We start from the raw sequence: 57,671 nt of genomic DNA, 5'->3' as shown, positions 1-57,671 counted from the left end.
CATTGGCCCGCAGGGTGGCGGCACGGTTAGCGATTTGCCCGTCTACCACTACGAAGCGATGGGCGAAATGCAGGCCAAGATTCCGACCGAGGCGCTGATCTCGGAGCGGCGCGAGTACGAACTCGCCGAGCAAGGCTTCATCGCCCTGACGATGCGGAAGAACACCGACAACGCCGCGTTTTTCTCAGCCAACGCCTGCCAGAAACCGAAGTTCTTTGGCAACACGGTTGAAGGGAAGCAAGCCGAATTGAATTTCAAGCTCGGCACGCAGCTACCGTACATCTACCTGGTTAGCCGTCTGGCGCACTACATCAAGGTGATTCAGCGCGAGAACATTGGCACCTGGAAAGAGCGCGCAGACCTGGAAGCGGAGCTCAATCATTGGATCCGCCAGTATGTGGCCGATATGGACACTCCAGCACTAGGCGTGCGCAGCCGTCGGCCGCTACGGCAGGCGGAAATCGTTGTATCGGACGTCGCCGGCGACTCGGGCCGGTATCGTGTGGAGCTGAAGGTGCGCCCGCATTTCAAGTACATGGGTGCGTCGTTCACGCTGTCTTTAGTGGGCAAGCTGGACAAAAGCTAAGGGGGACTGATCGTCGGAAACGCTAAATACCGCTGTTTTTCAGCCACTTTTATTGTGAGGATTAGACCATGCCAATGCCATGCTATCTATCGCTGACTGGCGACAAACAAGGGAAGATCGAAGGTTCGTGCAGCGTCCGGGGCCACGAGGGGAAGATTCTTGTGCAAGCCATGAAGCTGCGCGTCGAATTGCCCAAGAACGAGCAGACGGGAGCCCCCTCCAGCGTGCGTCGGCACGTGGGAATGAGCATTGTCAAGGAAATTGACAAATCGTCGCCCAAGCTCTTTCAGGCGCTGTGCTCCGGCGAACAGATGAGCGAGGTGCTTCTAGAGTTCTGGCGCTTCACCTCCGGCGGTACGGAGGAGAAGTACTACACGATCAAGCTGCAGAACGCCGCTGTGTTCGAGGCCGAGGACTGGGTGCCGAATGTCCTGCTGCCCGAGAACGAGAAATTGGGCCATATGGAGAGTATCGGTTTTTCCTACCAGAAGATCGTCTGGACATGGATCAAGGACGGCATCGAGAGCGAGGACTCGTGGACCGCACCGCGCTGAGGCGACGCCCCCTGACGCCTGCCCGGGGGAAACGCCGCGGGGCAGGGCAGGGGGCGGAGGTGGTGGCGCGCTCGTGTGTGGAGAGCGCATGAAGGAACGCCGATTGTTGGAGCGAATAGCCGCATATGAAGTAGATGACGAGCGTTCGCACGTGACGCGCGTTGATGTTTTGATCGAATCGATACTTGCGCACCTGACGCGTATTTTGAATACGCGCCAGGGCAGCGTGCCGATCGATCCAGAATTCGGCGTTCCTGACTTCACCAATCTCGCAGGCACCGCCACGGCGGGCACCACGCAACAGATCGCCGTCGAAATTGCCCGTGTGCTGCAGCGTTATGAGCCGCGACTGAAGGCCCCGCGTGTCGAGCAGATCGAATCGCAGGATGTGTTGTCGTTGTCATACACCATCGAGGGAAATCTCGGCGTCGATGGCCGGGACGTCCCTATCCGGCTAACCACGCGCTTGTCGTCGGATGGTCATGCCTCGGTACTTCGCACGTGAATGGGGCAAAAGGAACCGAGCGAGCATTGTAAGGACTTGCCATGTTTAGCACTTACTACGAGCGGGAGCTGACTCATTTGCGCAGCCTGGCTGCCGAGTTTGCCGCTCGCAACCCGGCGCTGGCGCCGCTTTTGGGCGGCGGCGTGGCGCCCGACCCTGATGTCGAACGTCTGCTCGAAGGGACGGCGTTTCTGACGGGGCTAGTGCACCAACGGCTCGACGACGAATTTCCGGAGTTCATACAGGAACTGGCCCATCTGCTGTTTCCGCAGTATCTTCGGCCGATGCCCTGCATGTCGGTGCTGAAGTTCACGCCTAAAGCCCCCGTCGCCCAGACGGTCCAGATCCCGGCCTGCGTGGAGGTGGCGTCAGTGCCGATCGACAACGTGCGCGCCATTTTCCGCACGGTTTTCCCGGTGTCGGTCGAACCGGTGACGCTGCACTCGGTCCACTGGGACCGCCACGGCGTCGGGGGGCATTCTCTGCTGCTGGAGCTGTCCTTTGATGGCGAGGACGTGAACGCCTGGCGAACAAACCGACTGCGCTTTTACCTCGCGGACGGATTTTCCGAAGCCACGCGCCTGCTGCTGCTGCTCGCACGGCACGTGCGTGAGATCAGGGTCTGCGCCCCCGATGGGCCGCTCACCGTGTTGCCACCTTCGGCCGTCGAACTGGCGGGGCTACGTCCCGACCTGCCGCTGCTGCCCGACGAGGATAATGTGCAGCCGGCGTACAACCTGCTGCGCGAGTATTTCGTCTTTCACGAGAAGTTCCTTTTCGTCGACGTGTGCGGTCTGGATCGCTGGAGCGAGCGAGGCAACTCCGGGCGCTTCACCCTACGTTTCATGTTCGACTCGCTACCGGCCTGGGCACCGGAGGTGCACGTTGCCAGCCTGGCCCTCAATGCCACCCCGGTCGTCAATATGTTCGAAGACGATGCGCACCCGATTTCGCTGGACCACCGCCAAGCTGAGTACCACATCCGGCCGTCAAGGCAGCCCGGGCGCCAGAGCGAGCAGATCTATCGCGTCAAATCGGTCACGGCGCATGCCGCACAAACCGGTGAGGTGCCATATCGGCCATTCGGTGCGTTCGAGGCGGACCGGCGCATCTACCACGTGCGCATCGCGCCGTCGGTGGTGGGCGAAGGCTATGACCATTACATCGGAATTCCGTATGCACGCGGCGAGGTACCGGACATCACGCCGCAGACCTTGTCGTTGCGACTGACCTGCACCCAGGGGAAATTGCCCGAAGGTTTGCGTCTGGGCGATATCTCGCAAAACGCCGATACGACGCCGGCGCGCATGTCGTTCGGCAACATCCGAGGTATCACGCCGTATCGGCAGCCGCTGATGGGCGAGCGCCTGCTGTGGCGGATGTTATCTCTCCTGAGCGCGAACCACGCGCGCCTGGCGAACCGTGACCAATTGTGCAACCTGCTCACACTGCATCTGCCGGAGGGGTGTCCCACCCAGGGCGACCAAGCACTGGTCCAGCGCATCAACGCAATTGAGAAGTTCGAGTCGCATCACGAGCGGCGCTTTATACGCGGCTCGGCCGTGGAGGGCAATCGTCTCGAACTCACCTGCCGCGGTGATCAATTCGTCAATCTCGGCGACCTATTTCTGTTCGGCACGGTGCTCGACGAGTTCTTCGCGGGCATCACCAACCTGAATACGTTCTCGGCGCTGACGCTACGCGATTCCGTTTCTGGAGAGATTCTGCAATGGCCACCGAAGATCGGCCGGCAGCGCCTGCTTTAAGCGGCGTACCGGCATCGGCACAAGAAGCACTGCGCTCATTCATCATGAGCGAGGGCGCGCACCGAACGCCCTTGGCCTTCTTCCAGGCCTTGCGTCTGATGCGCGCGGCATTTGCTGACGACGACGCCTTCCGCGCGAGCGTGCGTGTGCAGCCCAACCTGAGCCTCGCTTTCCCGAGCGAGGACGTCGCGCATATCGCACACGACGATTCCAATGGCATTTGGCGCGTGGTCGCGAACTTTTTCGGACTGTACGGCGTGTCCTCGCCGTTGCCCACGTTCTACACGGAAGACCTCATCAATGAAAGACGCAACGGGCGGACGACTACGCGCGACTTTCTCGACGTGTTGCACGCGGCCATCTATCCGATGTTGTTTTCAGCATGGGAGAAATACCGGATCTGGATTGCCTGCGCCGAGTGGGACGGAACGCGCGGCAGCGACTATCTATTCGCACTCATCGGCCAGATGCGCGGCGATACGGCGACGCCGGTCAATCCGCGCCTGCTGCACTTTGCAGGCCTGTTCAGCCAGTTTCCACGCTCCGCGTTGGGCCTGGAAACCCTGGTCCGTGGGCTGTTAGGTGAAGCGCCCGTGAGCGTCACCCCGTGCGTGACCCGGCGTGTGCCCGTGCCGCAGGAAAACCGCTGTGCACTCGGGCAGTCAAGCGCTTGCATAGGTGAGACGCTGATAGGGCAGGACGCCACCCATTGCAACGGCACGGCCGAGATTCGTATCGGTCCGGTCCACGCGCGTTGTTTCGAGACGCTGCTGCCTGGCGGCGAGGCATACGCCATGCTGAGCCGCGACATTGCGCTGTACCTGCACGACCCGATCCATTGCGAGTTGGCCGTACTGCTTGACCCTTTAGAGTGTGAACCGGCCACGCTGGGCGGGCGGCGTTGGGGACGCCTGGGGCTTGACACGTGGCTTGCTGGGCAGAGGCAAGACACGGACGTATTCGTCGCCCGGTTCGCTCTGCCGCTGGGCGAATGCGAGCCATGCCCCGCACTTGGGGACATCCATGTTGCAAGTTGAGCTCAAGCTACTCTTCGCGCGGCTCAATCCTCATACCCGCCGGGCACTTGAGGACGCCGCAGGTATGTGCCTGACACGCGGTCATTACGAGATTGCCATCGAGCATTTCCTGCTCAAGCTACTCGACGACCCGCACAGCGACGTCCCGTTGATGCTCGCGCATTTTGGGATCGACGTCGCACGTCTTGCCGCTGCGCTCGAGGCGCAGCTCGCCAAATTGAAGCGCGGTAGTGCGGCCCGGCCTGTGTTTTCGCCGCTGCTCACCGAGTGGCTGCAAGACGCTTGGCTCGCGGCCTCCATCACGCTGGGCCAAACCCACATCCGCGGCGGTGCGCTGCTGATCGCGCTGCGCTCTCATGCACGCTATTACATCGCCGGCTCGGCCTACGACGGCTTGTTATGTGCGATGCACGCCGACGCAGCAAGCGCTGATTTTGCCGCGCTTACCGAGCGATCCAACGAAGAGCCACTTGGCGCGGAGCTAAATGAACACGCCGTGCCGTTCGTCGGCGGGACCACATGTGGTGCCCCGGAAGGCTCATCCATTGCGCGTTTCTGCGAGGACTTCACCGCTAGCGCCCGCGCGGGAAAGATCGATCCGGTCTTCGGCCGCGACGCTGAAATCCGGCAGATTGTCGACATTCTTGCGCGCCGACGAAAAAACAATCCGATCTGCGTGGGCGATCCGGGTGTCGGCAAAACCGCCGTAGTCGAGGCGCTGGCTTTACGTATAGCGCAAGGCGACGTACCTGCGTTTCTTGCCGACGTACGCGTGCTTGCGCTCGATCTAGGTCTGCTGGAAGCAGGGGCGAGCACCAAGGGTGAATTCGAGAACCGGCTGCGCGGCGTGATCGACGAGATCAAGACGTCGACCACGCCGAGCATTCTATTCATCGATGAGGCCCACATGCTGATCGGCGCGGGTGGCCCGGCAGGCGGCAGCGACGCGGCCAACCTGCTCAAGCCAGCCCTCGCGCGCGGTGAATTGCGAACTATCGCCGCGACCACCTGGGCCGAATACAAGAAGTACTTCGAGAAGGACGCGGCCCTTGCCCGGCGCTTCCAACCCGTCAGGCTCGATGAGCCGGATGTCTCAGTGACCGTGCACATCCTGAGAGGCCTGAAAGACGGCTACGAAGCCGAGCACGGCGTAGCGATACGCGACGACGCTCTGGTGGCCGCCGCCGAACTGTCGAGCCGTTACATCACGGGCAGGCACCTGCCAGACAAGGCGGTTGATCTGGTCGATATGGCTGCCGCCCGCGTCAAGATCGGACTGGACGTCAAGCCCTATGCCATCGAATCGATTGAGCGGGCGCTGGCGGGCATGAGACGCGAACGCATCGCGCTGCAGCGCGACGCAAAGTACGGTAGAGAAGCACAGACCGCACGCCTCGCCGAGATCCATGCGTGCGAAGTGCAGAAGACCGAGGAATTGAACCGGCTGCATGCGCGCTGGGCGCTTGAGAGGGCCGTGGCGCAGCCTGTGTTTGATCTGCGGGCGCGCGTCACCCAAGCGGCCGCCCCGGCTTGTGAGCCGGATTTGCTAACCGAGCTCGCGGCGGCGCAATCCGCGCTCGAACGATGTCAGGGCGATGCCCCTCTGCTCTTTACCGAGGTGACGCCGGAGGTCGTGGCACGCGTAGTATCGGACTGGACCGGCATCCCCCTGGGCAGACTGAAACGCGACGGCGCTGCTGCCATGCTAGGGCTCGCAGACACACTTAAGGATCGTATTCGAGGGCAAGACGCGGGTCTGGATGCCATCGCCGACATGCTCAAATCGGCGGCCTCGGGGCTGAAGGACCCGGCGCATCCCCTAGGGGTTTTTCTGCTGGTTGGCCCCAGCGGCGTGGGTAAGACCGAGACGGCTATTGCCCTGGCCGAGCAATTGTTCGGGGGCGAACAAGCCCTCATCACCATCAACATGAGCGAATTCCAGGAACGCCACACGGTGAGCCGCCTGGTCGGCTCTCCGCCGGGCTACGTCGGCTATGGCGAAGGTGGCGTGCTGACCGAAGCAGTGCGGCGCCGGCCCTACTCGGTAGTGCTGTTGGACGAGGTGGAGAAGGCGCATCTGGATGTCGTGAACCTGTTCTATCAAGTGTTCGACAAAGGCACGCTCGCCGACGGCGAGGGGCGCGAGGTCAAGTTCAGCGACACCGTGGTGATTCTGACGAGTAATCTCGGCAGTGAAGAAATCGTCGCCGCGCTGGCGCAGACCAACGCCGGGCAGCCAACGGTTGGGACCATCGCTGAGCGAATCCGGCCGGTACTTGAGCGGCATTTCAAGCCGCCTTTGCTGGCGCGCATGACGATCGTCCCGTATGGCGCACTGACGCGCGACGCGATGGTCGGCGTGGTGCGCCTCAAGCTCGCCAAGCTGACCGCGCAGTTGCTGGCGTCGCACGGCGTGACCCTACAGATTGACAACGACGTAATCGAAGCTATCGCCGAACGTTGCACTAGGGCGGAGACGGGCGCGCGTAACGTCGATTTTCTCCTGCGCAAGCATATATTGCCGCGGATGTCAGACCTCCTGCTCGGGGCCGCATCCGCCGGCCGCGATGTATCGAACATGCGGCTCGGCATTGACGGCCAGGGCAAATGGTCCGTCATCGTGGACGAGAGCGTGCAAGCCGTTTTGACGCGGCCTATGGCGTCGCCCGCGCGCGGCGCCATTCAAGGAGGGGAAGCATAAACATGGCTGAGGCAAATCCGAGCGCAAGCTTGTTCACGTTCGAATGCACGAACTTCGCACCGGACACCTTCTTCGTTTTGCGCTGGAGCGGCGAGGAGAAAATCTCGCAACCCTATCGTATCGAGCTGACTTTGTTGGCGCGCGACAACGCACATGATCTGATGGCGCTGCTGGGCGCGCATGGGCGCTTCCGTATCAAACTGGAAAACGGCATGTCGCGCCATTTCCACGGTACCGTGCGTGAAGCTTTTCAGCTCGACAACGACGCCGAATGGGCCTGTTACCGTGTCGTGTTGATGCCGCGGCTGGCGGGGCTGGCTGACTACCGGTTTTCGGACGTGTACCTTGACCAGACGTTACCGGAGATTGTGCGCAGGATCATGCTCCTGGGGGAACTGGGCATCGAAGGTGAGCGAGGGGATAAGCGCTACGACTTTCGCATTTGCATGTCGGGACCGGACATCGCGGCCACGAAGACCAACTTCGTCTGCCAGTTCGACGAGAATTGCCTTGATTTTTTGACGCGCCGGCTAGCACGACAAGGCGTTTATTACTACTTCGAGCAACTCGATGATTGCGAAGCGGTGGTGTTTTGCGGTGATCGGTCATATCAGACAGGTGACGCAACTCCGCTGGCCTACCGGCTCGCGTCCACGCGCCGGGGGAGGCACTTGGATGCAGCCGTAGAGCGCTTTTCAGTGGAAGTTCGACCGGTGCTCAGCAAGGTCGTGCTGCGTGATTTCGCCGGCTCCCACGCGGCCCTCGACCTGCACATCGATGCACCAGTGGATGGCGGGCACTATGGCGAGCGCGCTTTATACGGCGAACATTTCGACACTGAAGAAGAAGGTCGGCGCTTGGCACGGTTGCGCGCGCAGGCGGCCGGATGCCGTGCGCGGGAGTATCGCGGCCTGAGTCACGTGCCGATGCTCTCGGCAGGGGCGAAAGTGCGTCTTGCCGACCATCCTCGCGAGGATTTCAATTCAGGCTATCAATTGATCGGGCTGCGCCACGAGGGCGGACAACTGGTCCCCGGACGCCAACGCGAGCAAGCAGTGGGAGTCCCGAACGAGACCGACGCCGTGCTGGAGGACTACCGCAACGAGTTCATCGCCTTGCCGGAAGAAGTGCAATTCCGCCCCGACTTGGAAATCCGCAGTCCCATCATTACCCAAACCGTCAGTGCGATCATCGACGCCGAAGGCGATGAACCTTACGCGCACTTGAACGAGTACGGATGCTACAAGGTGCGGTTCCCCTTTCAGCACACCGATAAAGCAACCCTGCGCTCGTCGGCTTGGCTGCGGCTGATGTCGCCCTACGCCGGTGCGCAGCATGGCATGCACTTGCCGCTGCTCAAGGGCACCGAGGTCATTGTGGCATTTTTGAATGGCGATCCCGACCGGCCATACATCGCTGGCGCCGTCGCCAACTCGGAGAATCCAAATGTCGTGCTGGAGCAAAACGCCAAGCAAAACGTGCTGCGTACGGCAGGCGGAAATCAGTTCGTGCTGGACGACAAGCGCGGCAATCAACGCATCCATTTGGCAACGCCGGTGGCAAATACCAGCATCAAGCTGGGACAAGCGAAGCAGCCCGGACTGGAAATGACGTCGGACGCGCATATCGAGATGGGCTCGGCATCGTCGATGCGCGTCGTGCACGGCGCCTATTCAGAGAAAATAGTCGGCAGTCCGATCTTGCCAACATCCTCATCCTCGTCGCCGCCTGCTCAGGGAAATTTCGGCGATTCGAAAAGCGAGGCTGGCAAGTGGTTCAAGGCGAGCGCAGAGGCCGGCCTCATAGTGAGGAACCACGCAGTTGCCACGCTGGACGTCTACGAGGGATTGACCACGTCGATCACCTTGGGAATGGCAACGTCGATGACGTATGGTCAGCAGAACCTTGTGACCGTCGGAACCAAGATCGACATTGCGTTGCAAGGCGTTATTGAGATGAAACAGGCCGTCACAAAGAAGGTCTTCGAGAACAAGCAGGAGACCGCCGCGAAGACAAAACAGGTCTCGGCCGACAAGGAGGAAGTGGGCGTAAAAGACAAGAAAAAGTATGTCGATTCGTCCCTGCAGGCCGTGACTTACAAAGTCGACGCGCAAACGCTGAAACTCTCGGGCGAGAAGGTCGACGTCAGCGCGCCATCCGTGTCGATTGACGGCGAGACGATCCATCTGGGATGACACCATGAGGATCGCGAAACCGACCGACTCCTTGATATTGCTGAACGCTATGGCGGCCAATGGACGCCCGCACGTGTGCGTCACGCTGGGGTACCTGATCGGTGCCGACGGGAAGACGATGAACGAGCGGAGCGCGTGGCAATTCCTTCGGACGCAGTTCGGCCAGCACGTCTTCGATGAGGGCCTGAAGAAAACGCGCGGTACCTTCGCGGTGGCCGGCAATGCCTACTCCCCCGCTGGCACTCGAGCCTCGACGCTAAGCGTCACAGCACGCCTTGGCGACATCAGCAAGACGCTGAAGGTCTACGGCGAGCGCCGTTGGACGCGGACGAGGCAGGGCTGGCGGCACACCGAGCCGCTACCGTTCGATAGGATGCCAGTCGATCTGCAGCATGCCTACGGCGGCCAGGATTGGCCGGCCAACCCGACGGGGCAGGGGCATTGTGTCGATTCCCAGGAGATCGAGGGGGTATTGCTTCCCAATGTGGAATGGCCTGCCGCGCCAGTGCTTACACCGCAGGATGCGCCGGCGCCGGCAACTTTCCTGCCAATCCCGGCAGGCACGCCGGAACGTCAGCGGCTCGTTGGCACCACGGACGAGCACTGGCTGCGCACGCGGTTTCCCGGGTTTCCGGACGATACCGATTCCGCGTGGTTCGATGCGCTCGCTGCTGACCAGTGTATCTCCACATACTGGCGTGGCGACGAAACCTTCGAACTGATCGGTATGCATGCAGAGAAATGCACCGTCGCGGGGCGGCTGCCGGGCCTGCGACCGCGCCTTCTGTGGTGCCTGAAACCGGACATCGGCCGAGTTCGCGAAGCGCTCCTGCAACTCGATACCGTATGGCTGTTCCCCAACGACGAGCGCGTGCTGGTGCTTTACAGGGCATTCGTTGAGACGGGTGAGAGCGGCGGCGCAGACGCGGTCGAGATGTTTGTGCATACGGAGTCTCTGACAGGCCCCGCTGAGACGACGGCCATGCTGATGAAGCAATGGCGACCAGACGGGACCGAGGCGGAACGAGCCGCGGGGAGGGCGGTGCAGGGCCCAAATGCCTTAGCACAGGCCGACGCGGTATGGGCCGAGATCAGCGCGACGCATGATGAGATTGTCAAAGAGATTAAGGCAAAGGGTGGGCCGGCAATACAGCGACTAGTGGTCCCGCCGCTCGCGCGTCCGGCGCCGGGGCCGGACGATACCACGCAGTTGAACGAAGAGGCCATCAAAGGTGCTGTGAAACGTACCACCAGTGGCGTTGAGGATGAAATCCGGCAAACGCTCAAAGCCGCCGGCGTGGACGTGGACGGACTATTTACGAGCGCCGAGCGGCACTCTGCCACGGCCAGGCTTCCCGTGCACGCATTTGATGCCGCCGCCCTGCCCCCGAATTTTACGCAGAAGAATGCTGCTGAGCTGGCCGATGCCGAGAGCTTGGAGCGGCGGATTACGGCCGAAGTGGCGAGTGCGCATGCGGCCACCTCGCCTGGCCTCAATCCACTCGCCGCGCCACACCGCGTCTTGGGTGCTGAGACCCTGCGTGCGGCACACGCCCGAGGCGAGACGGTTACCCGCGTGCGCTTGGAAGACGCAGATCTATCGAACATGGACCTGTCTGATGCTGACTTATCGGGCAGCGAATTCGTGCGTTGCAAACTCTCGGGTGCAAAGCTCGTCGGCGCCAAGCTTGACGATGCACGCTTGGTTGAATGCGAACTGGACGGTGTCGACGCCCGGCATGCCAGCGCGCGCCGTTTGCTCGTCAGTCGTTGCGCTGGCGATCGTGTAGGTTTGGCGAGCGCCGATCTGTCCGACGCACGCTTCGTGCAGTGCGGGTTTGCCGGGGCGGATCTGAGCGGCGCACGGCTCCAGGCTGCCGCGTTCGTCAAATCGTCGCTGGCCGGCGCCAATCTGATGGATGTGCAGGGTCGCCGCGCCAGATTCACTGCGAGCGATCTCGCCGGAGTGGATGCGACCCGGGCGAATCTGGAGGCCGCAATACTGGAGGACAGCCCCATATCCGGTGCTCGCTTCGTCGAGGCGTACCTGCGGGGCGCTTCGTTATGGGGCGTGCAAGGTGAGGCACTGGATTTCCGCCGCGCGTCGATGGCCGGTGTGCGCGTTGGTCGCGCCAGCCGGTTGGAGAGGAGTTGCTTCGACGAAGCCGATCTCGTCTGCGCCGGAATCGAAGGCGCCGTGCTGTGCGGCAGCACGCTGCGCGGCGCGCGCTTGGATGCGGCCTTGCTGGCGGACTGTGATCTTTCTGGTACCGACGCGCGCCACTGTGTGGCGAGGGGCGCTGATTTCAGCGGCTCGAAGATGGTTGGTGCGGAATGGAGCGGTGCCAACTTGATGCAGGCGTCACTGCGCCGTTGCGTTGTGCTCGACGCCAATTTCAGTCACGCAAATCTCTACGAGGTCGATGTGCGCACCGCCCGTGCCGAGCGCATCGCAGTGCCAGGTGCGCTTCTGACCCGCTGCGCATGGCAGGAGTTGCAAGTATGAGCGCTAGCGTAAAAGCAATGCCCCACATCAGCCGCGCTGACCTACTGGCGTTGCGGGCGACGTCGATCAGCATTTCAGGGGTGTCGCTGGCGGGTGGCGACTACCGGGGCATCGACCTGCAGGAGGTGCGGCTGGATTGCGTCGATGCGCGCGGCGCGAATTTTGCCTGCGCGGGGCTTGCCGACACGCGTTGGAGGAACTGCCAGCTCGGCGGCGCGCAATTCGAGGGCGCGAACATGACTCGAGCCCGCCTGGACGCTTGCTCTCTGCAGGACGCCAATTTTTCCGATGCGATGCTCCATGGCCTGCGGGCATACCAATGCAAGTGGCTCGGCACGAGCTTTGCGGGTGCAGAACTGACGCGCAGCGTGTTCGACGGATGCGACCTGCGTGGCACGCGTCTGGCCGACGCACGAATGAAGAACGTGTGGCTGGCTGACTGCGACTTTTCCAACATCGACGCGCGTGGGGCGACGTGGGACACCGTTCAGACGCGGGCATGCAAGTTCAGCGACGCTCGCTTCGCCGGCGCCAGGCTGTTGCACTGCAGCTTTGCCGATGCGCATGCACCAGGGGCCGATTTCAGCCGAGCCCACGCGCCGTTCGTGTCCTTTGCCGGTGCGGACTTGAGCGCCGCGAAGTTAGTCGACGCCCATCTGCATGGTGCGAAATTCAACGCCGCCATGCTCTCGCAAGCCGACTTCAGCGGTGCGAACCTGAGTATGTCGATGCTGGTTAACGCACGGGCCGACAAAACGAGCTTTGCCGCGGCGATATTGAACTACGCGGATGCCTCGCACCTGTGTGGGCCTGGGGCGGATTTTACTCGCGCGAATGTGGCGGGCGCGAAGCTGCACGGCGCGCTGCTGGACAACGCGATCTGGGAAGGCGCCGACCGGGCGGCAGCCATCGGCGACGACCCGGAACGTCTACGGGCCGAACGCTGGGTACCGACGATCTGAGCATCGAGGGGAATGCCCCGACGCCTTCGACGCATTTCAATACTTTGCAAATAGGAGCCGACCATGAAACACGCAAGTGCGATGCGCCAAACCGCTGCTGCGGCCTTCTTCCATGCACGGGTAATCGCCAGCGAGGGCGAGCACTTCGGTGTGGTATGCGAGGCCGGACACCTGTCGGTCAAAGTCGCTGCCGGCTGCTTGCTCCAGCCACGCGTGGATGACACCGTACTGATCTCGCTCGCCGGCCATAGCATGCGCGGTAGCGAAGCAGGCTACATCCTGTCCGTCCTTGAGAAAGGTGACACCGGCGCGCGCGAGGTACGCCTGGACGGCGACACCACGCTGCTCGCCGAGGGAGGTCAATTGAATGTGCGTTGCGACATGCTCGACATGAGCGGGCGGCGATTGACCATGCGGTGGCACGAAACCGAGCAACTGACGCAGCGGCAATTCCTTGCCGCGGCCTATTCGGAAAACCACTTTGGCGAAAGCATATGCCGCGTGAGCGGGCACAGCGAGCAGGAGGCCGGCTCGATGCGCCAGCGCGTCGCGGACGATTGGAACGTGAGCGCGCGCGACGCGACGGTGATTGCCGAGCGCCGCGTGAGCATTGATGCGAAAGAGCAGATCCAGTTGGGATAACCAGAGCAAGGAGAAAAGCCATGTTCATGTTGAATAACGGGGGGGCCTTGATGCTGGCGGCGCCTGATGTCTGCAATACGCCGGTGGGCCCGGTCGTGGTGCCCCTGCCTTATTCGAATACCGGCACCACCGAGATGGCTGACCCGGGGGGGCTCGTGCAAAAGGTGCTCGTTGTGGGCATGCCGGCGCTGAACCTGGGTTCGAAGATCACCATGACCGAAGGAGACCAGGCGGGTTGCATCGGCGGTGTGGTGTCGGGAAAGACCATGGGCGAAGCCTGTTTCCTGGTCGGTAGCGCGCGCGTGCGTGTTGGCGGCAAACCGGCGGTGCGGTTGACGGCACAGACGGGCCAGAACGGCGCGCCTCCCAATGTCGAAGGAGCGGTCGTCGCGCCGTCCCAAACCACCGTGAGTATCCTGTCATGAGCATTTCGGCACGTCGCCCCGCGCGCACAGCCATCCCACTATTGCTGTGCATCTCCATCGCCCTCACCGGGTGCAGTTCGCTCAACAGCATGTTCGGCGGAAATTCCAGCGAGAACGCGCTCGCCAAGCTGAAATGGGACTACAGCGACAAGGGGGTACACGTAAGTTGGGCGGCGTCGGCCGATCTCAACGTTTCGGGAGGTGAGCCGCACAGCCTCCTGCTGACAGTGCTGCAAATGCCCGAGCCCAACGTGTTCAAGCAGGCCGCAGCAAGCTCGCAGGGGCTTTCGGCGTTGCTATCGGCGCCCACGCTGCCGACGGGATTCACCAGTATGCAACGCATCTTCATACAGCCAGGCCAGCGGGGCGACACATGGCTGCCGCGTGCGGAGGGGACCCAATACGTGGCTGTGGTCGCCGGCTACTACAGTCTGGACGCAGCGCGCGTGACGCGCCTGTACCGGGTCGGCGCTGACGTCGACAGCAAGGGCTGGTTCGTTAAGACCCGCACTGCCGAACCCCTTCCGCTCGACATCACGCTTGAACTCGGCAGCGACGGCCTGCTGGGCGGCGCCTCGGCACCTGCCGAAGCGCCTGCGGTTGGCAAGCCCACGGCGGGCGAGGTCGCGCTCGGCGGCAACTCGTCAACGTCTCAATAACCATCGACCCAGCGAGCCCTCTATACCATGAACATCAGTCAACCGCTCTACTGGCATCAGGGCTTGTTCCTGCAACCCCACCACCTGCAGCACAATGACCGCCGGCATGCCGACGCGCTTGGACGCCTTGCCGACGTCGCGGGCCCTCACAGTTGGGGCGTAGTTTCGCATCAACTCGCTGAGCCGGCTTTGGCGGCGGGGCAGATGAATCTCTCCCAGCTATGTCTGTGGATGCGCGACGGCACCTTCGTCGAGTTTCCAGGTAATGCGCTGCTCGAACCGCGCAGCTTCTTGCCCGGCGAACTGGCCGATGGTCCGCGCACGGTTTACGTCGGCTTGCGCCGCATGGTGCCAGGGCAGCCCAACGTCAGCGTGCATGAAACGTTTGTTACCGCTGCGCGCGCATACACGCGCTTTGCCACGCTAGCCGAGGCGGAGGACGTGCCCGACTTGCTGGAAGGCACGCAGACGGCCCAGGTTAGAGCGATGTACTACGTTCTGCGCCTGTTCTTCGATAACGAGATAGAGAGCCTGACGCAATACGACCTGATCCCCGTCGCCCGCCTTGAGCGCGATGGCGACACGATTCGCGCGATGCCGGGCTTCGTTGCACCAAGTCTGTCAATCGGCGCCTCACCGCCGCTTAGGCTACTGTTGCGCGATCTGCGCGACGAGATCGTCGCCCGGGCGCGGCAACTGGAGGCGTACAAGCAAGGCGGCGACCGGGCGCACAGCCAGTCCGAACAGAGCCAAACGCGGTCAACGGTAGCGCTCGCCGTGCTTAATCGCTACGGCCCACTGCTCACGCATTGGATGGAGATGCCGCAGGTGCACCCGTGGGTTTTCTACGGCGCGCTGCGCCAGTTCATCGGGGAACTGAGTTGGTTTACCCAACGTTGCGACATGTTGGGGCGGACGCCGGACGGGCAGGCCCTCGTGGCGCCATACCTGCACGAGAATGCTGGCCCGCAGTTTGCTGGGCTCGCCGAGCTCGCAAACCAGATCATGAACGAAATCACCTTCGGTCCCGAGCAGTTCGTGCGCTTCGCCGCATCGGAAGGGATGTGGCTGGCCGAACTGCCCGAGGCATTCCTGGCCGCGGACCATCGCTACTACCTGGTGTTGGAAGGCGGTCCCGACGCGGACTCATTGGCCGAGGCCCTCGCGCGCGAAGGTAAGCTCGGCACGCCCAATGAGATCGAGACCATCGTGTCGCATGCGTTGCCGGGCATCGAACTGATGCACCTGTCGGCGCCGCCGCCAGGCATGCCGCGCCGAGCCGGGGTGACCTATTTCCACATTGATCGGACGTCACAGGCGTGGAGCGCGGTAAGCCGCGAGCGGGCGCTGAGGCTGTTCTTCCCCAACGCGCCCGCGCAATTCACGGCCGAAGTCGTGGCCATCAGGAGATAGCATGTCGTTCGTCAGTTATTGGATGCCGATCGTCGAGCACGCGAGCAACTGCCTCGTGAAGGGGGAATTCACCGCAAGCGGTGGAGGCAAGGGGCTAGCGGCTGAACTGATCGCGGCGCTGGATGCGGCGCAGGGCAGGGCAGGCCGGGACGGTTACACGGCGGAGCAGGTACACGGCGCACTGTTCGCGGTGGTCGCGTGGATCGATGAACAGGCTATGAGCCGCCCGTGGCCGGGAGCTCAGACGTGGCGCGAGACACCCTTGCAACACCATTACTTTTCTTCGAACCGCGCGGGTGTCGACTTCTTCGTACGACTCGAAGCGCTGCCGCCGAAAGCCGTCGAGGTGCGCGAAGTGTACGCGTTGATGCTCGCGGCGGGCTTCGAAGGCGAGTACAGCAAACGGCCGCGCAGCGAACTGCTGGCCTATCGGAACGCGCTGCTCGAGAGCTTGCTGATAACGCGCGCCGGTGAGCCCGGATGCGACATCCTGTTTCCCGCGGCGGCGCCACTCGACACGCAGACTTGGCGTTTCAGGCGCCGGCGCTCGCTGCTCATGCCAGCGCTGGTCACATGTGTTCCGCTGGTGTTGCTGGGCGTGTTGTTCCTGATCTACAACGGGCTGCTCACGTCCATGGTCGACACTTTGCTGATGGGCCGCTGATATGTTGAAAATCTTTGCCAAAGGCGCACTGTGGGTGGTCCTGCTGCTGATTTTGCTGCTGGCCTGTTGGCTCACTGCGTTGTTTCTGGGCTGGTCAGCGTGGAGCGGCCTTCTACTGCTGTGCGGCGTGCTGGTGGGCGCGTGGTGTGTGGGACGCGCGTGGCGGATGTGGAAAACCTGGCGCCCGCGCCGCAAGCTCACGCAGGAGGGGGCCGCAGCAGCGCCGGCGCGAGATACCGCTCGCGTGGACATTGCCTGGAAGCATGGCGTTCGCTTGCTCAGAAACCTCAGAAACTCGCGGTTCCCGCGCTGGGACAGCACCTTGTATGCACTGCCTTGGATAATGGTGATGGGCACGGCGGGCAGTGGCAAGAGCACGCTGCTCACGCGTTCGCGGCTTTCCTCGACCCTGCGGCCGGTCAACCAGCGCGACCCCGTGCCACCCACCAACTCGCTCGACTGGTGGTACCTCGACCATAGCGTGATTGTTGAGCCCGCCGGCGACATCGTTGATGCCGCAGATCCAGCACATGAGCAGGCCGACTGGCGGCATTTGCTCCACCGTCTGAGTCGCACGCGCCGGCGAGAGCCACTCAACGGTATCGTTCTGACCCTGCCCGCTGGCTTGCTGCTGCAGGCCGACGCGCAGCAGCTAACCGACGCGGGACGCGCTATGCGTTCTCGCATCGACGCTATGAGCCGGATCTACGAAGCACATATTCCGATCTGGATTGTCCTCACGCAATGCGACAAGATCCCTGGCTTCGTGGCATGGGGGAGGGAACTGCCGGCTGCCATGCTGGACACGCCGTTGGGTGTGGAAGCTCAGGCCGCGAACGCCACGGATTTCGTGGCGCAGGCGTTCGCCGCAATTGATCGGCGTTTGGGCGAAGTGCGCATCGAACAGAGCCGCAGTTTCGGGAGCGACAGCAGCGCACTGTTCTTCCCTGAACACGCCGCCGCGATGGCGGTGCCGCTCAGAGCCTACTTGGCTCCGGCCTTCGACGAGAATCCCTACGGTGAAACGCCCTGGCTCAAGGGCATCTACTTTACCGCACAGGTCATGCCCGACGCGCCGGACCCGATCCAGAGATCCGAGGAGTCCGGGGCATCTGGCATCCGAGAAACACGGATGCCCCCTGAAACGCCGCCGGTCGGTGCCGCGCAGGGGCCGGAGCGAACGGAAGGAGTACGGAAGGACACCTCCGTGCCGCAGGGGTGGTTTAGCAAGGACCTGTTCAGCGTCGTACTCCCTGCGCAACGAGACGCCTATCGACCATACACCCGCAATGGGTTGTGGAGACGCTTTGCCCGACACGGAATGGTGGTCGGTTGGCTGACGCTGTGCGGCCTGAGTGCCGTGCTGCTGACGTGGGGCTATCTCGACGCCCGCCAGGTGATTACGACGCTCTCGGCGCGCCCGCAGACGCCCAACTTCAACGGCGACCTGGCGTCGCGGCTGAGGGAGTTGAGCGAACTCGACATGACCAACCGCATGCTCGAGGCCCATGAATCACTCGGACTTTATCGTTGGCTGCCGTATCACTGGCAATTGAATCGATTGGCGAACCACTTCCAGCGCGGCTTCAGCGATGACTTCCGGCGCTACGCGCTGGCACAGGGCGTTGACCAAATGATGGCTCCGCAGTTGGCCGCGTTGAGCACGAGCACCGACGATATGATGGTCGCAGCCTACGTGCAGCACTATGTGCGCCGCATCAATGCGCTCGAAGCCGCACTGACGCAGCAACCACAGGGCGATGCGCCGCTGCCTGGCAGCGAACTGCAGGCCCTTTCGCTACGCTTGGATCCGCACGCACCTTACGATCCGATGATGGCGTCGCGCTTTGCAATGTTATACGGCGACTACGTCCGCTGGCAGCCGGACCGGGGCGCATTGCAGGCCGAACGCGACTCTCTGAGAAACAACCTGGCACAACTTGACATCGCGAATCGCTCAACGTCCTGGCTAATGGCGTGGGCCGACCTGCAGGGCAACGTCACGCCGATTACACTGGCCTCCTTTTGGGGCATCCCAGATCGACCGGAACTGCCCCGTGTGCCGCGCGCCTACACGCTTGACGGCCGTCGCGCGGTTTCCGGGTTCATCGACGAACTGGCGCGCGCCGCGGGCGACGATCCACTGTTGAAGGCGCCGCGCGTCACCTTGGCGAGGCGCTATCGTGAGCAACAGAGAGACGCCTGGCTGCGCTTTGCCACCGATTTTGCGGATTCGCGGCGCTACCTGACGGGCGAGCAGCAGTGGCGCGACGCCTTCGCACTCATTCTCACTCCGGGGGACCCGTACCTTCGGGTCATTCACCAGATTGCCGCCACATTCTCGAACAGCCTCGACGGCGGCCGGGCCGCGCCAGACTGGGCACAACTGGCGGTGCGACTCGACAGTCTAATTACTTCGTCAAAAAACAGCGGCGGCTCTTTCGAGCAGCGCTCGGCAGCACTGTTGTCCCTCGCCAACGCGGTTGGGACGGACGCTGTGCGGGCGGTTGGCACTCGCGGCGCGGACTCTATCGCGCAGCGAGTGCGCGGCAGCACTGCACTGGCCCAAGCGCTGGGTGTCTACCATGAGCAGTTGGCCGCAGCGATCCAGGTCATGCGTCAGGGTGACGGCCACGCACTGAAGCTGACAGCCGATACTTACGCCTATGGCACCGACGCGGCGATCCCGAACACCCCCCTGCATACGGCCGCCGAGACCATTGACGCGATGAAGAAAAGCGATGGCATAGCGGCGCATCCTGCCGATCTTTCAATCTGGAACCTGCTGCGCGGCCCGCTCGACTTCGTCCTGGACTATGGTGGGCGCGTGTCCGCATGTGCGCTGCAGAAGGACTGGGAGGCGCAGGTGCTGGCACCGCTGCAGGGCGTGTCGAGTCCCCAACTGATGGACGCGGCGTTGTACGGCGATGCAGGCGTGGTGCCGGCATTCATGGCGGGTGCGGTCAAGCCCTTCGTAGTGCGCGACGCAACGCAGTATCGCCCGCGTCAGGTGCAGGGGCAGAGCATTTCGCTCAACGGCGCCTTCTACGCGTTCGTCAGTCAGGCTCAGCGCGCCCACGTGGGCGTACAGCAGGCGCAACAGACGGCCGAAGCACAGGCAGCGGAGTTGCCCGCGTTGGAACAGCAAATCAACGAGATATCGACCAAGCTCGACACCCTGAAGGCGACTGTCGGCATCGTCAAACTCACTGCGCAGCCCGCCGAGGTCAATCCCGGCGCCAAGGTGCTTCCGGAGCAATCGAGCTTGACGCTACAGTGCACCAGTGGTCAAACCACGCTCGACAACTACAACTTCCCAAGCAGCAAGACGTTCAACTGGTCGCTGGCCACCTGCGGCGACGTGACGCTTGACATGCGTTTGCCGGGCGTCAAGCTCACTCGCCATTGGTCGGGGCCACGCGCGTTCGTCGATTTCCTGCGTGCGAGTGCAGACGGGCGATACACCTTCGATTTACGCGACTACCCGAACGAGCAGAAGATGCTGCCGGCATCTGTGGAGTGGGTCAAATTGAGATATCAGCAGCAAGGGCAGGGGCCTCTGCTGGCGAGTTTCGATGAAGCGGATCGACTCACGAAACTGCTCAAGATGCTTACTGACCGACGCGCAGCACTGCAGAGTGCGTCCGCCGCAGCCGCCAGCAGCGTATCGGAGAAGGCGCCGCGTAGCAATGTGTATGCCGTGCCGCGCGAAATCTCCGCCTGTTGGGTCAACGCCGTGCCTGTACAGGAAGGGAAAGTGGCACCTGCCACCACCTCTCGTATGTCGCGAAATACGGCATCCGTCGCAAACTAGGTCGGACGGTCTAACAGTGCATGACCTGCTCTTGAATTTCCTGACCCTTCGAATCATGACCGAAACGTAGAAGATCGAATGTTGTAGAGAGGCTTAACCTCCGATGACAGTTCAGCCTTCCAAAAAATAACCAAGCCCGTCTCTGAGCGCGATGTCTGCGGATGGGATGCGCCTTCCGCTTACGCTCATGAAGAGCGGAACGCTGCAATTTCCCGGTTCACCGACAGTTCTCGACCAGACCACGTTTTTGGCCTTCCGATTCTTGCTATTGTCAATAGAGGAGATCGCGTTGAAGCATCGTTTATGTAACTATGAACAGTTGGTTAAACTAAATAAAGATCGGGAAACCGGGATGTCTCATACGGAATTTGCTCACCTCTATCCGAGCCACACCTGGCGTGCATTACAAACTCAAGCGTGCGAGGTAGACGCCAAGCGTCCAACCAAGAGAGCGCTTTTGCGCCAACAACTCATTCGCTACATGAACCAAAATGCTGGCGTCACCATTGCGCAAGCCGCAGGTGATTTAAGTTGCTCCCTCGCCCGCATCCGCCGGCTTATTCGCGCGTTTCACCGCGATAAGACCATATACATTGCTGGGTTCCGACGAGCGGCACCCGTCTACGCTTGTGGTCCCGGCCCGGACATGACGCGACAGGAATGGGCTGAACAAAAACTGCGAGCGGATCGCGATGCACAAGCAAAAGGCGGGGTAACGGACGGGCCTAACATCGTTTTCACTCGAGCAGCCGAACAGCCATGCGCTGTGGTGAGAGATCCTCTCATGGCAGCGTTTTACGGTTCGATATAACCGCATGGTTCCTCGCGAGCGTCCTTGAGCGGGCGCTGCCGGGTATGAATCAGTTTCTGAAATTAAAGCGTGCTTTTCGTCAACTTCATGAACCCAAATGGGCGCGTAATTCCGCAGGCGAACCCATCCTGCCGAGCGATTTGTGCAAGCTTGGATAGCGGGTCTCTGTGACAATGAAGACGGCTACGATGGGCCGCTGCCGATGATTCATGGCACGTCACGATCGCATGTTTATGAGGAGAGGTCATGTACGCCGTTTCCGGTGCCGGGGCTCTGCCACTCAACTTTCTGTGACTACGTCGACGCCGGGGCTGCATACCCCCGCTGGGCGACGTGTGCGAGGCTGATGGAGGGTCCGGTACGCCGCCGAGCTCACCCAAACGATTCCTGCCCCCGAATTATCACAACGACTGGAGCAGCGCCGAGACATTCACGAAAGTCGGGAGCAGCATGCCAATGCCGTGACGAAAGTCGCGATCGCGCCAGAAACAGCATCTCATAACCCGACACTTCGAGAAATCGGGTGCAAGCATCTCAAACGGTAGCATTCGCCTCACAGGACAGGACCGGGCGTCAAAGTTAAGACGGCGCTGTATTTCTTGCTCAACCACTCTCCATCACGAGATAACTATGCAGATCTTCGGAACCGGACACGATGTCCGCGCATACGCGCGAAACCATGATGGAATTTCACTCAAAGCTCAGCGTACCAGTGACTCGGAAACCGTTCGCAACATAATTCGCGACTATTCGGGTAATGCCGTGTTTCTGCAACGGGCGGCGTCGACCATCCACTATCTGCATAAGCAGCTAAATCTGGAAAAAAGTAGTGAGGAGATAAGCGTTCTGAGCGTCGCCAACAGGCTCGATGGAACGGATGAGCCATGGCCGAACAGCGCTCAACGTGAGCACATGGCCGCTGCCCTCATTCGTCTATGCACCCGCCGTCATGCCACGTTTGACCGGCTCTTTCGCAGCAAATCCAACTTTCCGCATCATATTGCCGAAATCTTGCAAGATCTGCCATTGGATGCCGGTTTGCAAGAAGATCTGCCATTAGATACTACCTTGCAAGGAGAGCATGAGCTTCCTCGCGTGCAGCCGCTTGTCCTTCAAGGGCAAGCTCTCATCGCACAGCTGTCCGTCGAGTGCGAAGTCTCCCGCTCCACCGGTAACTACGAAATATCGCAAACTAAAAGGGAATTTGAGGCTCAAGGTTTCGAACAAGAAGTAAGGGGCGGTCCAACTGGTCTGGTTGAACCTGCAACTTCTAGTATGAGCGAGCAGATTTCCGAAACCGTAAACGTCAGTCTGACGGCAATGTCAGACTTGATAACCTCTTTCGGAGAAACTGACGGAGGGAAGCGAGACATTATCAATAGTTTTCTTTCTGAAATATATTTCAGAGAAATGAAGGAATTTTCTGATCGTCTACTCAAGGAGATTAGCATTGAATATCTCAAAGAAATTGGTTCAATAGCTAAGGATGCCGGACTTGATATGAGGCAGGCTGACTTCGCCGGGGTTCTTGTGCCGAAAGCTCAGGGGACAGATGTGTTTCGCACGTTTGTCGAAACATCATGCCAATCTCTGGGGAAAGTAAATGCAAGTACCTGGCTGAATGATATGAGGCCGGAAATAGCGAGGCGGGTGCATCAGGACGGGCTTCGGCTCGTGGTGCCGATGGCCGAGGAATTGGGCTACCTCGATCCGACGACATTCCGCGACAGGTTAAGGGGTGCTGCATCGCGCTTTCTCCCCTCGATAAATAACGCAGAGCCGCATGGGATTAAGGGCACTGACACCTCGCCTCACGGCGTCGATGGGCCGGAGAAGTGAGTGCCATGGTTAGCCCCTCCGTAAAGGCGGGCGCGCACGCCGCCCCCCCTGGATTGCCTAGTGCGGCGTCGTGTTTCTCCGTCGATGGTGCCTGCCACACCATCCGCCACCAGCTTCGAGGTCGTTTGCGGCTATACAGAGACGTTACGGGGCAAGCCGTTTCGATGAAGGCCTGGGGACTCACACTTCACTTGGGTCTCCATATTTTGCGAGTCCATTCCCTAGTTCCGGTTTGAGATTCTCATGAAGAAGAATATCCTCATCGCTGTCGCCGCCGTTGCGGTTGTTTGGGCGCTGCTGAGCCGTGCGGAGCCCGCAAACTCCAGAAGGCGTCGGACTGCTGGGCACAAGTCGCTCCCCGTGCGGCGGCTTCCGCGGGCTATTTTCGTTTCCTTTGCCGGAGGTCGTCCTGCGCGGCGGACCTCGTGCCGCTCACCGGCAGAGCTCGGAACCGTCGGCAGATCTCTTCGATAACCAGGAGCAAGATAATGAAGATCAATGCAGTGCATCGTGTTGCGACGGGACTCGTCCTCGTTGCAATTTTTACTCAAGTGTCGGTAGCCGCAGAATCCGCCGAGGCCCTTTACGCGCAGTGCAAGGCCAAACAGTCCATGGTCCAACAGCGCGAGTGCTATCCCGTAGTGGAAAGGCAGTCGGAAAACGAACTTTCAGCAGCGGAGAAGAAAGCGCGAGCCGACATGGTGAAGTTGGAAAGTGTGAGCGAAGGTAGTCGTGCGATGCATCCCGTTATGGCATTCGACAAGGCCGAGCGTGCATATCGGGCGTTTCGGGATGCCGAGCGTAATCGCGTGCTGGCCTCCTACGGCTCTGGCAATGGCGGTGACCTTGCCGCGAACCAGGCAACCATCGAAATGAATCTGGCACGGATCAAGCAGTTGATGGGGCAATGATCTGACTTGGAAAACTTGAAGATCGGGCGCATGGGCCGCAACCGCGTATTTCGGCTTAACGGCAGGGAGCAATTGCAACATCGCTCCAGGCCCGACACGCCGAGTGTTTGAACCTACGCTGATTCAACCAGGCGGACGAGGTCTCAAACGCCAGAATTTGATGCGCTCGAATATCTCAGTCATTGCTTCGGCACTGCGCTGAAGACCATAGAATTTTTGCAAGAGGACAAGTGTTCTACCATGGCCGAATTTGTTGCAAAGGCCCGCAGGTACGAGTCAAACGTCAGCCGATCGCAGATACACCCGCATCCCACACCTTCACCTCAAGACGATTTTCAGAAGATGGAATCGGCTTTGCCACGGTTGCCCAAACGGAAAAATGGCCCCTCCGAGGACAGTTTTATCCGGTGCAATATCCAGCCGTTGAACGACAACCCCGGCAATCCCAAGTACGTCGCAACCTTGTTGAGGCAGATTCAAGCGCGGTTTGTAAGTAACCGAGGCCGTTTTCAAAGTTTGAAGTGGCCCGAAGAAATCGGGCAAGTCATTTCCTTGGAGTTGGCAATGAAACGAAAATGCTCAAGTATATCCACGCTCGTCATGGCTGTAGCGATCGCCGCCGGCAGTTGGAGTAGCGGCTCCTTTGCAATGAAACCGGATAGTGCTTCTTTGGCAACGGCTGTGATGGCCGGCAAAGATATCCACGTTACGCTTGATCTCTCGCTTTGCACTGAGCCTGGAACACTATTCCCTGGCCCGGCGCACCGTGGCAGCGTGCACCCAGACGCTTTCATGGTCTTGAAAGACGGCACTGTCGCATTCTCAAATACCCACTTCACGGTGCGCTCAGACGATAGACCGGTGCAGGAATTCATGAAGTACCGCGTTCATCCTGATGGAAAGGTGGAACTCCAGGTTATCGTGCTTGACGCGGGTCACCTCTTGAATAAAAAACAATACGATTGCGCAGTAAGTCATGGCGTCTCATTTTACTGGTAAGGCTCACCTCAAAGGTGGCCGCCGCCAGTTGTGGGAGCGCGGACAGCCGAAGCAGCGAAAAGCGGGGGGGGGGCTCCCTTATCGACGAATGAGAACGCGATGCGAAACATCATGGCATCACGTAAACTTCAGACTTCGTTCATGCCAAGCCCCCATGGTGCGGTCTATAGTGCATCGATCAGCCCCTTCACCGAGGTTGCAACGTATAAGGTGTTAACACCACTGGAGACATGCATGCCTAACGACCGCATGAGCACCCCTGGTCCTTCTGCTTCCTTCCCCGCCAGCCTTAGTTCCGAGCCCCGCAAGTCTTCCGCGAACCGCATACTTGCCATGCTGGCTATGCTCTTCTTCGCAATGGGGCTCATTACGTCGCTGAACGATATTCTGGTACCTCACTTCAAAGTTGCCTTCGATCTGACATATCGCGATGCTGCGCTCATTCAATCGAGCTTCTTTGCGGCGTATTTCATCGTGTCATACCCTGCGGGACAATACACCGAGCGCGTTGGCTATCAGCGTGCAATGGCCAGTTCGCTCTTGCTGGCCGGCCTTGGCAGCGCGCTGTTCTTTCCCGCAGCGGCACTCGTTTCGTATCCTTGCTTCCTCGCGGCTCTATTCGTGCTGGCAAGCGGCGTCACGTTGCTCCAGGTTGCGGTGAACGCCTATGTAGAGACGCTGGGCCCGCGTGGAGAAGCTGCCAGCCGTCTCACGTTGGTGCAGGCATTCAACTCGTTAGGCACGATGGTCGGGCCGCCGCTCGCGGCACTCTGGATCCTCGCGCCGTACGCCTCCGAGACAGGCCACTTGGTGGATAGCGTGCGAGGCCCGTACGGACTGCTCGCGGCGGTGTTGGCACTTGGTGGCCTAGTGCTTTGGCGTCTGGCACCGCGGGAGCCGAGGGCAAGGGACGCGTCGCCGCCGGGGGGGCTCGGAAGCATGCGAGGCCTGCTGGCACACCGTCCTTTGCGTTACGGCATCGTAGCGCTATTTCTTTATGTCGGTGCCGAAGTGAGTATAGGGAGTTTCCTGATCGTCTACCTGACGCATACCTCGACGGGCATTGCTGATCACGCACATGCGAGCCGGTATCTGGTGTTTTATTGGGGGGGAGCGATGGCGGGGCGGTTCGTTGGCGCATGGTTATTGCGAAGGATGTCGCCCGGCCGGCTGCTGAGTTTGTGTGCGCTTTGCAACCTGCTGCTGATTCTCGCGTCGCTGACGCTGCCAGCATCATCTGCGATGTGGTTGCTACTGGCATGCGGTTTGGGTAACGCGATCATGTTTCCGACGATTTTCTCGCTCTCCGTTGGCGGGCTCGGCGCTCGCGTTAACGAAGGCGGCGGGCTCATCTGCATGGCTATCGTAGGGGGAGCGGTTTTGCCATATATGCAAGGTGCGTTGGCGGACGCCGTGGGAATCGTGCTGTCGTTCCTCATCCCGGCATTGGCGTATTGCTATATCGCAGGGTTCGGGGCATGGTGTGCGCGCTTCATGCCTGAGTCCACCGCGTCGGCACCGACACACTAAGAGGCCAGAGCAAAAGAGTGCTCGATGCGTCCGTTGCCAATTGGGTCACGCACTACTTTGGTGGGGACTACCGCGACAACCTCTTTTCACCCGTCGAGACGGTGCTGGGGACACGCATACTCCGGCGGAGTGGCCCCGTGAGCAACCACAGGCTACCGTTTCGTCCAGCGGCACCCGGGCACCGCCGTTGTTAGTGCCGTGATCGTTTTTTGATATCGGTATGTTCAACAGAAGGACATCATTGAACTGGCATGAATCGTCGGGCGAATGTGACCGGTCAGCCGCTGTCGCCAGCAAACACTCAGCACGAGAGGCGAGGGCGGGTGAGCCGTCTGCGCGCGGGGGAATGGCACGGCAGGAGGAGCAGAGCCTCACGACTGTGCTTAATGTCTGCAAGCGTGGCGCTGGGAGTGGCGGGGCTGAGTTCCACGATACGCCAAAAGGCCGCAACCGGACCAACAATCGACTTGCCGTTTCTTGGGGTTACGATGAACATTCGCCTTATCAGTGGAAGTTCGTGCCGTCGATCAATCTACGAAAATGATATTCGTGCCTGTGTAACCGCCAGGCACGAGAAAGACGTGCTTAGTCTATGCGGAAAACTCGCAGACTTTTTTCGTTGGTCAAATAAGGAGGCCGCCAAGGTCGCTATTTTTCGCCTCGCCCATGAGGGCACAGCGGCACAGCAACTATCTTTCTTTTGTGAACTTAAACAATATGTGACGAATGAGTGGCAAAACTCATTGACGTGGCAGATTTTCAGTGACAACCCTCCCGTCTTCCATATAGGAGAAGTCGGCATCCGGGGCTGTACCGTTTCCGAAATTGCACCGACGGACCACATCGTCTTTGATCTCGAGGATACGTGCCGCCTGCTTTGTTCAATGCACTACGATGGCAGCAGTGTCATCTCCGAGTTTCATCGTTTTGCAGTTGGAACCGTGGCGGGCAGGAGCGCTGATTCGGTGCTCGCGGCCCAAGAGCGGTTTCTGAGCGACGCACCGAATTTGCTCAGCGCCCTAAAGCTCATTGGACTGCCTCAAGATCATTCGTTTCGTGATATTGGTCCGACAGTTGAACGAATGGTCCATGAAATGACCGGCGACGTGGATGCTGCTGCGCGCGCAGCCCACAATGCAGTGAACCTGACGTACCTGGCCACCCTGGATGAGCTCAAAGCACCGTGAATGCCCGTCACCTCCCGGTCATGCCGGTAAAGCGCAACGGTGCAGTGGCTGACCGTGCCTTTACCGACGGGCATCAGGTCTCACTTGGCACGCGACCGTAGCCACGGAGCTAAGGTCGCCCAGAAGATTGACCTCCCCCCGAAAAACCGTAGCATCCAAAGCTGCAGATTTCTGGCAAATTTGAAGCCCTGACGGGCAGGAGATTTGTATGAAGAAATCGAAGCTCACCGATGAGCAGATAGCTTTCACGCTGAAGCAAGCCGAAGTGAGTGCCACGGTGGCAGAAGTGTGCCGGAAGATGGGTATTTCCGAAGCCACGTACAACTGGAAGAAGAAATGCGGCGGCCTCGGGGTTTCCGAGTTGCGGCGCCTGAAGCAACTCGAAGAGGAGAACGCCCGACTCAAGCGCATGGCGGCCGATCTCAGTCTGGACAAGCAGATGCTTCAGGAGGTGGTGCAAAAAAGCTGTGAAGCCAGCCCGTAAGCGCGAGCTGGCTAATTTTTTTGATTCAAGCGTATCGGGTGAGCATCCGGCGGGCAACAGCGGTATTGCAGCTACGCCAGGCCACGTACTTCTCTGTGCCGAGCCCACGTGATGACCGTGCCGAGCGTCGGCGCATCCGGGAGATTGCCGAAACTCGGATACGTTATGGTGTAGAGCGCATTCACGTTCTACTGCGACGCGAAGGCTGGTTGATCAATCCCAAGAAGACCTACCGAATCGACTGCGAAGAGGGACTGAATCTGCGGCGCAAGCGGCCTCGTCGTCGTGCCCGCTGCCGTGCTCCGCATGGAGCGTCCGGAAGTCTCTACCGTGAACGCCTGCTGGGGCATGGATTTCGTGGCCGATCAGCTATTCAACGGACAGAAAATCCGGGCCTTAACTGTAGTCGATAATTCTAGCCGGGAGAGCTTGGCGATTACCGTCGATTACGCCTTGAAGGCGGGGGATGTCGCGGCCACGATGTCTCATCTGAAAGCGCTGCGTGGTACGCCGAAACGAATACAGGTCGATAACGGCAGTGAGTTCATCTCACCTGCGCTGGATCACTGGGCGTATGAAAATGGCGTAATCTTGGACTTCTCCCGACGGGGCAAACCCACGGACAATCCATTTATCGAACCATTTAATAGCAGTTTCCGGGATGAATACCTGAACGTGCACTGGTTCTTGTCATTGGACGATGCGCGCGAGAAGATCGAGCGCCGGCCACGAGATTACAACGATTTCAGGCCGCATAGCTCGCCAGGCGTTCTGACCCCGCGCGAGTTCCGACTCGCACACCTGGACGCCGAAAATCTCCCGCCCAAGGTGCTCGGTTAATCGGGGGGAGGTCAATTGCATTTGCATAAATCGCTCATGCGGTACCGCGCAAACGCGGGGATTCGTCCAGCGTAGTACACTTGGGCCGCCGTAGCTAATCTCTCTGGCTCCCTCAGGTGTAGCGACGGCCCCATTGCGTTGCCCCCCCCCCAAGGTTCGCAATGGCCTCACGCCGCTTCACTAAGAAGCGGCATTTTTTTCGCCCTTGCCCCCGTCCCTTTGCGACGCAGTTGAGGTGGCGCGGATGGCTTGCGGGCAAGTCCGTCGCTTGGCTTGAAATCCACTCGCTACCAAGTCGGCTCCGAACAACTCGTTTTTTTCTGCGGCACCGATTTCAGCTTGCCGTCGACCTGCATATGATCGATCGTCGGCTCAATGGCGCTGCGGCGTCGAATTCGCCGCAATCACCGCGCGCAGGCTGTGCGCTAATCGTGATCGGCACTTCCACGCCGAGCTCGTAAGGCGTGCGCGCGTTGCCCTTGTCCTTCCGCCGTTGCGACAGAATCTGCTTGGTGCGGCCAATCAGTTCTTCCAGTTGCGCGCGGCTTTGCGCTGCCACGGAGCCGAACTGTCGCTCGACGTCGCGGATCAAACGGCCCACGCGCGAGCGCTTCGCCGCTCCAATCGTCTCGGCCCGAAGGGTCTTCCACGGCGGCCTCACCCAAGCACTTACGCCAACATGTCAGGCTCGATGGGGCGATCGGCGGCTTGATCCGCAGGTACGTCTCGCCCATGAACATCCCATTAGCGTTGACCTATCGAGGTTGATAGTTCATGAGCAACGCATAGACGACTAATGTAGACAATCCGTCTTGCCGAGGAGTCATGCGATGCTGGGCGACCTCCGGATAGGGTCAGGCGAAATCGCAGGCCAAATTGTCGTTCAACGTCAGGATATCCAAGGAGAGCGCACATGAGAAATACGCCACTGGTGCAACTGGAGAATGAACAGCAAACCAATGCTCGAAAATTCTCGAATCCGTCGGCAGCGGATGAGCCCGACCGCCAGCGCACCCTCAAGTATCTGGTTTTACGCTATTACGAATTGTGCGCAAGTCACCGGATTGGCGATATATAGCTCAGTGCCCCTCTCACAAGGGATTTTTTTGAGAATTATTCAACTCGGGATATATAAATATAATCCTTTGTTCGGCATGAAAGCCACGAAAGGAGTAGTAATTGGAAAAAACGGACAAGGAAGCGCTGTGAACTTCTTCGTGAATGCCGTTGGAAATATAAAAATATTCGAACAGACGACAGCGAGAATAATGAATCCTCGTGATTTGAAATATAGTCAAGTACACGTTGTCTCGTAGTACACAGAAAATATCAAGGCGGACCCCCTCAACCGTGATGGAGAATAAATACACCATGAATCAGAAATCGGAAAACAATATAAGCAATAGCACAGCCGTTGATCCGAAGAATATCGTCGCGGGTCAAACATACCTCTTCTGTCAAAATAGCGGTATACCGTTATATGGTGGGGGGGTGGGGGCTGGTTATCTTCTGCCAGTTATGGGAAGAGCGGAAGGGGACGCTGCAATCTGGCCGACTACGAACACCAGCGGTGCCGCGTGTGATCAGTTCATAACGGGATTGATTTTTGATAAAAAGCCGTCCCAACAAAGTCCATCCGTCGCCCACCTTGGCGCACCTCTCGCTAACAGTTATTTAGTAGCAAAGAGCTACAGCGCGCCAACAGGAACGACTCTGGATGGAGTCGGCTTTAGCTCATCCGGTACCCCCCTTGCGCTATACCTTTCCGATGACGGCCTGCTATGTACCGCAGATGGGAGGGCTTTCTGCAAGCGAGACCCAAAGACTTACAAAGGAACAGACACGACGGGGCCAGCATATGCTTGGTATGACAGCTCCCGCTGGACCGAACTTGGAGTCAAATTCACTGTTTCCCAGTTTTTATATACCGAGAGCAATATATACTCCTTAGTTACTGACGCATGGCCAAAAGCTATAATAACAAATGCATACACGAGGCTGGATCGGAAATTTATTGCGGTATGCCAAGACAGATTGGTATCAATTTATAATGGATCCACCATACCGAGCATGAATGGGCCGTTGAATCAGGGGTTTGTAGAGAGCGATGATCTAAGTTATATATTTAGAGCGAATGCGGCCCTCAGCGCTGACGATAACGACAAACGCCTTGCATCGGGATATGCCATAGGATTAGTGATCGGTCAAAATGGGGCGACAAGGAGTATGGCGACTTTCTGTGTAGGTTACGATGGAAATGTTTATTTAATTGACCTGAATAATTTTGGTCTATTCCAAATTTCAAAATGGACTTTTACGCCAAAACTTGTGATCCTGTAGCTTATGAAGGAAACCAGACAGCCTAAAGGACGTTGTTGCATAAATCGAGCGAGAGGTTGGAGGGGGCGTTGGTGATGGATTCCTCAGGCGATGCGCACGGATTTCGGACGCACAAGGTCCGTCATGCGGCTGATCACGCCTACGCGGATGGCGATCTCGCTCGCCTACGAGTCGATGTGGCGCAGCGCGCGTTTCACCTGTCCGAAACGCGTGATTGTGGACACGACGGTGATGCAGAAGGCGATTGCACACCCTCCAATTCGCGGCTGCTGGAGCGTGCTGCGAACACCTGGTGAAGGCTTCAGCTCGGCTCGGTGGCGGCGTAAAGCCGCGCGCAGCTGGAAGGACTGATTGGCTGCACCAAGCGGATTCTGTCACAACGGCAGAAGGACGGGGCAAGCGCTACACGCTGCATGCGCAGGAAGTGGAATGCTTGGTATGCCTTACGAGTTTGGTGTGGAGGTGTCGATCACGATTTACGCGCAGCCTGTGCGATGATTCGGCGTCGCAGGTAAACGAATTGTTCAGGGCCGCCGAGTGTCCCGTTCCGCTGATTCGGGAACAAAGTCTATGCAGCTTTTCAAGGGTGGCATTGGCTGAAGCGGTGCAGACAGCGGGGCGGGCTGCCGGCCACGCCTTGACCTTCGGATGCTTGTGACTGCCGTAGTTGTCCACGATGCAGTGCCCGTCGAGATCAGCCGGGACAGCCTTGTCGATTTCGCGCAGGAGCGACAGGAATTCCTGCTGTCGATGGCGCGGCTTGCCGTAGCGTACTTCGTCATAGAGTCCGTTGATGCGCTGATCCAGAAATCGGAGACGCCACTTGCCCGCCGTGGCGCGCGTGAATTTACGGCACTGCAGGCTTCCGCTTGCGTTCGTGACACTCCCCGGCCAACCTTCTGGCTGGTGACGGCGATGGTGCCTCGCACATCATCAAAGATTAAAAAAATATGTAAATTAAATTATTATTTATTGTTGTTGGGTACATTCAAATAAGAGAATAATCTCTATTATTCGAAAGTTTAATAACTTGTTCCGGATTTTTTAATTTATGATTTTCGGGAAAGGTGATATAGCTAATGTAGATTAATTCTTTGAATAGGAGTTGCTCGTGGCGATAGTCGACAGCAAGACCTCCCAACAAGCCCTTGATATGATCCTCGCAGCAATCGGATTGCGCGAGGCGGATCATAAAGGTGAGGTCACGATCCGGGGCAAGGACCCTATCCTGGCTTCACGTCACCGTTTCGGAGAGCTGATGGCGGCCGCGCAGGCGGCTTTCGGCATGGCGCTCGGCGAACTCTGGCAGTTGCGGGGAGGCAAGCCGCAGAGCGTGACGACCAGCGTGCGCAACGCTGTGCATCAGCACCATGGTATCGCATTCATGCGCCAAAACGGCCGGCTTCTTCCCTTTACCGACTATGGGGTTGCTGGCGGCGTCGATTCTCCTTTGAGTGGCGAATTCTATCCAACCCGCGACGGGCGGTTCATCAAGATTGAGCTGTTCTATCCCCGGCTGCGCGACGCGATTTTCAAAGTTCTCAAATGCGCCCCGACCCAACATGCAGTGGAAGCAGCGATCATGCAGTGGGATGCCGAGGCATTGGAACGGGCGGTGCGCGAAGAGGCGGGAGCTATCGGGGTTGTTCGCAGCGCGGAAGAGTGGTTGGCGCATCCGGTAGGGCGCCGCTTGGCAGCCAAGCCCATAATCGAGATTGAGAAGGTCGGCGAGAGTGATCCCGTGCCGCTTCCCTTGGGGTGCGACGCAGCTCTGGCCGGCATCCGCGTCCTCGACTGCACTCATGTCATCGGAGGACCGGTCACCGCACGCACCCTCGCCGAATTCGGCGCCGATGTGCTGCACATCTCCAGGCCGGACTACCCTGATCATATGAACTGGCGCCTGGAAACCGACATCGGCAAGCGCGCCGCCTATTGCGATTTCGACGACGAAGCCGACATGCGGCGTTTCTTCGACCTGCTCCAGAAGGCGGATGTCTTCACCTGCTCATATCTCAACCTCGATCAACGCGGCATCTCCCCGCGTCGACTGGCCGCCGGCCGGCCCGGCATTATCGCGCATGAGCTGCGCTGCTTCGATTTCGAAGGCGAATGGGCGAATTTCCGCGGATTCGACATGATGGCCGTTACCGTCTCCGGTTACGTCAGCGCCGAGGGTGCGATCGATGCGCCCATCATGCCGCTGCAGGTGATCTTTGCTGATTATCTTGCGGCCTATGCCGGCGCAGCCGGAATAGCCGCAGCGCTTTATCGCCGGGCAATCGAAGGCGGCAGCTATCAGGTCAGGGTATCGCTGACACGGATGTGTATGTGGGCACAGGAGCTGGGGCTGCTTGATGCGGCAGAGGCGCTCAACGGCACCCTTCCTTTTGCCGATTTCGCGAAACAGATCGATGTTCCGGTGACGAAGATCGACAGCCCGTTCGGCGAGATAACTTATCTGCCGAGCCTCATCGAGATGCCCGACATAAAGCCCGGCTACGTGCGCGGCCCGCAGCCGCTCGGCTCGTCATTGCTGCAATGGCTGGATTGACGCAATCCGCCCGTCCAAAAGCAAGGAGCAGCGCACATCACATGTACAGCAGCCGATGTGACGGGCGAGGTGCCTGACCCTGCCTCGATTCCACGTACAGCAGGAAGTTTGATAACTTTTTGACTGTATGAAGAAGAACATGGCAGGGAATGTCGTACCGAGACGGCAGTACCCGGAGGAATTCAAGGTTGAGGCGGTGCGGCTCGCTGAGAGCGCCGGTCAGCGTGAAGCCAGCGTGCAGGCTGGGCGTGCCGGTGGCGCCGAATCTGTTAGATCGGCGCTTCAACGGCTGGCGGCCCAATCAAGCCTGGGTAAGCGGGTAAGCGACACCACCTTCATCAGGACCCGCGAGGGCTCGTTGTATTGGGCTGTGATCCTGGAGGCAACGCAAACCGCCACCGGGATTACTGCTGCACCCCGATCGCGGAGCCCAATACGCCAGTCGTGCGTACCGGGAATTGACCACCGCGTTCAAGATAAACGTTTCAATGAGCCGCCGTGCCAGCGCCTGGGAGTTCAGCCGGGCTTTGAAAGCACTGAAAGATCGTGCGGCGGAATGATCGGTCCTCACTTTATGCACGTGCCAACAAAGCCCATAGCACCCACTTCTGAACCGCGCTAGAAGTGGGGGGGCTTACCAAATTACTCCTCCACCGAATCGAACACGCGAATTTTTTGCCAGTTCAGATTGCTCTTCGGAATGAAGTGGTTCACATGATCATCCGACACCTGATAGGCGTCGTGCGCGTGACGATCGGCGAAAATCATGATGAAAGCAACGTCATAATCTTCTTCATTAAACAAATAATCGACCTGCTTGTGACGTGTGAGATTTCGCGCCAGCACGGTCGCAAAGAAGGATATCTCGCCGGGATGTTTGGTCAGGTATTTTCTGCCAAGCTCCAACTGCTTTTTTATGGCGGACGGGCTTTTATCTTTAAGAGTAATGTAGATGGAATGGTGGATATTCCCGTTGTGCAAGGTGCTCGATGCATGATCACCTTCGATGGTTGTTGCAACAGGATCTGGCTTCATGATTAATCTCCGTCGATTTTCAATGTTGACTCCAAACGCTACATACCGAACAACAGCCACGTCGAAAGTCGTCATGCCATTTGAGCGATCACAGCTGTATTACTATAGGGAAATTTTCCGGAAAATTCTTTATAATATTATTGAGATGCAATGAAAAAAATCCGAATTTCAAAAATTACGGCCTCATGGCAGTGAAATCGTGAGTATTCGCGCTGCTCAGATTCACGGCGAGCGGGTGCCGTTGGCGACGGAGAAGACCCAGCATACGCCCAGGCCCGCAGCTATTCGGCGTATATCCGGGGCGGCTCCTTTGCGTCCGATGCGAAGCGAGCGAAACACCCCCTGCACGGCAACGACAACCCGTTGCTTGCCTTGGAGAACTCATCATGCTCCATTACAGATTGCCCGCATGTCTGCTGACGCTATGCGTGTCGACAAACGCATTGGCTTCAACGTTACCATCCGAAGTACCTGTAGCGGCGACATCGGTCGCATCGGCCGCATCGGCCGCAATGGACAGCCCGTCAGCGTTAAAGCGTTTCACCAGCAAACCGTTCGGGTTTTTCATCGACTATCCGCCAGACTTGGAGGCGAGAACGCGCTTTGATAGTAGCTATTTCCTAACCAGCACCGCGTGGAGACTTTATGCCGATCCCAAAGAGAAGGGCGCACCGGTGGTCGCGCTGGTGCTCAACGGCTCCAACGATTTGACTCGCGGCGAACTCCGTGTCGGCGTTAGCCGTGCCGCAGAATCGATCCGCACCTGCTTGCAGCCCCCGCCCGGTTATCAGTTGCCCATGCAGCGCGTCGGTCATGTCCGGCTTGCCGGACTGAATTTCACAACCTTCGAGGTCGGTGACGCCGGGATGAGCCATCGATTGAACGCGCGGAGTTACCGCGTCGAACGCGCGGGGGCTTGCTATGCCATCGACCTCATTGTCAGCGGCACCAGCGGCGACGTCTATGATCCGCCGCGCACACCACCTTTCTCGGACGATTACGCATTCCGCCGACTGGAGCGCGCGTTGCAAGGTTTGGGGTTCTTCCAGTAGGCGCGCCGATCAGATGAAGCCGCTTGGGGGAGAGTGTTGAGTTGCTGGTCGCGATGTACCTCGCGAAGGCGTCGCGGTGAAGTGCGGTGTGATTGAGCAAATGCGACGGGACCAGCCATCATATTCTGACCAGGGCCTGATTATGCCGCAGCCCTTCCGCTCACGCGTGGCGAAGCGTTGATGAGCGCCGTAGGCGTCCACCGCTACGCCGGAGACGGCGACGCACGTCATCGTGCGGGTAGCACCTATGCTGCCGCGCCCGCCTGTCACGTCCCAGGCACTGCCTCCCCCGCCTACTTCGGTATGCCAGATCCGAGATTAGCTCCGGCGATCCGTGGTGCTCACTCATCGGGAGGCGCCACGACGAGCGAGAGTTGCGCATGGAAACGCCGGGGACCTGCGATTGAGGCGACCAACTCGTCCCGCGCGACGTCGTCGTGTAACAAAGGGTGGAGCCGTCAATGCCTCTAAAAAACCGGGGTGTGACCGCGTTTAGCGCAGTCGCGCAACGTCGTGCTGCGTCGCCCCTCGGGCCGCCGACGCATTGCCTGCCGGCGGCCCGAGGGGCGACTGGTCCAGTTAATGTCCAATCCGAATTAATGTCAAGTTTAGTGCGCGACCTGCTTGCGCTCGATCGCGGCTATCCTGCTTCTTGGCTCGTTGCGGCCTCGCGCTGGACCCGCAAGTCGTCGATAGAAAAGATGGTCACGAGGGCCTCTTTGCCGGCATGGGCGGCGAACAGCGTGGCGGACAGCGCCAACGCAGCGGCCAACACGCGGCGCAAGATCGGGATCGCGTCCGTCTCTTTGTGGTGTGGCGCTCAGAACGTGATGCCAGTCTTCAAGCCGATTATGAAGGCGTCGCGGTTAGCGCTGGTGCCCCCTGGATGCCTGATGTACTGCAGATTGGGCCGCAGGTAAATGGAGGCCATCGGCGACCAACTGTAATAAGCCTCTGCCACATACTCGTAACCGTCGCCCACCTTGGTGTGTGTCCCCAGGCGCTGATCCTGCTGGCGCACGTAGTGGGCATAGCGACCGTTGTTGTGGGTGGCGCCGACCGCCACGCCAACGACATCGTGGGCCCGGGCAAACGGTCCCTTGTACTGCAGGCCGAGTGCGATCTGATGATCCTGCGCCGCCGTCTCGCGGTCAGCCTGCGAGACGTTTAGAAACACTGAAGCGCCGCGGCCGCCTGCGGTGCCGCTGATCTGCTGTTCGAAGTTGATGTACACGCCGTACTGGCCGTTGCGCTCGCGTGGCGCCAGGCCGGTTTCGCCGCGTGGGGCGTGATTGATATCCTGGTACAGATCCTTGCCGTTCGAGGTGTTGTACCAGACGCCGAACTTGTACGAGCCGGGCCGGCCATTCCAACTCGGCAGCCAGCCGAATTCTAGTGGGACCAGGGCGCCGGTGGTGCCGTTGGGGTTGTCCAGCGACAGGCCGTGGCGGCGCGCATAGCCGTCGTTCACATAGTTGGGGTTGACCTGATATATGCCGGCCTGCACGTAGGTCTGCTCAGACGTATTGAACTTCAGGCGTGTAGCCCACTGGCTGGTGGGCCAGTTGACCCAGTAGCTGCCGACCAAGTTGCCGGGTTGTGAGCCGCAGAAGGTCAGATTCTGGAAGTCGCAGGAGAAGTTGGCGAAGTCCTCGCCCACGGTGAGGCGGCCGATCTTCCATTGCATCCGGCCGTCCAGGAACGACTGGTTCAGCCAGAATTGCGTCATGTGCCAAGTCTGGCCGCGACCGTACACTTCCTGGATCAGCATGTTGTTGCCGATGCCAGCGTCAGCCCCCAAGTTGCGGCCATTGCGGTCGGTGATGGTCATCTGAAAGGTGCCCCCACGCCAGCCGGCTAGCTTGTCCAGATCCACCGTGGTGCCGATTACCCATTGGTCGGTGTACCGCGTCAGCTTGTCCTGGCCGCCGCTGAAATTGTGCGCGGCCTCTCCGGTGTAGCCCAAGTTCAGGGTAATACCGCGCCCAGCCAAGTCGGTGCGCAAGCCGCCCCAGTCGCCGAGCAGATATGGACTGGTCTTCATGTCATAAGCTTGGGCGGCGCCACAGGCCGACAGCAGACCGGTTACCAGAAGCGCCGGCACGAGAATTGTGCGTGGAAAATGGCGAGGCCGGAAATGAACGCTGGTGCGTGTCGCTGCGGTGAGGCAGGGAGGTATTGCCATAACTTTGTCTCCTGTCGCCGCTCGTTCCGTGGGCCGTCGCGGCTGTTTTTTCGTACCCGGCTGATACCGGGAAAATCAGTGTCCATAAAAACGATAGCGCTATTATTTTTGATGAAGCGAAGTTGGCACGAGGGGAAAAGCTATCGTGCAAGCACTTTTTCGCCGTTTGGAGAAGCTGGGCCGCAGGCTTGGCGGGAGTGAATTAGCTGTGAGACTGAATAACTTGGTTTTGCAGCGCCTCGAACCGATTACCACGGAGTTATCGTCGGAAGTGGTGTATGCGGCGTAGAGGGAGGCAGGGGAGGGCGGTGGCGATTGAAGGAGAATGGCGCTTTCCACGGTAACACTTTCTCAATCGAACTCCACCACCATGGCGAAACTTACTCAGGAAACGCACAGCAGTCAAACAGTACAAACGGAAATCATGGGTGCGCCGGGTCTGGACGATCTGATCCAGCAAGGCGCTCGGCGAATCACTATGGGGGGCGTTGGAAGAGATGTTTCCGCAGACCCGGCATCAGCGCTGCTGGTTTCGCAAAATCGGAAACGTCCGCAATGCGATGCCAAAATCGCAGCATTGGAAGGCCAAGGCGGCACTCGCGGAGATCTGGAATGCTGCGACGCGCGCCGATGCAATTGTTGCGTTCAATCAGTTCGTCGACGCGTACGCGGCCAGGTACCCGAAGGCAGTCGAGAAACTCACGAAAGATCGAGACGCACTGCTCACATTCAGTGACATCCCTGCTGAGCATTAGCAGCATGTGCGGACCACGAAAATTGATCAACTTCTGAAAGGCGTTACCTTCAAAGACGGAACCCCGGTGATTGAAAGCGCACCGGCTCCTCAAGCGCTGGCCGCCTGATCGTGCGACCGCCCCGCATACACCACTCTTGACGATTGCTTTCCAACGTTCGAGCTGAAGCTGCTCAACCCACCGGAGCAAGACGGACTCGGCCACCCCGACAGGGCGGCATGTGTCCATATGGTTGTAGTTCTGATCGAGCACCAGTGCCACGGCAATGCGTTTGAACTCTGGAGAAAACGCACGACATTGTTTGGTCATCAGACACCTCTTCATGGCGAGTATTTTCGCCAAAAATAAGTGTCCTGATTCATTAGGCCACTACACCCTGCATCTTGTGAGTCAGTTTTCCTCATCCGGCATTCAGCAGGGTCAGTCCCTTTGCGGTTAGCTCGCCTTCTGCCGTTACATATTTATTGACTTCAGGGAGATACAGGTCGAGCCTTTGTGCCCACTCTGCCCGGTCAAACGGGCCGCCGCTGGCTCTTTCGTCACGTAGTGCCCGCAAGTCGCCCGACTCCACTCTCCTAGGTCCCGGAGCTTGAGCTGAGGCCTGCGCCACCGTAGCTTGCCCGTCGGCATTCTGCAACCTTTCCCGCGCCTCTGGCCTCAGCTTGCCTTGTCGCACGAGCGCTCTTACCCTGTTCGAATACAGGCTATGAGCTCGCGCCCACTCTGTGACGTTAAGCTTGCGGTCGAGGGTCAGCGCGGCATCCAGGTTCCGTACGTCGTCCACCGTCACCCGCCTAAAGCTTAGCGCTTTCCCGTCGGCCACATCCAACCGGTGCCGTGCCTCCGGCGTCAGCGCGCCTTTGGATACATATTGCGTCATTGTTCGGGGATGAACGCGGTTCACTCGCGCCCACTCTGTGACGTTAAGCCTGCGGTCGAGGGTCAGCGCGGCATCCAGGTTCCGTAAGTCGTCCACCGTCGCCTGTCTAACGCTTGGCGCTTTCCCGTCGGCCATATCCAACCGGTGCTGTGCCTCCGGCGTCAGCGCGCCTTTGAATATATATTGTCCTATTGTTCGGGGATGAACGCGGTTCACTCGCGCCCACTTTGTGATGTTAAGCCTGCGGTCGAGGGTCAGCGCGGCATCTAGGTTCCGTAAGTCGTCCACTGTCACCGGCCTAAAGCTTGGCGCTTTCCCGTCAGCCACATCCAACCGGCGCTGTGCCTCCGGCGTCAGCGCGCCTTTGTATACATAATTCCTTATTGTCCGAGTATGAATGTGGTTCGTTTGCGTCCATTCCGTCACATCAAGATGGGGGTCGTGGGTCAACGCGACCTTCAATGCCCGCAAAGTTTGGATGTCTATATTTTGACGGCGGATTTTTATTGGAGGAGACATGAAACCAGCACCGCTTCTGCTGCCTGCGTCCTGGGACGTTGCCCGCCTCTCCGCTGCGCGTGCTGTTTCAAGGGGCAGCGGGTGTTTGATCGAGCTTGATGGCATGTCGGCCGGTGCTTGGGCATTGACGTGTCGCTCGAGGCTCTCCTGAATAGCCTCAAACCTGCCCAATAGTTGCGATGTTCCGGGGGACGGCGTTTGTTGGGCGAAGTTCAGCAAGGCGTCCATCGCCCCAGCATGGATAGGCGGTTCCGTTTGCCCACCCGTCTGATCTGCTTGGTACACCAAGCGCACATTGACGCTGACAGTAGTCGTCTGCGTTGATGTGGACGTCGACAGGCTCACGTTTCTCAGGAGAGATCCGGTGCTCTTCATCGTTCTGAGCGGCGGCAGGAGTTGCGCCAAACTCGGCGATGTACGGGACCACCCGTCAGTCCGACGCACTTCGCGCACGTCGGCGCCAAGGATAGACGACTGCGTTGAGGTCGTGACGAGAAGCTGCGAGCGGGGGGGAGAAGTGCCGGAAACGGGATACATTGAATTAATCTCACGGAAGCGCTTTCGATAGCGGGCGTGCCCGTCATCGTCGCCGCCCGCCGTGCGCTTCTTATTGTCGCAGAGGTGTACCGTTCACAGTTACACAAATCGCTCTTTCAATATTCGGTAAATGTGACGATTTGTCCCACGCGGTACATTACGCTCGTCGCTAATAGGGGTAGTGCGCACATAGCTGCCATAAGTGCGATTTACGAATGTGGACGCCGCAGCCCGACGGTCTCAGCCTGATTCGGTCGCCTTGGCGGCGGCGAGAATTCGATAAACGGTGGCCTCGCCCAGGTTCAGCACGCGCAGGCCCATGTTCTTGCGATCGAGTGGCTGCATTGTTGCGATCAGGTCTGCGACGGATCTGGCCAGACGGTCGAGCTTCGTGACCACGAGCACGTCGCTTTCCCGCACATATTCAAGCGCAGCAGCAAGCGGGATGCGTTCGCCGATAGACGAAACCTGCTCCTGAAACAGTTTTTCGCAACCGGCGGCGCGAAGCGCCTTCAGTTAAGCCTCAAAGCTGGCCTTCTGATCGACGGTCGAGGTGCACGCGTAGCCGACGATCATGTCTCGATCATAGATATCTGACAGGTTGCGACAGCACGCCGATCACAATTGAAAATTGATTTCATTGATTGGTTTTTTGGGGAGACAGAAATCAATCACCAGGGCAGCCATATTGATAGGATGATAATTTCTCTCTCGGGCCGCTAACGCTTCGAACGACAGCCGCTTGCCCATGCCCAGATCGAATCGCCCGTCCAGTTGCTTTGAACTTCTTGACGAGATCCTTTAGCGTCTCTAGCCCGACGACCGGATAGCGTGCCTGTTTGACGGAGTCGTCAGGATGATCGACGGCAGCCTCCACCAGACGAAACAGCCGCCAGTCTTGCCGCGCACGGCGAAAGTCCTCCAGCAGTTGCTCTTTGACCTTCTTCTCGGCCTTATTGTCGAACCTGCGGATGATCTGCATCAGCAGATCAATCAGACCATCGACGATTTCGTGCTGTCGCTGAAAACAGAACGAGGCCGCCAGGCCATCGCGAATGTGGGTTGTCTCCGCAAATCCCAGATCGATTCAACGCTTGCCCTCTAGCGGAATTGCCGATCACATTTCCGACACGTCACGCACTGCACTGGATCGCCTGCTGGACGCCGCCGATGATATCCGTCAGCAGTCTGGATTCGTACGCATGTGCCTCCGCGCGTAGCAATATGTCCAGTCGGTGCGGGTCGGGCGATTCGAGCCCCTGACTTCGTAGCCGGTCGTCCGTTCGCCCCCGAGTTGCTTCAAGCGTCGCAACTCGGAAACCCCGAGGCCGTCGTACTTCTTCTTCCAATTGAAGAACGTGGCTTCGGAAATACCCATCTTCCGGCACACTTCTGCCACCGTGGTCCCCACTTCGCATCTCTTCCGTGCGAAAGCTATCTGCTCATCGGTGAATCTCGATTTCTTCATACAAATCTCTTGCACGTCCGAGCTTCAAATTTGCCAGAAATCTCCATTTTTGGATGCTACGGTTTTTCGAGGGGGAGGTCAGTTGTGCCGATCACGGCCAGCAGACGTCCATCAAACCATCGATTATTGGAATTACGTCCGTAGCAGAACTGTTACGATTACCAGCATTCGCTCCGATAGCGTCTTCACCCGATCTGACATGAAGAACTCGAAAGAACTCGTGAGCCTGGTAGTCGAACCTCTCCGTGAAATGCACTTCACGGGCTTGCGTTGCGTGCTGGATACGGTTGCGCGCGAGAAGCGGTTCCTGGCATTCACGCAAGCCCCTCCGGAAGAGGAGGCATTCGCCTTCTATCGATCCATCGTTGCTGGGGGCGGACACATGTCCGTTGCCGTGCTCGACGGACATGTTGTTGGATGGTGCGACGTACTGCCGACATACGGCCAGGCCAGATCACATGTCGGCACTCTGGGTATCGGTCTGATTCCGTCGGCTCGACATCTCGGTATCGGCTCGAAATTGATGGGTGTAACGATTGCGGCAGCATGGTCCAAGGGGTTCACGCGCATCGAGCTCGCGGTGCGCGCGGACAACAAAAACGCCAAAGCACTTTACGAACGATTTGGCTTCGAAGCCGAGGGGCTCATGAGGCGCGCGCTTCAGATCGATGGCGTATACAACGACTGCTATTCGATGGCGTTACTGAGGGACCTCCCCGAGCTTGCCTTCGACCGAGAGCGCAGCTAATCGCATTGGGTTCTCCGTCGACTGATTTCTGCCCTCTGTCTTCTGCGCGATCGAATAACACCTCAAGGTCGAGCGAAGTCGCGCGCAGATGCAGCTAATGTGAGCCGGCGGCGATGGAACGCAAGCACAGTTGCGGATAATCCGAGCACGCAGGTTCCGTCAGTTGCAGTTATTTCGAGCAGGAAGCCGCGTCGCTTGCAAGCACGGCGGGTTTCGATTGCAAGTCGCCAGCCGACACCGCCGAACCGGCCTTGGTGGGTCAATGTGATGCGATGCCCACCGCTTGGGCGTGACCTGTGGGGCAGGCCATTCCGATGATCATCGCATTACATTGACCCACGTGGCACGCGAAGCCGATGATCATCATGATTTTTGATCCGGGGTAGGTCATTTCTTTCCCGACGCCGATAACCGGTTAAGGGGGCACTTCTAAACCGATGTTGATATGCCTATGATCCGCTCCATGAGCGCCTCCTTATCCCGCTTGCGCAAGAACTCCCGAGTGAGCTCTTTATAGACCTCCAACTGCTGTGCCTTCATGATGCCAACCCCGATCTGTGCCTGCGTATCGGGATCTTCCGGCAGTCTAAGACTGGCCAGCCGCGCCGCCATTTCCTGCTCATATGCGGGGAGTATGTCCTGCAGTTTCTGACGCGCTCGCTCTGTCCCCTCAGGATCCAACCGCGCCAGTACCTGCTGCCAAGGCTCCCATTCCACCAGGAAATATTGAGGGAACTCTGCGGACTCTTGAGCGCGAACCTCTTGCTCGGCGTCCCTCAGATCCTTCGGCACCACCCCTGAGACATGGAAAAAGCGCATGTCTGCGATGTCGGTAGGCAATTTCAGCCGGTCACGCAACTGGACCTGATAGGCCAGGTAGACTTCGATTTCGTCAACCAGCGGTAACGTTTGGGCTTTCTTGCGGGCGATCTTCTCCAGCGCGTCCAAGCGAAATGCGCCGAGCCCACGGTCGACGATCTCGTCGAGCCTGGCATCATATTCGCCACGGGTGACTGCGTGCGCATGACTGAGTTTCGTCAGGTTGTTATAAGTAAGCGCGACCCGATCCTCGCAGGACTCGGTAGCCCCTTGGACGGTCTGGAAGGCTAGCTGGCGAAGCTCCCCGTCCTGGGCGAGCTGGGATAGCCAACTGGCGACCGCCATTTTGAAGCCGGCATGATAGTTGACCGATACTCTCAAGCGGTCCAGAAACAGAGAGAATTCCGCAGCGTGCGCTTCCTCGCTGTGCGCTTGCCATCGGTGAACCTGTGCTTGCTCGTCGCTGTTGAACCAGTCCCGAACCGCTTCGGGAAGGGGGCGCGCCGTTGCGATGCTCGCATCGGCAGCCTCGATGGAGAAGTGGATCTGAGGCCCACTGTACCTTGGCGCAGACGTGGCCACACGCAGTCGTTGCAGGTAGGCCGGCGAGAATGGGTTGTTCTCAACAAATACCTGACCATCATGCGGCATACTTAAAGCGCTTGCTGGCAGTTGGGCTAGTTGGTTGCGTTGCGCGTACAGCAGCATGAGACTTGCAGGTAAGGCTGGCAGCCGGATCAACCGATTGACGTTTACGTTGAGCCTCGCGAGGCTCGCGGGCAAGACCGGCAAGTCTATCAACTGATTGTCGCTAGCGTCGAACATCGCAAGGCTCGCGGGCAAGACCGGCAGCTCAGTCAACTGGTTGCCGCTTACATCAAGCACAGCAAGACCCGCAGGTAAAGCCGGCAGCTCGGTCAACGCGTTATCGCTTGCGTCAAGCGTCGTGAGGCTCGCGGGCAAGGGCCGCAGCTCGGTCAACAGGTTGCCGCTTGCGTCGAGCGTCGCGAGACCCGCAGGCAAGGCCGGCAGCTCGGTCAGATCGTCGTAGCTTACGTCAAGCGACGTGAGGCCCGCAGGCAATTCGGGCAGACAGCCTAACCCTAATCCACGCAAATCCAGTTTGCCATCGGCCATATTGAAAATCCTGTTCTTGGCGATCGCGCGCCCCCCCTTGTCCCCCCACTCCTGTGGCCCGAGAGCCGCCCATGCGCATAGCGCAGACCGGTAGAGTTCATCGACGCCGTTGTCATGCCCTCCAGGCAAGCTTCTGATCAGTCCGCTCAGGAGCTCGTGAGCGTCCAAGCGAATATTCAGCGTGGAGAGCACGTCATGAGCGAGCTGCACGTGAATTGGCGATGGATCAAGGGACTGGCTATCGTGCGCGTTAACAACGCAAAGGCTTGCGAGAGTATCAGCCAATGTCTTGGCGTCTACCTCTTCTCGGCATGAACGGGCCAGATGCTGAATCAGCTCCCGGCGCGCCGGCTCGATGTCGGCGCCACCTATCGGGTTGAGCTGGCGATGAGTCCAGGCGAGCGCGGCCAATAACGCGGTGCAGCGTCGCTCGTGCCCCGGTTCGTTCTCTTGCCCCACATACTCAAGCACTAGTCTTTGGGCTTCATTGACTTGCTGGGATGAGGAGGGTTGCGCGTTCAACGGCTGAGTCGACGCAACTGGCGAAGATGAACTGGCGGAAGCGATCGGCGTGGGTAGCACGGGATGAGGTCGGACGGAATTCGAGTGGGCTACTAGCGAGCGCCCTGCACGGGTTCGTAGCCGAGCTCCCAAAGGCCAAACGCCGGTCATCCAGTTTCACTTCAGTTGGAACCCCGTTTCCACCGTCGCGGGGCTGAGGCCGGACCAACTGCGCGTGTCGCGAATGCGAGATCCGCTCTCACCCCGTCCACCGTGGATGAACTTGGGCAGCTTGATGCGAAACAGATCAACGGATTGCACCGGGCGTTGCTGCAAAGTCCGACGATGCACGGATTGGTGTCGATAGGAGAATCCAGTCACATGTCCCAATGAGTTACTGCCGATCTCGCAGATGAAACGTTACGCTTTTTCCGAAACTCCTGATTTCAAAAAACCTTCATTTCTATTCGTCGCGCTCTTGCTTTTTGCTATTGACCGCCGACACAGAGAGGTGGCAGCGCAAATTTAGCCAAGCTGATAAGTAGTTTGGACGGAGCCTTGAGCCAGCGATAATGCCGGAAAAGGAACCGATAAAATGACAAATAGAACCCGACGCACGCTTCAAAGCGAAGGTGGCGCTGGCAGCGGTCAAAGGCGAGCACGCGCTGGCCGAACTGACGCAGCAGTCCAATCATCGGCTAGAAGTGCTTACGATCCCGGCAGCAGTCCAATGTCTAACCCGGTGTGATCTCAATGGATCGGGATATTCCCGTTTGCATCTTCTTGACGGAAGTCACTAGTGATCGTCGCGCCAGCCTAGCTTATTCGAACCGATAAGGTGAGAATGCATGTGGTGCACATTTTCTTCATTTGAGAAGTTTTTGCGCATTTTGACGATTACCATCAGAAAATTTCCGTGCGACGTGACAGGCCGTCCAGATGAGGTCAGGCCACATTGTTCAACGCGCCGACAAGCTTATATAAAAAATCCCGCAGGCAAATGTCTTCTGCGTTGCGATCATACTGAATTATATTATCGACATCGCAATTGTAGTTCGCTTTGAAGATGTCGCGTCGAATAATATCCAATAGGCATTCGAGATTGTGCTTTTTATCATCGATAGTAAAATCTTCCAGGATATCTGCATTGCAGAAATCACAAATGGTGGCAGTCAACCGTCCTGATGTATCATCCAGAAGGATATTTTCCGCCTTGATGTCGGTGAGATATATTTTATTATCGATTATTGAACACAGTCCTTTCATCATGTCGATGGCCATGCCAAGTTTTTCACGAGTGCTTAGCGAGATATTCTGCGTCGAGAATTCTTTTAGGTTTCCGCGGTTGTGGAAGTCGACTATTGCATGAATCTGTGGCCGAAAGTCGTTCCCTTTGCATTGTATTACACGCTGCAGCTGTAATGCGCCAACGAGACCCCGCAACCTCTTGAGTATTGTTATTTCCTTGTCTGAATTTATTTCGGCCACTTCATGCGCTTGATGATAGGCATATTCCTTGTCGCAGTCATCATATTCGAGAAACCTGTCGTCGTGCAACGACGATGGATAGCGATATTCAAGAAGAACAAAGTCGCCTGCGACGTCTCTTGATGTTATTTTCCAACAACATTTTTGCCCCCCTTCACCCAGTAAGGCGGCTTTTTCATATTCGAAGTGAATTGACTCGCCTTCGATAGGCCAGATGCATGGCGTCATTTGATTGGCGGGTGTATCGTCTCGATTCCTATTGACTATGGCGGCCTCGATTCGCATGGCTGACGTGGTTGGGAGAACGGAGAACATATTTTAATTTCTAAGAGAGGGTTTCATAAAGATCCGATTTGACCGTTAACTTGCGCGGCAAGCTGTTAACCTCAGGCATCGGAACATCCGAGACCGAAGAGACGGGTAAAAGCCGATCATCGGCGATGAATTATGGACACTGATTGAGCCCTTACTGCAGCCACCTAACCCCGGCGCGAGAAGAACCTAGGCCGCCTGCCTGTTTTCGAATCGCTCCGCGCGAGTGTAATGACCCGGCGGGACCTGCAAAAGTTAAGCGGCTAACGCAAATGTCTCAGCCGGGGTTTTCATCCCAAGCGCTTGGTGTGGGCGCTGGTGGTTGTGAAAGCGAATCCAGTCCACCTATCATGCGAACGGCATGCTGGATCGTCTCGAAGCGTTGCCGATACCCGCATTGCTCTTCAACGTACGGATGACGCGCTCAACCAAGCCGTTCTGTTGCAGGCAATGCGGCGTGATGAACTCTTGGCGCAATCCGTAGCCGCGCACCAGCGCCGTGTAGCTTCGCAAGGTAAACACCAAGCTATTGTCTGAGCGCAGCAGAAACGGAGCAGGCACGCGGCCGAGCGTGCCGAAGCGAGCGATTCATCCGTCGCGTCGGTCTTGTGCCGGAGACGAACGGCCGTACTGCCTTGGCGTGGATGAGCCGTACGCTGTGACCCAGCGCCCTGAACTTGCGTGCCCAGTGGTGCGCACCGCCGCATACCTCGATGCCGATCAAGCAGGGCCGACGATTGATGAAATACTCAAGCGCCTTCGCTCGCTTGATCTGCTCGTTAATGATCTCGCCCGTGTCCATGTCCACCGTGTGAACTTGGAAAACGCTCTTGGCAATGTCCAGCCCAAACACCTGGTGACCATTGAACAAGCCGATGATTTGTCCAGCACCCATACCTGCGTTCCAATTCATGTCGGACCCTCGACGGTGTTGGTGAAGACCTCAGTCTATCGCCCTCTGGGCACATCGATGCCGTATCCATTCGAGGGACCACTTCGCGCTCGCGGCAAGACAACCCTACAGAACAGCCACGTTCTTCATCTTCGTACTCCAGTCCCAGTCTCAATCCCCGTGGGGAGGGCGGCATCCATTACATCTCCACGCCATCCTTGCGGAGCCGATCCTTGGCGCGCTTCGTCAGCGTGCCGTCTGCGCGCAGGTAAATTTTCAACGCGGAAGACGCGACGCCGTACTGCCTGGCCACGCCGTCAATCCGCCCCCCTGCCTTGTCAATTCCCTGCTTGCCGAGACGCTGCCACTCCCGCAACATCTCAAGGGTGATGTCCTTGCCAGGGGGGGTGAGCCGGTCCTCGGCGCGCTTCTTCAGCGTGCCGTCTGCACGCAGGTAATTTCTCAGCGCGCTAGACGCGACGCCGTACTGCCTGGCCACGCCGTCAAGCCCCCCCGCCTTGTCGAGCCCCTGCTTGCCGAGACGCTGCCACTCCCGCAACATTTCGAGGGTGACTTCCGTGCCCGGCGGGTTGAGCCGGTCCTCGGCAGGCTTCTTCAGCGTGCCGTCTGCGCGAAGGTAATTTTTCAGCGCGCCAGACGCGACGCCGTACTGCCTGGCCACGCCGTCGAGCCCGCCCGCCTCATCAATCCGCCGTTTGCCGAGGCGCTGCCACTCCCGCAACATTTCGAGAGTGACTTCCTTGCCCGGCGGGTTGAGCCGGTCCTCGGCGAGCTTCGTCAGCGTGCCGTCTGTGCGCAGGTAAATTTTCAGCGCGCCAGACGCGACGCCGTACTGCGTGGCCAAGCCGTCAAGCCCGCCCGCCTCATCAATTCCCCGCTTGCCGAGGTGCTGCCACTCTCGCAACATTTCGAGGGTGATGTCCGCGCCCGGCGGGTTGAGCCGGTCCTCGGCGGGTTTCGTCAGCGTGCCGTCTGCGCGAAGGTAATTTTTCAGCGCGCCAGACGCGACGCCGTACTGTCTGGCCACGCCGTCAAGCCCGCCCGCCTCGTCAAGCCCCTGCTTGCTGAGGTGCTGCCACTCCTGCAACATCTCGAGGGTGATGTCCGTGCCCGGCGGGTTGAGCCGGTCCTCGGCGGGCTTCGTCAGCGTGCCGTCTGCGCGCAGGTAAATTCTCAGCGCACCAAACGCGACGCCGTACTGTCTGGCCACGCCGTCAAGCCCGCCCGCCTCATCAATCCCTTGCTCGCCGAGGCGCTGCCACGCCCGCACCATCTCGGTGGTGACCGTCGCTCTCCCGCGCCCCGTGCCAGTTTCTTTGCTGCGGATTTGGGCCGGCGCAGGCATTAAATCAGCATCGCTGCGACTGCCTGCGTCCTGTGGCGCTACGCGCTTTCGATGGCAACCGCTGGCATGCAGCCCCTGAGTTTCGGGGTGCGGCGATCGTCGGGCCGAGGTCGGTGGCATGCCAGACAACGCACCGGTATGCGTCGCCGGTACCCCTTGCATGTCCAGCACCGCATCAAGTATTGCTGCTGTTGCGGGGCGAGACGGGTGTTGAAGCAAACTCGGCGGCCTGCCAGAGAACCCATCGGTATGCAAAGCCAATTCGTCTTGCATGTCCAGCACCGCGTCAAGTATTGCTGCTGTTGGGGGACGAGACGGGTGTTGAAGCGGACTCGGCGGCATGCCAGCCAACGCACCGGTATGTGCCGCCGGTACCCCTTGCATGTCCAGCACCGCGTCAAGTATTGCTGCTGTTGCGGGGCGAGACGGGCGTTGGGGCGAGCTCGACGGCATGCCGGATGACTCACTGGCCTGATACACCGCGCGCACGCTGGCGGCCAGCGTAGTCGGCGGTAGTGCGCTCTGTCGGGGCAGTGCTGAGGTTGATGCAGCCACTGAGGGCTGGAGGCGCCGGGCCTCTGCGCCGGAAACGGGAAGCATGGCGTTGCCTGATAGAAGTTCCTGTTCGTGATGTGCCTGCCATCGTCAGATGGCCCATTGTGGGCAGTCTCACTGTTGCATAAGCTCGCCATCGGCGCTTGCATGAATCGCTCACTGGGGTGGCAAGCCGCAGCTCCCGCCGTGCGCTTGCCAGACCCACTTGGCCGCTTTCCCGTGTGCCGCTACGCCTGGTACAACCGGCCTTTTACGAGTCGCCCCGATCATCCGTCCATAGCTGCGCCGAAGGAGGCACTTTGGGCTCGTGTCTATGCTGGGATCACGAACTATCGGCGCTGCCTGTCGAGAGATATCAAAATGTCCCAGGAAGCCAGCCACAAGCTCCGGCTCGGGCCGTTAACGGTGCAGACAACGGCAACGTCGACGTGCGCAACCCCTTCCGAGAGAAAGGGCTGCGCCACAAGCTGGCCGGATATCGTCGAAGCTGATCATCCGCTACTCGCAGACAAGCTACGGCAGGTCACGCCGCTCTGGATAAGACACTCGCACGCAACACACGCACTGGCTGGCGGGGCAACGCGCACGACCATGCGCGATAACCTGCGGCACGCATCGATTTCGACGACCTCCATCTATCTCGACGGTGATGACGTGCAGCGCACGCAGCAGATTCAGCGGATCTTCACGCGACGGCCGTTCGCGTAGCGACTCGCGCGTCCAGATCACCGTCCGGTATGGGTTCCATCGGGATTTTCCATTTATGGGCGTTGGGCACTTTTAGTCAATATCGAAAGAGCGATTTGTGCAAAAGTGGACGGCGAGTCTCTGCGACAATAAAAAGCACACGGCGGGCTGTGACGATGACGGGCACGCCGCGATCGAAAGCGCTTCCGTGAGATTAATCCAATGTATCCTGTTTCCGGCGCTGGGACCCCGCGCTCCCGGCTCCTCGTGACGACCTCAACGTCGGCACTACCTACTACCACAACGCAGTCGACTATCCTTGGCGCCAACGTACGTGAGGTGCGTCAGGCTGACGGGTGGTCCCGTATGCCGTTGAGCTTGAGTCAATTCCTGCCGCCCCTCAGAATGACGATAGGCACCGGACAGGCCCCGGGAAACGTAGGCCAGTCGACGTCAACATCAACGCAGCCGACTATTGTCGGCGTCAATGTGCGCTTAGTGCACCAGGCAGATCAGACGGGGGGGCGAACGGAACCGCCTATGCGCGTCAATGCCCAAGCACTGGCCGGCACGCCATCAAGCTGGACCGAACGCCCGTCTCGCCCCTCAACAGCAGCAATACTTGAAGGGGCGCTGGACCTGCAAGACGAATTGGCTTTGCATACCCATGGGTTCTCTGGCATGCCGTCGACCTCGGCTCGACGATCGCCGCACCCCGAAACTCAGGAGGCGCATGCCAGCGGCAGCGATCGAAAGCGCGTAGCGTCACACGACGCAGGCAGTCGCGGCGATGCTGATTTAATGCCTGCACCGGCCCAAATCCCCCGCAAAGGAATTGGCACGGGGCGCGGACGAATGGCGGTCACCACCGAGATGGTGCGGGGGTGGCAGCACCTCGGCAAGCAGGGGATTCGTGAGGCGGGGGGACTTGACGGCGTGGCCAGGCAGTACGGCGTCGTGTCTGGCGCGCTGAAACACTATCTGCGTGCAGACGGCACGCTGACGAAGCGCGCCGAGGACCGGCTCAACCCGCCGGGCGCGGAAGTCACCCTCGATATGGTGCGAGAGTGGCAGCGCCTTGGCAAGCAGGGGATTGATGAGGCGGGGGGGCTTGACAGCGTGGCCAGGCAGTACGGCGTCGCGTCTGGCGCGCTGAAACATTATCTGCGTGCAGACGGCACGCTGACGAAGCGCGCCGAGGACCGGCTCAACCCGCCGACCACGGAAGTCACCCTCGGGATGGTGCGGGAGTGGCAGCACCTCGGCAAGCAGGGGATTAACAAGGCGGGCGGGCTTGACGGCGTGGCCAGGCAGTACGGCGTCGCGTCTGTCGCGCTGAAAATTTACCTTCGTGCAGACGGCACGCTGACGAAGCGCGCCGAGGACCGGCTCAACCCGCCGGCCACGGAAGTCACCCTCGATATGGTGCGGGAGTGGCAGCACCTCGGCAAGCAAGGGATTGACAAGGCGGGCGGGCTTGACGGCGTGGCCAGACAGTACGGCGTCGCGTCTGGCGCGCTGAAAATTTACCTGCGGGCAGACGGCACGCTGACGAAGCGCGCCGAGGACCGGCTCAATCCACCGGGCAAGGACATCACCCTCGAGATGTTGCAGGAGTGGCAGCGCCTCGGCAAGCAGGGGCTTGACGAGGCAGGCGGGCTTGGCGGCGTGGCCGAGCAGTACGGCGTCGCGTTTGGCGCGCTGAAAAATTACCTTCGTGCAGATGGCACGCTGACGAAGCGCGCCGAGGACCGGCTCAACCCACCGGGCAAGGACATCACCCTCGAGATGTTGCGGGAGTGGCAGCACCTCGGCAAACAGGCGATTGACAAGGCGGGCGGACTTGACGGCGTGGCCGGGCAGTACGGCGTCGCGTCTGGCGCGCTGAGACATTACCTTCGTGCAGACGGTACGCTGACGAAGCGCGCCGAGGACCGGCTCAATCCGCCGGGCAAGGACATCACCCTCGAGATGTTGCGGGAGTGGCAGCGCCTCGGCGCGCAGGGAATTGATGAGGTGGGCGGGCTTGACAGCTTGGCTACGCAGTATGGCGTTGTGTCTGGCACGCTGAAAATGTACGTGCGGGCAGACGGCACGTTGACGAAGCGCGCCGAGGACCGGCTCAACCCGCCGGGCAAGGACATCACGCTCGAGATGTTGCGGGAGTGGCGGCGCCTCGGCAAACGGGGGATTGATGAGGCGGGCGGGCTTGGCGGCGTGGCCAGGCTGTACGGCGTCGCGTGCGGCACGCTGAAAATTTACCTTCGTGCAGACGGTACGTTGACGAAGCGCGCCGAGGACCGGCTCAATCCGCCGGGCACGGAAGTCACCCTCAAAATGTTGCGAGAGTGGCAGCACCTCGGCAAGCGGGGGATTGGTGAGGCGGGCGGGCTTGACGGCTTGGCCACGCAGTACGGCGTCGCGTCTGGCGCGCTGAGAATTTACCTGCGTGCAGACGGCACGCTGACGAAGCGCGCCGAGGACCGGCTCAACCCGTCGGGCAAGGAAGTCACCCTCGAAATGTTGCGGGAGTGGCAGCACCTCGGCAAGCGGGGGATTGATGAGGCGGGCGGGCTTGACGGCGTGGCTACGCAGTACGGCGTCGTGTCCGGCTCTCTGAAAAATTACCTTCGTGCAGACGGCACGCTGACGAAGCGCGCCGAGGGCCGGCTCCGCAACGGTGGCGCGGGGCCGATGTGAACCGCAGGTTGTCTCCCGGACTGACTGGTCGGCAAGAGGTCCAGCCAGACACGTTGCAGTTCTTCCTATTGCCGATCCGTGGCGCACTAGAGCGATCGGGGGCGCGCGCCACGCCCTCGTCTATCGTCGCGGCAGCGGGCCAATCATAGGCTAGAAGTGCTTACGATCCCGGCAGCGGTCCAAGTTCGAGATAAAGGTGATCGCGAAGGCGAGGGCGGGCGTGGCGGAGTGATGAGCCACAGTCACCCTCGACGGTGGGCCTAACGGCCGAGGATTGACGGTTCGTGTGCACGTTGCGTAGCCACGCGCCACCTCCGCAACGACTACCGGTTGCAGTGCGTGCCGACGTTGGACGGGGATCTCATGAACCTGACTGCATGATAAAAAATCGCTACGAATCTGCAAATTGGACGGAGTTGCCCATTTGCGTCCAAGACTCGCGTTTCGTTAATCTGAATTGTGTCCCCTAACTGTCATGGCCAGTCCCTTTGCCGGCGACAAAGTGCGAGGCAGTCAGTACGCAAAGGGGGGCACGACCCACGCCTTCACCGCGAGACACAATTGTGCCGCCGTCCCGGGTCCTTATTGGCACGAATTAACTAGTTGACGCGACATCACGGGGAGCCCCATTTCCCCAGCGTTCGTGGCAATCACGCTGCATAACATGCGAAAAAACGAATCTTGCGGGTTCGTCACTATGGGCACGGTCAACATAAAGCAGAGCGATCGCAACATCTGGAAAGTGGTGACATCCAGTTTCCTGGGTAACACGCTCGAATACTACGACTTCCTAGTCTATGGTACGGCCGCATCTGCCGTATTTCCGCAGATTTTCTTCCCTGAGTCTGACGGTTTCATCGGCACGCTCGCGGCATTTGGCACGTTCGCTGTCGGTTTCCTCGCCCGTCCTCTCGGCGGACTGTACTTCGGCCGATGGGGCGACACGCATGGCAGGAAGTCAGCACTGCTTGTCACGCTCGGCTTAATGGGGTTTTCGACGCTGCTTATCGGATTACTTCCTGATTACGCCCAGATTGGGGTGCTTGCGCCGCTGTTGCTCGTGCTGCTGAGACTGGCGCAGGGCTTCGCTGTTGGCGGCGAATGGGGAGGGGCGATGGTAATCGTGCTGGAAACAGCACCAGAGCATCGGCGAGGCTTCTTCACCGCCTGGCCCAATACGGGAGGATTTTCCGCACAGATATTGATCACGCTGATCTTTGCTTGGGTGTACTCTCTTCCCAGGGAAGCCTTACTGTCATGGGGATGGCGCGTCCCGTTCATGTTTTCGACCTTACTGCTCAGCGTAACGTACTGGATGCGCAGCAACCTCTCCGAGACACCCGTATTTACCGAATTCGTAGTGCCATCGGTGCGCAAGGCAGTCCCGAATGCGAACATGATAGCTGCCACATTCCGTGATGACTGGCGCAGCCTCCTTTTGATCGTTGGGTTGCGCTTTGCTGAGGCGCTTCCCTACTTCTTGCTCACCGTATTCGCATTGTCTTACGGCGCAAATGTACTGGGAATCGAACGTGGCACGTTAAACAGCGCAATGCTTATTGTGTCAGTGCTTGCCTTCCCCGCACATGGTGCTTTTGCAGCAATTTCGGATCGAATTGGCCGTCGGCCTGTATACCTGTTTGGCGCCGTAGTTGTGTTCGTGACAGCATTTCCATTCTTCTTGTTGCTGCACACTCAATTGTTCCCTCTTATTGTCCTCGGTTATGTCATCGTACTGAACATCGGACACAATGCGCTGAACGCCGTACAACCGGCATTGTTTGCGGAACTGTTTCCGGCCGATCGCCGCTATACGGGTGCCGCTGCTGGACGAGAAATCGCTTCGATTCTGGCCGGCGGACTTACACCATTCATCGCCACGGCGCTTGCCGGACCGAATGGAACTCACTGGCCACTGGTAGCGGGATACGTCATGTTTGGTGCCACACTCTCGATTATCGCGATATGGAAAACTCCGGAGACGTTCCGGCGCAACCTGCAGGGAGAGGCAACTAAAGTTTCGGCCAATGGAAACAAGGGCGGACGGCGGACGGCCTCGAGGAAGGCGTCAAGCTCATTGAGAAATTGAGCGACTTGCGCGTTCGGCGCTGGGGGCACGGTTGGGGTAGTCCTGCCAGGCCGTTTGCGCGACTTTGATATTTTCTTCTCCTGCCGGCCACCATGGCCGGAAAGGGAAGTTCAGGACACTACGCGAAGCGTTGCCACCCGACCGCCGACATCGGTCCCCGCGTCACGGCGCCGCATTAGGGCCGAACTCGTGTTGCTGCGCATAACCGGGCCATCAAACAACGAACACGCCCGATGCTCGGACTCGAGACCTTCCGTTCCGCTGCGAGAATCCTCTCGGCGTCGAAACCGTGCACGTGATTCGCAACGGGGCCAGAGCCCACTAGTGACTCGGCTTCATTGCATTTAGTCTTCTCTGAAGATGGGGAAACGTCCAAGTAATGAGCGTAATGTTTCTGTACGCATACTAGCAATCCGAATAGTTGGCTATGACCAACGTATGTGGCCTCATGGTGATTCCGCGAGCACGCATCTCATGCTTGCAGCCCTTGGCTTCCAGGCTCTTGTCAAGATGGCCATGACGACCAGCGATTCGCAGTCAACATTGGCCGCCCGTCTTACCCAAGTCGCGCCAAAAAAATTTTAATTCGACAGGGAGAAAGCCAAGTTGATTTGGCTGCCCGTCATCGTAAATTTGGAGGCGGTTTCATGAAGAGGCAAACGTCTGATTCCAACGCCGGAACTTATGATAACCTCAAGAAATGGGGTGATTCGGCTCAGGCCGGTGATGTTTTCATCGTTAGCGCTACGGATGTGGGCCAAAACGGTGCTGTGGGCGACTATTTCATTGCCCAATTCGACGGCCCGTCTAGCGATCATCCCTTTCCCGATTATGGAGAAAATGACGCTTACTGGAAACACGCGTGGTCAACAACGCTGATTGAACTCATTACAGAATCCGGTCTCGACGGGGGTGCAATTTACTCAAACGGTCTGAATCAGATCGGCATTCTGGTTTTCATCACAGCGGTGGACCCCAATAAGAATGATGTGCCGCTCAGCCAAGACGTGCTCGACAGGGTAAAATCGACCCTTCAACTCATCGACTACACGAGTGGCGATGCGCTTCCACAGGGATGGTCGTTCACCGATCAGGAAAACGAATTTCATCATCTTCCTCAAGCGATGGAGAGTGCTCCCCACTCGTCCGATCCAGACAAATCTGTCGACAAATCCAAATTTAAGCTCTATCTCTCGTGCTCCCCCACGTCGACGGTTACCCCCCTTAAGGTTGGCGCCCAACTGACCATGGCCAACGGAAAAACAGCGGCTTCCAGCCTGATGGATCCGACCGATCATTCATTTGTCGCAATCGAAACACTCCCTCCGAAACGCTACGACCTGTCCAATACCGCTGTCGACACGATTAGACTAGATGACGTTTATGTTATAACGCGTGCATCGTGGTCTGTTCCCTATCGCCAGTACGCAAATTATCTTAGAGTAACCGATTATGGATTTTACATATTAAAGTACGACTTAACAAAAGGTGTCACGGTATCCGATACCTGGATGCAAATGTCTCATGACCGTAAAATCCCCCCCACAGACTGCGCGTCTTATATATGGAATCGGTCTCCTAATAACCAATTTGCGTTCATTATAGTGGATTATAAAGACGATGATAGAAACGACCCCATGTGGTCACTAGTGGAGTTGGAATATGGTGGTAGAGATGATGTCGTGGCGATATATTATTTGGTAAATGCAGCATTGGCGAGTGGATTCTCTTACTCTAGCGGAGATCCATCCCCTGTTTTAGCTGATACGCAGATAACCATATGGGACCAATTTGGAAACAGTAGCTTGTTTACTGTTGTTTCCAACGGAAAAAACGGGCTGCTTTCCTTGAAAGTGGGGGCTAATTCCAGTTGGGATCCGACCGGAACCGGCACTTTCCCGACGCTCACGAAATAACTCGACGGATCCTTTCCGAGGAGAGCGAATGGACACGCCGACGAACAATGCCCCTTCCTTCTTTACCCAGGCCAACAACTTCGTTGGGGCGGTTGCCGGCGGTGTC

General features: G+C 59.0%; 41 protein-coding genes and 10 pseudogenes (1 of these 51 running past the window's edge). 37 read left to right on the top strand and 14 right to left on the bottom strand.

The window, feature by feature from the left end:
- The 22 genes and pseudogenes from tssC to PHO31112_RS23505 form a co-directional block, all read left to right on the top strand.
- A protein-coding gene (tssC, locus tag PHO31112_RS23610) for a type VI secretion system contractile sheath large subunit (protein ID WP_246178511.1) crosses the window boundary here: on the top strand, nt 1-586 show its 3' end. It extends 857 nt beyond the left edge of the window; 586 of the gene's 1,443 nt are visible here — the last part of the coding sequence; its start codon lies beyond the left edge, outside the window; the stop codon is at nt 584-586.
- 68 nt (nt 587-654) lie between these two features.
- Nucleotides 655-1,140: an Hcp family type VI secretion system effector gene (locus PHO31112_RS23605; RefSeq protein ID WP_150623655.1), complete on the top strand. Its 486-nt coding sequence runs from the start codon at nt 655-657 to the stop codon at nt 1,138-1,140.
- A gap of 88 nt (nt 1,141-1,228) precedes the next feature.
- The gene (tssE, locus tag PHO31112_RS23600) at nt 1,229-1,645 is read left to right on the top strand and encodes a type VI secretion system baseplate subunit TssE (protein ID WP_150623653.1); all 417 of its coding nucleotides are present in this window, start codon (nt 1,229-1,231) and stop codon (nt 1,643-1,645) included.
- A gap of 41 nt (nt 1,646-1,686) precedes the next feature.
- On the top strand, nt 1,687-3,411 hold the full coding sequence (tssF, locus tag PHO31112_RS23595; protein WP_150623651.1) for a type VI secretion system baseplate subunit TssF: 1,725 nt from the start codon (nt 1,687-1,689) through the stop codon (nt 3,409-3,411).
- Nucleotides 3,375-4,448 carry a type VI secretion system baseplate subunit TssG gene (tssG, locus tag PHO31112_RS23590; protein ID WP_150623649.1) on the top strand — a complete coding sequence of 358 codons (1,074 nt, stop codon included), beginning with the start codon at nt 3,375-3,377 and terminating at the stop codon, nt 4,446-4,448. Before tssF ends, tssG begins: the two co-directional genes overlap by 37 nt.
- Nucleotides 4,435-7,149 carry a type VI secretion system ATPase TssH gene (gene tssH / locus PHO31112_RS23585; RefSeq protein ID WP_150623691.1) on the top strand — a complete coding sequence of 905 codons (2,715 nt, stop codon included), beginning with the start codon at nt 4,435-4,437 and terminating at the stop codon, nt 7,147-7,149. Before tssG ends, tssH begins: the two co-directional genes overlap by 14 nt.
- 29 nt (nt 7,150-7,178) lie before the next feature.
- Entirely contained in the window at nt 7,179-9,344 is a 2,166-nt protein-coding gene (locus PHO31112_RS23580; protein WP_174995857.1) for a type VI secretion system Vgr family protein, read from the top strand.
- A gap of 4 nt (nt 9,345-9,348) precedes the next feature.
- Nucleotides 9,349-11,850 (top strand): DUF2169 family type VI secretion system accessory protein, encoded by a 2,502-nt coding sequence (locus tag PHO31112_RS23575; protein ID WP_150623645.1) that lies wholly within the window; start codon nt 9,349-9,351, stop codon nt 11,848-11,850.
- The gene (locus PHO31112_RS23570) at nt 11,847-12,812 is read left to right on the top strand and encodes a pentapeptide repeat-containing protein (RefSeq protein WP_174995856.1); all 966 of its coding nucleotides are present in this window, start codon (nt 11,847-11,849) and stop codon (nt 12,810-12,812) included. The genes PHO31112_RS23575 and PHO31112_RS23570 overlap by 4 nt, the downstream gene beginning before the upstream one ends.
- 63 nt (nt 12,813-12,875) lie before the next feature.
- Nucleotides 12,876-13,454, top strand: coding sequence for a DUF3540 domain-containing protein (locus PHO31112_RS23565; RefSeq protein WP_150623641.1), 579 nt, complete (start codon nt 12,876-12,878; stop codon nt 13,452-13,454).
- Between the two features lie 20 nt (nt 13,455-13,474).
- Nucleotides 13,475-13,879, top strand: a complete 405-nt coding sequence (locus PHO31112_RS23560) for a DUF4150 domain-containing protein (RefSeq protein ID WP_150623639.1) — start codon at nt 13,475-13,477, stop codon at nt 13,877-13,879.
- Nucleotides 13,876-14,538 (top strand): type VI secretion system lipoprotein TssJ, encoded by a 663-nt coding sequence (gene tssJ / locus PHO31112_RS23555; RefSeq protein WP_150623637.1) that lies wholly within the window; start codon nt 13,876-13,878, stop codon nt 14,536-14,538. The genes PHO31112_RS23560 and tssJ overlap by 4 nt, the downstream gene beginning before the upstream one ends.
- A gap of 27 nt (nt 14,539-14,565) precedes the next feature.
- Nucleotides 14,566-15,951: a type VI secretion system baseplate subunit TssK gene (gene tssK, locus PHO31112_RS23550; RefSeq protein ID WP_150623635.1), complete on the top strand. Its 1,386-nt coding sequence runs from the start codon at nt 14,566-14,568 to the stop codon at nt 15,949-15,951.
- Between the two features lies 1 nt (nt 15,952).
- Nucleotides 15,953-16,615 carry a DotU family type IV/VI secretion system protein gene (locus PHO31112_RS23545; protein WP_150623633.1) on the top strand — a complete coding sequence of 221 codons (663 nt, stop codon included), beginning with the start codon at nt 15,953-15,955 and terminating at the stop codon, nt 16,613-16,615.
- 1 nt (nt 16,616) lies between these two features.
- Nucleotides 16,617-20,429, top strand: a complete 3,813-nt coding sequence (locus PHO31112_RS23540) for a type VI secretion protein IcmF/TssM N-terminal domain-containing protein (RefSeq protein WP_150623631.1) — start codon at nt 16,617-16,619, stop codon at nt 20,427-20,429.
- Between the two features lie 187 nt (nt 20,430-20,616).
- Nucleotides 20,617-21,240, top strand: a complete 624-nt coding sequence (locus tag PHO31112_RS23535; protein ID WP_150623629.1) for a hypothetical protein — start codon at nt 20,617-20,619, stop codon at nt 21,238-21,240.
- A 630-nt stretch (nt 21,241-21,870) separates the two neighbouring features.
- Nucleotides 21,871-23,079: a hypothetical protein gene (locus tag PHO31112_RS23530; protein ID WP_150623627.1), complete on the top strand. Its 1,209-nt coding sequence runs from the start codon at nt 21,871-21,873 to the stop codon at nt 23,077-23,079.
- A 488-nt stretch (nt 23,080-23,567) separates the two neighbouring features.
- Nucleotides 23,568-23,990, top strand: a complete 423-nt coding sequence (locus tag PHO31112_RS23525) for a lysozyme inhibitor LprI family protein (protein WP_150623625.1) — start codon at nt 23,568-23,570, stop codon at nt 23,988-23,990.
- 240 nt (nt 23,991-24,230) lie between these two features.
- Nucleotides 24,231-24,989 (top strand): VirK family protein, encoded by a 759-nt coding sequence (locus PHO31112_RS27770; RefSeq protein WP_246178504.1) that lies wholly within the window; start codon nt 24,231-24,233, stop codon nt 24,987-24,989.
- A gap of 333 nt (nt 24,990-25,322) precedes the next feature.
- On the top strand, nt 25,323-26,519 hold the full coding sequence (locus PHO31112_RS23515) for a sugar MFS transporter (RefSeq protein WP_246178502.1): 1,197 nt from the start codon (nt 25,323-25,325) through the stop codon (nt 26,517-26,519).
- Nucleotides 26,520-26,905: 386 nt separating this feature from the next.
- Complete coding sequence (locus PHO31112_RS23510) at nt 26,906-27,706, top strand: hypothetical protein (RefSeq protein WP_150623624.1); 801 nt, start codon at nt 26,906-26,908, stop codon at nt 27,704-27,706.
- 208 nt (nt 27,707-27,914) lie between these two features.
- Nucleotides 27,915-29,030 (top strand): annotated as a pseudogene (locus tag PHO31112_RS23505) (IS3 family transposase).
- Nucleotides 29,031-29,460: 430 nt separating this feature from the next.
- Here the strand turns inward: PHO31112_RS23505 and PHO31112_RS23500 are convergent.
- Nucleotides 29,461-29,770, bottom strand: a pseudogene (locus tag PHO31112_RS23500) (hypothetical protein); the annotation flags it as partial.
- 173 nt (nt 29,771-29,943) lie between these two features.
- Between PHO31112_RS23500 and PHO31112_RS27260 the strand changes: the two are divergent.
- The 3 genes from PHO31112_RS27260 to PHO31112_RS23490 all read left to right on the top strand — a co-directional run bounded on the left by PHO31112_RS27260 (nt 29,944) and on the right by PHO31112_RS23490 (nt 31,721).
- Nucleotides 29,944-30,108, top strand: a complete 165-nt coding sequence (locus PHO31112_RS27260) for a hypothetical protein (protein WP_174995855.1) — start codon at nt 29,944-29,946, stop codon at nt 30,106-30,108.
- 293 nt (nt 30,109-30,401) lie between these two features.
- On the top strand, nt 30,402-31,370 hold the full coding sequence (locus tag PHO31112_RS23495) for a hypothetical protein (protein WP_150623622.1): 969 nt from the start codon (nt 30,402-30,404) through the stop codon (nt 31,368-31,370).
- 123 nt (nt 31,371-31,493) lie between these two features.
- Entirely contained in the window at nt 31,494-31,721 is a 228-nt protein-coding gene (locus PHO31112_RS23490) for a hypothetical protein (protein WP_150623620.1), read from the top strand.
- A 51-nt stretch (nt 31,722-31,772) separates the two neighbouring features.
- Here PHO31112_RS23490 and PHO31112_RS27765 read toward each other — a convergent pair.
- Nucleotides 31,773-32,132: pseudogene (locus tag PHO31112_RS27765) on the bottom strand (hypothetical protein); the annotation flags it as partial.
- Here PHO31112_RS27765 and PHO31112_RS23480 point away from each other — a divergent pair.
- The 3 genes and pseudogenes from PHO31112_RS23480 to PHO31112_RS28280 form a co-directional block, all read left to right on the top strand.
- Nucleotides 32,025-32,366, top strand: coding sequence for a hypothetical protein (locus tag PHO31112_RS23480; RefSeq protein WP_150623618.1), 342 nt, complete (start codon nt 32,025-32,027; stop codon nt 32,364-32,366). The pseudogene PHO31112_RS27765 and the gene PHO31112_RS23480 overlap by 108 nt on opposite strands.
- 115 nt (nt 32,367-32,481) lie before the next feature.
- Nucleotides 32,482-33,924: a CoA transferase gene (locus PHO31112_RS23475; protein WP_150623616.1), complete on the top strand. Its 1,443-nt coding sequence runs from the start codon at nt 32,482-32,484 to the stop codon at nt 33,922-33,924.
- A 383-nt stretch (nt 33,925-34,307) separates the two neighbouring features.
- Nucleotides 34,308-34,439: pseudogene (locus PHO31112_RS28280) on the top strand (IS3-like element ISBvi3 family transposase); the annotation flags it as partial.
- A gap of 127 nt (nt 34,440-34,566) precedes the next feature.
- Here the strand turns inward: PHO31112_RS28280 and PHO31112_RS23465 are convergent.
- On the bottom strand, nt 34,567-34,959 hold the full coding sequence (locus PHO31112_RS23465) for an antibiotic biosynthesis monooxygenase family protein (protein ID WP_174995854.1): 393 nt from the start codon (nt 34,957-34,959) through the stop codon (nt 34,567-34,569).
- Between the two features lie 386 nt (nt 34,960-35,345).
- On the opposite strand from PHO31112_RS23465, the gene PHO31112_RS23460 reads away from it, so the two are divergent.
- Entirely contained in the window at nt 35,346-36,011 is a 666-nt protein-coding gene (locus tag PHO31112_RS23460) for a hypothetical protein (RefSeq protein ID WP_150623612.1), read from the top strand.
- 820 nt (nt 36,012-36,831) lie between these two features.
- Here the strand turns inward: PHO31112_RS23460 and PHO31112_RS23455 are convergent.
- The gene (locus PHO31112_RS23455) at nt 36,832-38,055 is read right to left on the bottom strand and encodes a carbohydrate porin (RefSeq protein WP_246178510.1); all 1,224 of its coding nucleotides are present in this window, start codon (nt 38,053-38,055) and stop codon (nt 36,832-36,834) included.
- A gap of 620 nt (nt 38,056-38,675) precedes the next feature.
- Here PHO31112_RS23455 and PHO31112_RS23450 point away from each other — a divergent pair.
- A pseudogene (locus PHO31112_RS23450) lies at nt 38,676-39,059 on the top strand (transposase); the annotation flags it as partial.
- A 60-nt stretch (nt 39,060-39,119) separates the two neighbouring features.
- Here PHO31112_RS23450 and PHO31112_RS23445 read toward each other — a convergent pair.
- The 3 genes and pseudogenes from PHO31112_RS23445 to PHO31112_RS23435 all read right to left on the bottom strand — a co-directional run.
- Nucleotides 39,120-39,260 (bottom strand): annotated as a pseudogene (locus PHO31112_RS23445) (transposase); the annotation flags it as partial.
- A gap of 91 nt (nt 39,261-39,351) precedes the next feature.
- On the bottom strand, nt 39,352-40,695 hold the full coding sequence (locus tag PHO31112_RS23440) for a hypothetical protein (RefSeq protein WP_174995853.1): 1,344 nt from the start codon (nt 40,693-40,695) through the stop codon (nt 39,352-39,354).
- 432 nt (nt 40,696-41,127) lie between these two features.
- A complete protein-coding gene (locus PHO31112_RS23435; protein WP_217427067.1) occupies nt 41,128-41,403 on the bottom strand; it encodes a recombinase family protein in 276 nt (91 codons plus the stop codon).
- A 340-nt stretch (nt 41,404-41,743) separates the two neighbouring features.
- Between PHO31112_RS23435 and PHO31112_RS23430 the strand changes: the two genes are divergently transcribed.
- The gene (locus PHO31112_RS23430) at nt 41,744-41,992 is read left to right on the top strand and encodes a hypothetical protein (protein ID WP_150623606.1); all 249 of its coding nucleotides are present in this window, start codon (nt 41,744-41,746) and stop codon (nt 41,990-41,992) included.
- A gap of 177 nt (nt 41,993-42,169) precedes the next feature.
- Here the strand turns inward: PHO31112_RS23430 and PHO31112_RS23425 are convergent.
- A pseudogene (locus PHO31112_RS23425) lies at nt 42,170-42,355 on the bottom strand (transposase); the annotation flags it as partial.
- Between the two features lie 199 nt (nt 42,356-42,554).
- Between PHO31112_RS23425 and PHO31112_RS23420 the strand changes: the two are divergent.
- The gene (locus tag PHO31112_RS23420; protein ID WP_150623604.1) at nt 42,555-43,103 is read left to right on the top strand and encodes a GNAT family N-acetyltransferase; all 549 of its coding nucleotides are present in this window, start codon (nt 42,555-42,557) and stop codon (nt 43,101-43,103) included.
- Between the two features lie 429 nt (nt 43,104-43,532).
- Here the strand turns inward: PHO31112_RS23420 and PHO31112_RS23415 are convergent, their stop codons facing one another.
- Entirely contained in the window at nt 43,533-45,581 is a 2,049-nt protein-coding gene (locus PHO31112_RS23415; RefSeq protein WP_174995852.1) for an NEL-type E3 ubiquitin ligase domain-containing protein, read from the bottom strand.
- Nucleotides 45,582-46,505: 924 nt separating this feature from the next.
- Nucleotides 46,506-47,363: a protein kinase domain-containing protein gene (locus tag PHO31112_RS23410; protein ID WP_150623600.1), complete on the bottom strand. Its 858-nt coding sequence runs from the start codon at nt 47,361-47,363 to the stop codon at nt 46,506-46,508.
- A 115-nt stretch (nt 47,364-47,478) separates the two neighbouring features.
- Here PHO31112_RS23410 and PHO31112_RS23405 point away from each other — a divergent pair.
- Nucleotides 47,479-47,567, top strand: a pseudogene (locus PHO31112_RS23405) (IS5/IS1182 family transposase); the annotation flags it as partial.
- A 48-nt stretch (nt 47,568-47,615) separates the two neighbouring features.
- Here the strand turns inward: PHO31112_RS23405 and PHO31112_RS27755 are convergent.
- From PHO31112_RS27755 to PHO31112_RS23390, 4 genes and pseudogenes are all read right to left on the bottom strand, one after another.
- Nucleotides 47,616-47,705, bottom strand: coding sequence for an integrase core domain-containing protein (locus PHO31112_RS27755; RefSeq protein WP_246178500.1), 90 nt, complete (start codon nt 47,703-47,705; stop codon nt 47,616-47,618).
- 3 nt (nt 47,706-47,708) lie between these two features.
- Nucleotides 47,709-47,873: a hypothetical protein gene (locus PHO31112_RS27750; RefSeq protein WP_246178498.1), complete on the bottom strand. Its 165-nt coding sequence runs from the start codon at nt 47,871-47,873 to the stop codon at nt 47,709-47,711.
- Nucleotides 47,874-47,950: 77 nt separating this feature from the next.
- Nucleotides 47,951-48,255: pseudogene (locus tag PHO31112_RS23395) on the bottom strand (IS110 family transposase); the annotation flags it as partial.
- Nucleotides 48,256-48,451: 196 nt separating this feature from the next.
- On the bottom strand, nt 48,452-49,618 hold the full coding sequence (locus PHO31112_RS23390; protein ID WP_150623598.1) for a hypothetical protein: 1,167 nt from the start codon (nt 49,616-49,618) through the stop codon (nt 48,452-48,454).
- Nucleotides 49,619-50,647: 1,029 nt separating this feature from the next.
- Between PHO31112_RS23390 and PHO31112_RS23385 the strand changes: the two are divergent.
- From PHO31112_RS23385 to PHO31112_RS23370, 4 genes and pseudogenes are all read left to right on the top strand, one after another.
- A pseudogene (locus PHO31112_RS23385) lies at nt 50,648-50,881 on the top strand (integrase); the annotation flags it as partial.
- Nucleotides 50,882-51,715: 834 nt separating this feature from the next.
- The gene (locus PHO31112_RS23380; protein ID WP_150623596.1) at nt 51,716-53,560 is read left to right on the top strand and encodes a hypothetical protein; all 1,845 of its coding nucleotides are present in this window, start codon (nt 51,716-51,718) and stop codon (nt 53,558-53,560) included.
- A gap of 643 nt (nt 53,561-54,203) precedes the next feature.
- The gene (locus tag PHO31112_RS23375) at nt 54,204-55,649 is read left to right on the top strand and encodes an MFS transporter (RefSeq protein WP_217427066.1); all 1,446 of its coding nucleotides are present in this window, start codon (nt 54,204-54,206) and stop codon (nt 55,647-55,649) included.
- Between the two features lie 647 nt (nt 55,650-56,296).
- Complete coding sequence (locus PHO31112_RS23370) at nt 56,297-57,565, top strand: hypothetical protein (protein WP_150623594.1); 1,269 nt, start codon at nt 56,297-56,299, stop codon at nt 57,563-57,565.
- Nucleotides 57,566-57,671: the final 106 nt, after the last annotated feature.

Source organism: Pandoraea horticolens (assembly GCF_902459555.1).
GTDB classification, from domain to species: Bacteria; Pseudomonadota; Gammaproteobacteria; order Burkholderiales; family Burkholderiaceae; genus Pandoraea; species Pandoraea horticolens.
This window is presented reverse-complemented; position numbering and strand designations above follow the sequence as displayed.

Excerpts from the sequence above, each read along its gene's own strand:
- PHO31112_RS23605 (WP_150623655.1), top strand. The coding sequence starts at position 655 with ATGCCAATGCCATGCTATCTATCGCTGACTGGCGACAAACAAGGGAAG.
- tssE (WP_150623653.1), top strand. The coding sequence starts at position 1,229 with ATGAAGGAACGCCGATTGTTGGAGCGAATAGCCGCATATGAAGTAGAT.
- tssF (WP_150623651.1), top strand. The coding sequence starts at position 1,687 with ATGTTTAGCACTTACTACGAGCGGGAGCTGACTCATTTGCGCAGCCTG.
- tssG (WP_150623649.1), top strand. The coding sequence starts at position 3,375 with ATGGCCACCGAAGATCGGCCGGCAGCGCCTGCTTTAAGCGGCGTACCG.
- tssH (WP_150623691.1), top strand. The coding sequence starts at position 4,435 with ATGTTGCAAGTTGAGCTCAAGCTACTCTTCGCGCGGCTCAATCCTCAT.
- PHO31112_RS23575 (WP_150623645.1), top strand. The coding sequence starts at position 9,349 with ATGAGGATCGCGAAACCGACCGACTCCTTGATATTGCTGAACGCTATG.
- PHO31112_RS23570 (WP_174995856.1), top strand. The coding sequence starts at position 11,847 with ATGAGCGCTAGCGTAAAAGCAATGCCCCACATCAGCCGCGCTGACCTA.
- PHO31112_RS23565 (WP_150623641.1), top strand. The coding sequence starts at position 12,876 with ATGAAACACGCAAGTGCGATGCGCCAAACCGCTGCTGCGGCCTTCTTC.
- PHO31112_RS23560 (WP_150623639.1), top strand. The coding sequence starts at position 13,475 with ATGTTCATGTTGAATAACGGGGGGGCCTTGATGCTGGCGGCGCCTGAT.
- tssJ (WP_150623637.1), top strand. The coding sequence starts at position 13,876 with ATGAGCATTTCGGCACGTCGCCCCGCGCGCACAGCCATCCCACTATTG.
- tssK (WP_150623635.1), top strand. The coding sequence starts at position 14,566 with ATGAACATCAGTCAACCGCTCTACTGGCATCAGGGCTTGTTCCTGCAA.
- PHO31112_RS23545 (WP_150623633.1), top strand. The coding sequence starts at position 15,953 with ATGTCGTTCGTCAGTTATTGGATGCCGATCGTCGAGCACGCGAGCAAC.
- PHO31112_RS23540 (WP_150623631.1), top strand. The coding sequence starts at position 16,617 with ATGTTGAAAATCTTTGCCAAAGGCGCACTGTGGGTGGTCCTGCTGCTG.
- PHO31112_RS23535 (WP_150623629.1), top strand. The coding sequence starts at position 20,617 with ATGAAGAGCGGAACGCTGCAATTTCCCGGTTCACCGACAGTTCTCGAC.
- PHO31112_RS23530 (WP_150623627.1), top strand. The coding sequence starts at position 21,871 with ATGCAGATCTTCGGAACCGGACACGATGTCCGCGCATACGCGCGAAAC.
- PHO31112_RS23525 (WP_150623625.1), top strand. The coding sequence starts at position 23,568 with ATGAAGATCAATGCAGTGCATCGTGTTGCGACGGGACTCGTCCTCGTT.
- PHO31112_RS27770 (WP_246178504.1), top strand. The coding sequence starts at position 24,231 with ATGGCCGAATTTGTTGCAAAGGCCCGCAGGTACGAGTCAAACGTCAGC.
- PHO31112_RS23515 (WP_246178502.1), top strand. The coding sequence starts at position 25,323 with ATGCTGGCTATGCTCTTCTTCGCAATGGGGCTCATTACGTCGCTGAAC.
- PHO31112_RS23510 (WP_150623624.1), top strand. The coding sequence starts at position 26,906 with ATGTCTGCAAGCGTGGCGCTGGGAGTGGCGGGGCTGAGTTCCACGATA.
- PHO31112_RS27260 (WP_174995855.1), top strand. The coding sequence starts at position 29,944 with ATGAGAAATACGCCACTGGTGCAACTGGAGAATGAACAGCAAACCAAT.
- PHO31112_RS23495 (WP_150623622.1), top strand. The coding sequence starts at position 30,402 with ATGAATCAGAAATCGGAAAACAATATAAGCAATAGCACAGCCGTTGAT.
- PHO31112_RS23490 (WP_150623620.1), top strand. The coding sequence starts at position 31,494 with ATGCGGCTGATCACGCCTACGCGGATGGCGATCTCGCTCGCCTACGAG.
- PHO31112_RS23465 (WP_174995854.1), bottom strand. The coding sequence starts at position 34,959 with ATGAAGCCAGATCCTGTTGCAACAACCATCGAAGGTGATCATGCATCG.
- PHO31112_RS23460 (WP_150623612.1), top strand. The coding sequence starts at position 35,346 with ATGCTCCATTACAGATTGCCCGCATGTCTGCTGACGCTATGCGTGTCG.
- PHO31112_RS23455 (WP_246178510.1), bottom strand. The coding sequence starts at position 38,055 with ATGAAGACCAGTCCATATCTGCTCGGCGACTGGGGCGGCTTGCGCACC.
- PHO31112_RS23430 (WP_150623606.1), top strand. The coding sequence starts at position 41,744 with ATGATCGACGGCAGCCTCCACCAGACGAAACAGCCGCCAGTCTTGCCG.
- PHO31112_RS23420 (WP_150623604.1), top strand. The coding sequence starts at position 42,555 with ATGAAGAACTCGAAAGAACTCGTGAGCCTGGTAGTCGAACCTCTCCGT.
- PHO31112_RS23410 (WP_150623600.1), bottom strand. The coding sequence starts at position 47,363 with ATGTTCTCCGTTCTCCCAACCACGTCAGCCATGCGAATCGAGGCCGCC.
- PHO31112_RS23390 (WP_150623598.1), bottom strand. The coding sequence starts at position 49,618 with ATGCCTGCGCCGGCCCAAATCCGCAGCAAAGAAACTGGCACGGGGCGC.
- PHO31112_RS23380 (WP_150623596.1), top strand. The coding sequence starts at position 51,716 with ATGGCGGTCACCACCGAGATGGTGCGGGGGTGGCAGCACCTCGGCAAG.
- PHO31112_RS23370 (WP_150623594.1), top strand. The coding sequence starts at position 56,297 with ATGAAGAGGCAAACGTCTGATTCCAACGCCGGAACTTATGATAACCTC.